Genomic DNA, 50,939 nt, shown 5'->3' with positions numbered 1-50,939 from the left:
GTCGTCACTGTCCGGCTCCTTGTCGCCGCCTTCACCTGGCCAGCCTGCGCCGCCCTCGTCGTCACTGTCCGGCTCCTTGTCGCCGCCTTCACCTGGCCAGCCTGCGCCGCCCTCGTCGTCACTGTCCGGCTCCTTGTCGCCGCCTTCACCTGGCCAGCCTGCGCCGCCCTGGTCGTCACTGTCCGGCTCTTTGTCGCCGCCTGCACCTGGCCAGCCTGCGCCGCCCTGGTCGTCACTGTCCGGCTCCGTGCTCGGGTTCTTCAGGTCATTACAGAAGCGGCGAACGTCTGCCGTTGTCAGTTCGTCCCCATCCTCGGCAACCATGCTTTCGATGCAATAGGTTTCCACCTCGTCGGGGTAGTTCTTGAATGAACGATGCAGGATAGCCAAGGCTTGAACGGACACGCATCGGCCCGAGTCGTACAGCTCACGAATGCAATCCGGCAACTCGAAAAAGCTGATATGGTCAGACACGAACGAAGCGGGCTTACCCAGCTTTCCGGCAATCTCTGATTTCTTGTCTCCGTTGTCGATTTGACGCTGGATGAAGTGGGCCATTTCGAGGGCCGTCAGCCCCTCCCGTTGAATGTTATCGACGGCGTTATCGTACTCGTCGGCGTCAGAGTCGATAAACGCCGGGACGGTATCAAGGCCCGCTTCCTGTGCGGCCAGGTAACGCCGATAACCGGCGTTAATCATAAACTCGCCTTCAAGCTCCGGGTGAGGCTTCAGGCTAAGGGGGTTTTTCACCCCCCGTTGTTTGCCTGTTACCTTACTGACCGCCTTCATAGAGTCGGCCAGTTCGGTGATTTTTGCCGGGTCTACTCGCTGGCGACTGTTGTTAGGGTCTGGATGGATTTTGCTGATCGGTACTTCACGAATCAGCAGGTTGTTATTCTCTGGTTCCGCCGCCTCTACTGGCGCGGCACCAGGCCCGCCCATCAGGTCGGACAGGTTGAACGAATCCAGCCCGCTGAGGTCTGCCCCTTTACCACTCATTCAGCCACCCCCATTTTTTCAAAGATAATGCTAAAGGCTTCCTGGAACTCTTTAGCTGCCTCCCGTGCTGCGGTTTTCTTCAGATGCCAGACCGGCTTACCTTCAGAAAGCGCCTCGGGAATAGATGAACGGATGCCAATCTTGGCGGCAATCAGCAGGTGAGCATATTTGCTCAACAGTTGCTTGAGCGTTTCCCGTTGGGCTTCGCTGCGAGGATTGAAGCGGTTGGGGAGCATACCCAGGAAATTAAGATCCGGGTTCCACTTGTTCTTTACCCCGAAGACGGTTTTTAGCATCTTCTCGATCCCGTCGATTGAGTATTCTTCCAGCTCGATAGGGGAAAGCACGTAGTTGGCCACAATCAGGGCGGCAGTCATGCGAAGGCCCAAAGTCGGCGGGGTGTCGATGATGCAAAAATCAAACTCGCTGGCCAGCGTGGCCACCTGCTTTTTAAAGTTGGCTAGGACGGCAGGATCAGCCCGTTCCATATCAGCCATCAGGGGATCGGCCTCGATTAGGGTAATAGCGTCTCCCGCCGCCAGACTGAAAGGCTCGACGCCAAAAAGAGCACTAGCGGCCAATGCTACAGGGCTCCCGGATACGGTAAGGGTCTTCGTCGCGTTCGCTTGCGGATCAAGGTCAACAAAGACGACACGCATACCCTTTTCGCGCAACGCCATAGCCAGATGAACCGCTGTAGTGGACTTGCCAACGCCACCTTTTTGATTCGATACAGTAACAATTTTCATATGCTCAACCCTTTGGTTTATTAGCCTGTTTATATGCCTCATCCTCGATGGCCTTAACTATTGGGGCCATATCGACCGGCACACATACCGAAACACGTACCCAGCCCGCCGGAGGGGTGCCGTGCTTTTCGTGCGCTTGGCGCACCTTCCTAACCAAAGCCGCTACCGCCGAACGGCTTAGGCCGGACTCTTTCACTAAATCAACCTGCCGCCGCCCCTGCACCAGGATTGCCCTGGCGATCTCAACATTCTTGGCAGCCAAGCGGCGGGGAAGGTGTTTTAGTGCTGATTCAAATTCCTCGTTGGTCAGCGCCATGACCTTCACCCTATCACAGGCGGCCATTTTGGCCGCCGTTTAAAGATAACACTTTATCTGTTTACGTCAATAGATATGGGTTACTCTTTGGTGTCGGCTGCGTCTTTTTTCTGTTGGCGTTTCGCTGCTGGCTTAGTCAACTTGTCGATCTCCTGGTTGGCTGCCTTCAGGCTTGCGGTGAGCGTGGCCCGTTCTTCCTTCAGCGCCTCGATGCTGCCCTGGTTGTCCTGGTTGGCCTTGGCCAGCTTGCCGATCTCCTGGTTGGCTGCCTTCAGGCTTGCGGTGAGCGTGGCCCGTTCTTCCTTCAGCGCCTCGATGCTGCCCTGATTGTCCTGGTTGGCCTTGGCCAGCTTGTCGATCTCCTGGTTGGCCGCCTTCAGGTTCGCGGTGAGCGTGGCCCGTTCTTCCTTCAGCGCCTCGATGCTGCCCTGGTTGTCCTGGTTGGCCTTGGCCAGCTTGTCGATCTCCTGGTTGGCTGCCTTCAGGTTCGCGGTGAGCGTGGCCCGTTCTTCCTTCAGCGCCTCGATGCTGCCCTGGTTGTCCTGGTTGGCTTTGGCCAGCTTGTCGATCTCCTGGTTGGCCGCCTTCAGGTTCGCGGTGAGCGTGGCATTATCAGAGGTAAACGACTCGATAGACTGGCGACAAACGGCGAGTTCCTGAGTCAGCCGCTCAACCTCTGAAGCCAAGCCGATTGCCTTCTGCTCGATAGTGATCTTTTCAGAGAGGGCGGCCCGAGTCTCGGCCTCCTTTTCGCTCACAGCAACACGACAGCGATCTAGTTCACTTTCCAGGCGGGCCACTTCGTCCAGGGCTTCATCACGCTCCTGATCTGCCATAGCCACATGCTCGGCGGCATGAGCTTTAACCGCTTCAATATCAGCAGCAGCCAATTTACTAGCCACCTGCCACAACTCGGCAGCCACACGATCAAACCCGGCTTTCAGCTCCCCCGGCAGCTCAATTACAACAATGTCCGATTGCTCTTGAGAGGCCCGCCACTCACGCATAACCGGCGAGATATGAGACAAAGAGCCGCCGCCCATGCGCTCGCGCACCTGCTCATTTGTTGGCTTTGCTACCCCTTCAGATCGAAGTGATTCAGCAGCTCGGACGATCTTTTCTTTCATTTCAGGCTTAATCATGGTCATGGCTTCGGCTCCCTGTATTGTATGTATTGTATTTTAATACAATACATACAATACATACAATACAACGGAGTGAAAAACGAACAAAAAAAACCCGGCGCAATGGCCGGGGTCGGTGACAGGGTAGCGGCTTCACCGCTCTAGATCGTCTTCATGGTTCCGGGGCTTGGGCTCTACAGCCTCGGCAATCTTCGGGGTTGGGTTATCCTTCCCGAGGGCCAGGTTATCAGCGAGTCGCGCCCTTACTGAGTCAACGAATCGCCCCCGTTCTGCATCGTCTTGAATTTTTACCTGGGCGAACTTATCCGCGACAGCGTACACGCTTGCGGCATCCTGGATCGCCTTATCGCCGGGATACTTCTTCAGAAGCTCTTGGTTTGATAGCTGCCTGAAGTCTTCGGCCTTCGCCTGTTCTGGCGTTAACTCTTGCTTTCCTGGGCGTTCAGGCGCTTCAGCTCCGCTTTTGCCCATTCCCCAGCCTGCCGCATCTCTTGCCGCAGTGATTCGATCTCTGATGGCGTCAACTGATAATGCTTTTCTGAGGTGTCCGGCTTCGCCTTGGGTGAGTTGTTCGATTCCATAGCCAAATGTAGACCTCCAATATTCATCCATTGCCTTGCCGTGCTTCTGCTCAATTGCTGCCAACATTTGAGGCTTAACAGGCATATCAACCGATCCGGGGTGAGCGGTCATTACAGCGGCCCCTAAGACCTTGCCGCCTCTGTTCTCAATGTAGCCCCTCAAGCTGGCCAGGGTGCCGCCCATCGCCAGCGTATCATCGACAATCAGATAAGGCTGGTCACGCTCGACCTCCCCGACAAAAGCCGGGTTAATGGCCAGCCGATGATCAGCATTTGAGTTTGTACGACCGACCTTTTCCGCTTGGACAATGCTGTATTCAACCTCAAGCCCTAGACGGTCAGCGAGCACATGCGCGGCCATTAACGGGATCTTGTTGTTTCCCCCTGACTCAACAGCCAGGACAGGCACAACCTTGGGTTTCTGGTCGCCTATCATGGCCTTCACTGAATCGACCGTCTCCGGTTTCATCAAACGCCTGGCAATGGCCAAGGCGGCGGCAGGGTCGCCATGTTTGGCGGCTTCGTATTCAGGTTCTTTAGAGAGATCCTTTAGATCGCCGTTCCTCACTACTGCCGGGAAGTCTCCCCAGGGAGCACGTTCGGCCTTATGTTCGGTCATGGTTTCAATCCCGGTCAGCGTCCCATATAGCCCCGAAACCTGCCAGGTGGGCCAAGATAGACCAAGCACCATAAGCAATAGGGCTAGGGTTGGTTTTGCTCACCCAACGTCTGAAGGTTCGGGTTCCCTTTCCGCTGCCCCTCTCACCAGGCAAACCAACTAGATCAGCAACATCAACACCACTGAGCGGCTTACTAAGCCCTTTTCGTTGCCTAATCAGCTCCAACACCTCTTTGATTTCATCGACTGTTGGAGCCTGCCAATCTTCAGCAAACGGCCTAAGCGTTTCAGGTCTAATCATGCAATAAATCCTCAAATAGCCCCGGACAATGCCGGGGCTTTTTCATCAATGGGAAACGGTCGCGGCGGCCTCCCGATACGCCTTCAGTTCAACCAAGAGCAAGCCAAGCTCCCGCATCTTCATGCGTGGCATATGAACGGGGCGGCGGGCCGTCAGAGCGTCGCCAATGTGTTTTGCAAGTGATACAATATCCGTATTCATCGCGTTTATCCTCAAATTGACCGGTGAAAGCCCCTGTGATTGGTTGCAGCCATACCAGGGGCACCATTTCTTTTTCTACCTATGCACCTCCTTTAAGAGCCCCGGCCATCACCGGGGCTTTCTGTTGCTAGTCTATTGCGGCCAAGATGGCCTCTTTTTCGTCATGCTCACAAGCCCAATCCCGCAAGCTGTGATACAGCCTTGAAAACCGCTCCTGGTCAGCGCCTTCCGTGTGAAATGACAGATGGCTATAGAGGTAGAGGCAAGCGGTAATCCCGGCAGCATCGGCGCTCATTTGGCCACTAAAGTAGTTCATAGCCTCGATGTTCAGCATTTCATCACGACGCCCAGGAGCCATATAAAAGCCGCCGTTCGACAGCTCCCACATAAGCCAATAAGCCCCGCGATACTCGCGGCAGAGCCCTTTCATTTGCTGGTAAAGCATCGACTCGAACACCACATAGAAGCGGCCTACATGGCGAGGCATTGCAGCCATACGGCGAGGGGTGGCGACCAGGGAGCAGATCAGGGGATTAAGTTCTGTTTGCATCATCGGAGTTCTCCGGTATTGACCGTGGCGGGTGCCCGGCCTTCTGAGATAAATAATAGGCCATTTTGGCCTATTGTGTCAAGCGGGTACAATAAAAAATAGGCCAAATCGGCCTACTTTTTTTCGCTCCAACTGAGCCACATTTTATTCAGCTCCAGGCTGCGGGCTGGCCAATCTGGCAGATTCACCGCATGGGCGCGGTAGTTGATCCGAGTATTCAGAGTGCAACGGGGAAAGGGGTTGGCCACCTTGCAGTAACGATAAAACAGACCGACGAGACGAGCACCGTAACGATCACGCTCCCAGGTCAAAACGTTGTGCATATGCTCGCGGCGTTCGCGTATCCATTCTCGATAGAGTTGGTGAAAGGTGCGGTTAGCTGTGTAGATCATCGGAGTTCTCCGGTATTGACCGTGGCGGGTGCCCGGTCTTCTTGATTAAGATTATAGGCCAAAATGGCCTACCTTGGCAATAAAAAGCGCGCTCTACGTTAAAAAAATCACGTAGTCACGGGGGATTGCTGCCAAGATTTCGCATAGCGTCGCCTGATTTCGTACGTACGAAATGGGCCACCTGGTCGAGCTGCTGCCGGTGCCTGGTAAGTTGGCCACCTGGTTGATTTCCTTCTGGCGTCCAGATCTGAACTTGGCCACCTGGTCGAGCTGCTGCCGGTGCCTGGTAAGTTGGCCACCTGGTTGATTTCCTTCTGGCGTCCAGATCTGAACTTGGCCACCTGGTCGAGCTGCTGCCGGTGCCTGGTAAGTTGGCCACCTGGTTGATTTCCTTCTGGCGTCCAGATCTGAACTTGGCTACCTGGTCGAACTGCTGCCGGTGCCTGGCAAGTTGATCTAAAGGTGGAAGATTAAGCGGGTAGTGATAGACTGAGATCCAGCATGGCTATACGCCTGCTAACCCCTCAAAAGAAAGCAGCCTCTAGGGCTGCCATCAGTTACAAAATCTCACTCACTTTGAAATAGCCATCTAAACGGCTTTACACCTAGCCGCCTGTAGAGCTGGGGCTGAGGCTTCGCCATTAGTAATAGGGGAGGGACTTGTCTCACTGTTTTGTTGAGGTGAAGGCTTGCCCAGGCGATACCATTTAGCCCGGCTCATGCCCATAGCTTCCCAGGGCTTTTGCCTGCTCAATGAGTTGGCTTCATAGGCTTCACGCTCAAGCTGGCCAGCGGCGCGGCGACGTTCTTCATCACGCAGTCTATCGCGCTCTCTGCGGCGCTTCTGAGCCTCGTCAGTGCTGATAATCGTCTTCAGTTGCTCTTGTTCTTGCTGTGAGATCTGGAATAGGTTGATCAGCGTGTCGTTTTTGGGCGTGTATAGCGGTGCAAACGACTTTCCGCCGAACTCGACACGTTCCCCAGCCTCATAGGATTTCGCCTTGCTGTAGAGCGTCATAAGCTCTTTGGAGCGGTAAGACCAACGAGTATCCAGCTCGGAGGAAAGAGCGGCGGCCTCATGGTACATCTGGGCGCTGTTTGTCGCCCCAGAGAGAAGGAGAAAGTTAAGACGCCAGAAAAGATGCCTCATTCGCTCGCCTTCGTTGATTCCGCCTCTGAGCTGGCCCAACTTGCGTAGGTCTTCCAGTCTGTCCCAGGCCAGTTGACGACCGCTGAAGGTGCGCAGGTTCCCGACCTTGCCACCATTAACGACCGTCAGCCTGGCTTGCTGCCGTTCCGCCTTTTGCTTCTCGATGTCCCAGCGAGCCACCGGCAACAGCATTTCAGCCAGATACTCGAAGTTGTAGCGAATGGGTAAGCCCCCTTCTTCCAGTACGTGAACCACACGGCACACGGCCCCGCTCTTTGAATTCACGGTATTGACCAGGCGAAGCACTCGGCTTGCATCCTTTGCCCCTGGATCAGCGCCCAACTCGGCCAGCTTGTTGATTAGATGGGTTTGGCAAGCATTCCAGCGGGGCAGGGCTTGGCGAGGTACTGGCCTTTCCAGTAGCCATTTAGCCTGAATGCCACGCCCTGAATAGACCATGATGGATGGCTGCGGTATGCCTTCAGACTGGCAAAAGTACGTGATGGCCGCCGCCAGTTCTTCAGGCTTGCGACCTTGAGCCCAGGGCATCTTGTAGGTATCGAGATCAGCGAATAACAAACCAATCCGAAGGAGGTTCACGACTCGCCTGTTTGGCCGCATAAACTCGGCCTGTGATAGCCAGGTATCAAGACGATGATCAACAGCATTAAGGACTGTTGGCATCTGCTCAAGAGGGAAAGAGGATTGACGTTTGCCGGTTGGCCATTGCACCAGGAGCGAGAAAAAGCCCCTTGCGCTTGTGTCGTGATATGTTTCTGCCTCGTTCTGACCGAACAAGGACAACTGAGCTTGCGCCATTATTGATGCACCCCTAACTTGCCAAGGGGTACACTCCCGCTATAATAGGAGGTGCAACCCTTAGCCTTATCCAGGCTCCGGCACCTCGGTTGCCGCCAAGCTCACCGAAAGTGCCACCAAATTTAGACCCCGGTAAACCGCCCGCCAAGTTGGTTTCCGGGGTTTTCCCTTTCTATGCCGCTAACGGCCTCACCTGTCCTAGACGACTACGCAACGCCTCGTCATTCTCTGCGTCCCATAGATCCACGGCACTTTGCAGCCCTAGCCAGTATTCCGGCTCTGTTCGTGTAGCTGCTGCCAGGATAAACGCGCTATCGACTGTAACAGGCACTCGCCCGCGACATAGCTGATTAACGTGCTTTCTTGTCCATCCGGTATGGGTGGCCAAGTCTGTTTGAGTGATTCCGTACGGGGCCAAGAATTCCCTTTCAAGTATCTGGCCAGGTGTGGCCGGTCGTGATTGGTTCATGTAATAAGCCCTCATCAGAATGATGTGTTTTGAAGTGTAACCTAGTTGGTAAACTTCAACAATAGATCAGGCCCGCCCTGTAATAGGGGAGGGACTTGTCTCACAACATCGAGGCGATCACCTGGTTGAGCTGCTGCCGGTGCCTGGTGAGTTGGCCACCTGGTCGAGCTGCCGCCTGTAATAGGGGAGGGACTTGTCTCACCGCATCGAGGCGATCACCTGGTTGAGCTGCTGCCGGTGCCTGGTGCGTTGGCCACCTGGTCGAGCTGCCGCCTGTAATAGGGGAGGGACTTGTCTCACCGCATCGAGGCGATCACCTGGTTGAGCTGCTGCCGGTGCCTGGTGCGTTGGCCACCTGGTTGATTTCCTTCTGGCGTCCAGATCTGAACTTAGCAACAGCCATCACCAACACAACATCTTGTGCGCCGGCAGCTGATCGCGGCCACCATATCTAGTGTTTCGATTTTGGATTGCGCAATCCAAAATAGGCGTAAAAATAACGATGGTTTTCTTTACATGATTGGATTTGCTGGCCACCTCCCCGATCCTGCCGCTTTTCACGTAAAATAACCCGTCAAAATATCAAGGAAAGAAAAGGCGCGTTTTTTGGAGGTTACATGCTGATAGGTTACGCCAGGGTATCAAGGGACAAGCAAGAAACGGCGCTGCAACTGGACGCCCTGGACAAGGCCGGGTGTCAGCGCGTTTACGTTGAGAAGCTATCAGGGGCCAGCACAGAACGCCCAGAGCTTGAACGGTGCCTAGATACCTTGAGGGAAGGGGATACGTTGATTGTGTGGCACTTAGACCGACTGGGAAGGAGCATCAAAGACCTGATCGAGATAGTCAGCTCGTTGAAGCGCCAGGGGATCGGGTTCCGCTCCCTAACCCAATCAGACATAGACACCACAACGGCGAACGGGGCTCTAGTGTTCCATGTGTTTGCGGCCTTGGCTGAATACGAACGCGCACGACTGCAAGAGCGCACACGGGCCGGGTTGGAGGCAGCAAGGGCAAGAGGGCGACGCGGTGGGCGACCCTTGGCCATGTCAGATGAAGACGCCAGGAAGGCAAGGGCCATGCTGTCGGATGTAGAGATAACGAAAGCTGAAGTTGCAAAACACTTTGGTGTGTCTAGGCCGACTTTAAACGCAGCATTGGCGAGATTGTCGCCATCTGATACCTAGCTGCAAGCCGCATCATAGCTCACTTCTCGCACTGCCATTTAACATAAAAAAGCAGGTTGCGCAGTCAATCGCGGGGGGTGCTTTGGCCATGTGAAAAGGTGCCATCAGCATTAAACCTGATCCCCATCACCTCAAAAGCGGCCAATATTTTATTAGCCGTCTCTCTCCTGATATTGGCCTTCCCTAATTCAAATTCCCTTAGAGCTGTTTTGCTTACTTTGGATAACGAGCAGAAATCATCCCTGGTCATTTTTAGAAATTCCCTGGCATGGCGGCATTGTAGATTTGTAAAGTCGTGAGAGGGGCTATTATAGCCTTGCCGATTTAGCTTTATTCCTATGTCGGTAGTCCAACTAACGGCGGTGGGATATGAAATTCCTAACCTACTTGCTAATTTATGTAATGTACCTTCTTCCTGGTAAGCCTTAATTATTTCTTCATCGGTAATATAATTAGTCATTTTTTAACGCCAGCCACTCTTTAATTTCCTGACCATCAAAAAAGAAATGACCGCCCCCACTAACAGAGTGGATCTTGGGCGGCAATTTCCCATTGATCATTTTTCCACTAAGCACGGCCAATCTAAGATCTGAAATCCTGATTTGCATTAGCCTGGCCGTATCTTCCAAACCCAATAATTGCTCCCAATAATCGCCAGATGCCCTAGAACGCCTTCCAATCTCTGACAATGCCTTTCCATCAATGGAACCCATTAAGCAACCTCCCTGGTAATTAAAGAGTGTTTACCATGTCAGCCGGTGACAATAGGCCGAGCAGCAGATCATAAGCCCAAGCCAACAAAGCGGCGGTGACTCCCATCATCACGAACCCCGGCAGCATTGAATAATCTTCATACAATAGCCAGGTCAGAAGGGAGCCAACAAGAGCCAATCCTGATATGATGCTGAACACCAGCTTAACCGGGAAGCGTAACCACAGGAGCACAGCAAACAACAGGTAACGGAGTATCTGAAGCGCCCCCATTACGGCCACTTTAGCCGCCCAAGCGGCCTTAGATGCTGGGTTTTCATCATCATTTGCTGATGTAGTGATGCCGGGTCGGATAGGAATAACCTTATCTGCCTCACCGCTAATTGAATGAATCCTATCATTTTTTTTGGGGTCGTCTCAGAAAACGGGAAAAATAGCACGCTAAGGCGCGCGACGGCTTTTACCTAGCAGCAGTGCAAGTCTGCACCTGCGAGGCATGACATGCAGGAGGGCGCTATCGACCCTAAGCAGTCATGCGACCCTATAGGCCGACCTGTGATCGGGGTCCGTTTCTTCCACCTCACTATCGTTTTCAGGTTGATTTCATGGCGCGCAGAAAGCGTTGACTATTTTGTATTGATCGACGGACAACCTTTGTCGTTGTGGCACTTCCGTGCAGAATCTGGCCCATAGTGCTTCCTTCTATTCAGTCGGCCCTGAAAAACACCTAAGTGTTTGATCTGAATGACATTTTCAGCAAATTTGTGGTGCAATATTTGCAAGGAAACATATTCCTGAACTTCACCTTCTTGCAAATTGCGCCGCCCATGAAGCCCCATCGCCGCATGCCACAGACAGCCGAGATGTTCCGTCCTCGTCTGGATGAGCAACTCAACATGCAGCACCCACTGATCCGCTTGGCTGGGTTGATGGACTGGGAATTGATCGAGCACCACTTCGCCGGTCACTTCACGTCAGGCCGTGGTCGGCCCGCCTTGTCCCCCCGCTTGGTGGCCGGCCTGCTGTACCTGCAGCATGCCAACGATGCCTCCGACGAGATGGTGGTCAACACGTGGCTGGAGAACCCGTACTGGCAGTTCTTCACCGGCGAGACCTACCTGCAAACCGAGTTGCCCATCGATCCGTCGAGCCTGACGCGCTGGCGCCAGCGCATTGGAGAAGAAGGCGTGGAGTTGCTGCTGGCTGTGACCATCGAGGCAGCCCGCACCGCAGGTCTGATCAAGCGCGCCAGCCTGGACAAGGTGATCGTGGACACCACGGTGATGCCCAAGGCGATTGCCCACCCCACAGACAGCCGCTTGCTGGAGCGCAGCCGCCAGCACATGGTCAAGTTCGCGCAAGACCATGGCCTGAGCCTGCGCCAGAACTACAACCGCGAGGCGCCTCGGTTTGCCACGCAGGTGGGCCGCTACGCCCATGCCAAGCAGTACAAGCGCATGCGCGCTGCGATCAAGACGTTGCGTACGCGGGTGGGCCGCGTTCAGCGGGACGTGCAGCGCCAGTTGACCAAGCTGCCTGAGCCATTGCAGGCCAAGGGAGCGGATCTGCTGCAACGAGTGGGGCGGATCCTCACACAAAAGACCAAGGACAAGAACAAGCTGTACGCCCTGCATGCGCCCGAAGTCGAATGCATCTCCAAAGGCAAAGCCCGCAACCCTTACGAGTTCGGCGTGAAGGTCACGGTTGCCACCACGCTCAAAGAAGGATTGGTGGTCGGCATGCGCTCCATGCCAGGCAACCCCTACGACGGGCACACGCTGGATGAGACCATCGAGCAGGTAGGCATCCTGGCTGATCAGCGGCCACGCACAGTGATGGTGGACAAGGGCTACAAGGGTGCCGAGGTCGATGGCGTGCAGATTCTCAGATCAGGCCAAAGACGAGGCGTGACGCGCACGATGAAGGCGATGATCAAACGACGCAGCGCGATTGAGCCGACCATCGGACACATGAAGAGCGACGGCAGACTTGACCGCAATCCACTGAAAGGTGCACTGGGTGATGCGCTGCATGCTATGCTGTGCGGCGCCGGTCACAACATCCGCCTGCTGCTGAGCCTGCTGAGGCTTTTTGCTGCCTATTTGCGCTCGGTTGCCTTGGCGTGGATGGGCCGATTCGTCGGTGGCCGGGCGCCTCAGTCCGCATTGGTTGCGGGGTAAGGCAATTGTTCAGGGCCGACTATTCAAGGTAAAATATTGCACCATCAAAACTTGCGATCAAACACCTAGTCTATAGTTGTTGATGGCCCCACAACCAATTAGGAGAAATTCATGAGCGACGACACCAAAAAGTGCCCCGTAACCCACATGACTACTGACTTCGGCGCCCCCGTGGTCACTAACCGCGACAGCCTCACTGCAGGTCCTCGCGGCCCCTTATTGGCTCAGGATGTCTGGCTGAATGAAAAGCTGGCCGGTTTTGTGCGCGAGGTCATCCCAGAGCGCCGCATGCACGCCAAGGGATCGGGTGCCTTCGGCACATTCACGGTCACGCACGACATCACCAAGTACACCCGCGCTAAGATTTTCAGCGAGGTAGGAAAGAAGACGGAGATGTTTGCCCGCTTCACTACGGTAGCTGGGGAGCGCGGTGCGGCCGATGCCGAGCGCGATATCCGTGGTTTTGCTCTGAAGTTCTATACCGAAGAGGGAAACTGGGACATGGTGGGCAATAACACTCCGGTGTTCTTCATCCGCGATCCTCGCCAGTTCCCTGATCTGAATAAGGCCGTCAAACGCGACCCTCGCACAAACTTGCGCAGCGCCACCAACAATTGGGATTACTGGACGCTTCTGCCCGAAGCTCTGCACCAAGTCACTGTCGTCATGAGCGATCGCGGCATCCCTGCCAGCTACCGTCATATGCACGGTTACAGCTCGCACACCTACAGCCTCTGGAACCAGGCCGGCGAGCGTTTCTGGGTCAAGATGCATTTCCGGACCCAGCAGGGCATCAAGAACCTTACCGATGCAGAGGCCGGCGAATTGGTCGCCCAGGATCGTGAAAGCCATCAGCGCGATCTGTATGAAGCCATCGAACGTGGCGAATATCCCAAGTGGACGATGTTTATTCAGGTCATGCCAGAGGCTGATGCGGAGAAGTACGCCTTGCATCCGTTCGATCTGACCAAGGTCTGGTACAAGGGCGACTATCCGCTCATCGAAGTTGGTGAGTTCGAGCTGAACAAAAACTCCGAGAACTTTTTCGCCGACGTTGAACAGGTGGCCTTTTCCCCTAGCAATCTGGTACCTGGTATCGGTGTCAGTCCGGACCGTATGCTGCAAGCACGCCTTTTCAACTACGCCGATGCTCAGCGCTATCGACTGGGCGTAAATTACCACCAGATCCCTGTCAATCAGGCTCGCTGCCCAGTGCACAGCAACCACCGCGATGGTCAGGGGCGGGTCGATGGCAACTATGGTGCTTTGCCGCACTACGAACCCAACAGCTTTGGCCAATGGCAGGGCCAGCCGCAGTTCTCGGAGCCGCCGCTCAAGCTCACCGGCAATGCAGCCCACTGGAGCTACGACAAAGATGACCACAACTACTTCGAGCAACCTGGCAAGTTGTTCCGTCTAATGAACGACGGTCAGAAGGAAGCGCTTTTTGGCAACACCGGCAGAGCCATGGGCGACGCTCCAGAGTTCATCAAGTTCCGTCACATCCGCAATTGCCACGCCGCAGACCCTGCATACGGTGCAGGCGTAGCCAAGGCCCTGGGCATCAACCTTGAAAAGGCACTGGCCTCAAAAAAGGATGACCCTATGTACGGAAACCCACTGGTCGCCCTGCCTGCGTAGTAAAAGCGCCGGAAGTATGAAAAAGAGCCTTGGTAGACGCCAAGGCTCTTTTCTCACACCGTCAACTAAGTCAGGTTCTTCAGTCATTGGCAAGCAACCTCATCTGGTCAGATCGATGTCGACTTGCTAGGGAGTCACGTAGTCTTGTAGCCCCTTCAACAGTGCATCAAATGTCACCTTGCAGCTCGGGTTATTGCGCAGATCTTCGTGCATGGTGAGCCAGGTCTCCAGGCTCAGCGGAATGCTGCCAGGCAATATGTTCACCAGATTCAGGTCGCGCGCCGCTATATGCATTTGGCACACGCCAATACCGCAGCCAGCTCGGATCAGCGCAATCTGTGCCATGTCGTTGTCGGTACGCACCGCAAAGTTTTCGCGGTTCCAGATTGGGAATGCCTTGCGTGCGGCACGCACGAACGGCGTCTCTTCATCAAAGCCAATCAGCGCGTGCTGAGCCAGATCAGCCAGAGAGCTGGGAGTCCCGTGCTTGTCCAGATAGCGTTTGTGCGCATGAAAGCCAAGTGGCATCACTCCAACGCATCGGGCAATTAGTTGCTCCTGTCTGGGCTGTGTCATGCGCACGGCGATGTCGGCTTCGCGCTGCAGGAGGTCCTGCACCCTGTTGGTCAGCACCAGTTCTACCGTCAGGTCCGGGTGTGTGTCCTGCAGTTTCGCCAGGATAGGTGGTAATACCTCTTGCCCTATCACCTCGCTGGCCGTAACTCGCACTGTGCCTTGGATACCTGAGCCTTGGCTTTCGGCCGCGCGCTTCAGCGCAGCGGCAGCGCTGTACATGGTCAGGGCAAACGGCTGCAGCGCTAGCGCCGCCTCGGTGGGTAGTAGCCCCGTTTGCGAACGGGTAAACAGCGTCACGCCCAATGCTGTTTCCAGTGCGTCGACATGCCGCCCCACGGTGGGCTGGGCAATTCCCATGGAGCGCGCTGCACCGGACAGCGAGCCCTCTTCCAGTACGCCCAAAAAGGTGCGATACAGCTCCCAGCCAATATCGGTGTTGTTGATGGTCATACGAAAATGTATGGCGACTATCACATCTTGGTCAATTGCTTAATAGCAGTGCCCGCTAGAAACTCCTTGCCATCGCAACACATCCGGGGGTAATGAATGGAAAGCAACACGGCCTTGGTTCTAGGAGCCACCGGCGGCATTGGTGGCGAAATGGCTCGGCAATTACGCGATGCTGGCTGGACAGTGCGTGCATTGCGCCGAAGCGGTGAGCAGCAAATTGAGCGGCGCGACGCCATGAACCGCGAGGACGTGCTGGCAGCAGCAGAAGGCTGTTCCGTCATAGTGCACGCAGTCAACCCACCCGGTTATCGTCGTTGGGGTGAGCTGGTACTGCCCATGCTGGACAACACCATCGCCGCCGCGCATGCTAACGGAGCTACTATCGTGCTGCCTGGCACAGTCTACAACTACGGTCCCAGCTCCTTTCCCACGTTACATGAGGATTCACCGCAGCAGCCCATCACCCGGAAGGGAAGCATACGTGTGGAGATGGAGCAGCGTCTGAAGCAGGCCAGCAGCCAGAACTGCAGAGTGCTCCTGGTGCGTGCGGGGGACTTCTTCGGACCCAAGCTGGGCAGTAGCTGGTTCTCGCAGGGCATGCTGAAGCCCGGTCAGCCGGTTAAGTCTATTAGTGTGCCCAACGCACCCGGCATGGGCCACCAGTGGTCTTACCTACCCGACGTAGCCCGCACTATGGTGGAGCTGTTGCAGCTGCGTAGCACGTTGGATCCCTTTGCCGCCTTCCACACGGCCGGTCATTGGGACGCAGACGGCACCCAGTTGGCGGAAGCGATCTGCCGCGTGGTAGTCAAGCGCGGAGGAGTCAAGCCCAAAGTGAGAGCCTTCCCCTGGTGGCTTACCGTGCTTGCTGCGCCCTTTGTACCGACCCTGCGAGAGCTATGTCAGATGCGCTATTTGTGGAGCACGCGGGTAAAGATGAGCAACGCCAAGCTGGTCTCGACGCTTGGGCATGAGCCGCATACGCCGCTGGATGAGGCGGTGGAGGCCGCCTTGGAAGGTATGGGGTGCTTGCAGACGACGCCTGTGCGCAAGTTAAGCACCGTCAACAGTGATGGCTAACGACATCTGTCGCAAATTTCACAGTGCTTGATTGACTGTGATCAACCTAGACCTGCCTTTCACAGCTACCTACCGGACGACAGCTTCTGGCCGGGAGCCGAAACCCAGAGTTGGGGCGTCAACCTGATCTATACCCTAACCTGATGTCAGGGCGGCCCGCCTTGAAACGTCAGTATAGAGTCCAGTGTGTTATTTATTGTCGTTTTCAGAAGGCGACTGCACGAAATATCAGGAGTCGGCTGCACTGCCAGAACTGGCCGCCTGCAAGGCAGCGTAGAGAGCGGTTTTTCCTACCTTGAGGCGTGCGGCGGCCTCGCGGACATTCAAGCCGTTGGCGACAAGCTCCCGCGCTCGTTGCAACTTGTCGGCAGTGACAACCGGCTTGCGTCCGCCTTTGCGCCCGCGTGCGGCGGCAGCGGTCAACCCGGCCTTGGTGCGCTCGCGGATCAGGTCGCGCTCGAACTGGCCCAGCGCACCGAACACATGGAAGATGAGCCGTCCGCCCGGCGTGGTGGTGTCGATGTTTTCAGTCAACGAGCGGAAGCCGACGCCCCGTGCTTCCAGCTTGCCGACCGTCTCAATCAGGTGCGGCAGGGAGCGGCCAAGCCGATCCAGCCGCCAGACGACCAGCACATCGCCATCGCGCAGATAAGCCAGCGCATCGGCCAAGCCGGGCCGGTCTGCCTTGGCCCCGGATGCCGTGTCCTCGAAAACCCGTTCGCAGCCTGCATTGCGCAGCGCATCCGTCTGCAAGGCGGTGTCCTGTTCCGCCGTCGATACCCGCGCATAGCCGATGAGTGCCATTTCCGCCCATTTGTCCGTTATACCGTCCGCCTATCTTATTGTCCGTCATCCCGTTGCGCAAGATGTTTTCGGACAGGCGTCCGGTTTGGCCGCCTAATGATCGTTTGGCGGACAAGGCGACTGGCATCAGCCGAACAGCTCGCTATGGGAGCCAAGCCGCGCCAGTCGCAGGGTGTCGGCGTCGGACTTGCGGTAGATCAGCAGCAGGTCGGGCTTGATGTGGCATTCGCGGTAGCCCGCCCAATCGCCGGAAAGATCGTGGTCGCGGTATCGCACATCCAGGGGCTGATCGGTCGCCAGCGCGACCAGAACCGGCTTGAGGTCATCATTCGTGCAGCGGACTCCTGATACTGTTCGTTCAATAGACGACTGCACAACAGCCTTCAAACCGCGTTGTCTGGTGCAGTCGTCTTCTGAAAATGACATAATCGCTGAACGCACCGTGGCAGGGCTAGCTTCGGCACGGGCACGCGGTCGAAAGGGGGGCCGGCCGTTCAAGATGACACCCGCAAAGTTGCGCTTGGCAATGGCGGCGATGGGACAGCCAGAAACCAAGGTTGGCGATTTGTGTGTCGAACTCGGTATTACGCGTCAGACCTTGTATCGATGTATTTCACCAAAAGGTGAGCTACGTCCCGATGGAATCAAGCTGCTCAATCAGGGTTGATGACCGCGTTAGCATGCCAATTCAATTTACCTCAACGAAAGGAAAGCACCGTGAAAGAAAAGAAAGTCAAATCAATGCCCATGAACACTGGAATTTCAGAGGCTGACCGCAAGAAAATTTCAGATGGATTGTCTGCGCTGCTGGCTGACAGTTACACGCTGTACTTGATGACGCACAACTTCCATTGGAATGTGACTGGGCCGCAGTTCAACAGCCTACACATGATGTTTATGGATCAGTACACCGAACAATGGAATGCGTTGGACGTCATTGCTGAGCGTATCCGTGCCTTGGGTTTCCCAGCTCCGGGCACCTACAAGGAGTTCGTCAAGCTCGCCTCAATCCAGGAGGTCGAGGGTGTGCCCAAAGCCAACGAGATGATCGCCCATCTGGTCGCCGCGCAAGAAGCGACCGCCAGAACCGCCCGCAAGCTTTTCCCCGTGGTCGATGAAGCCAACGACCAACCTACGGCGGATGTGCTGACGCAGCGAATCGATGTCCATGAAAAAACGGCGTGGATGCTGCGCAGCTTGCTTGAAGACTGAAGCAAATCGCCAGTCAGCCTAGATTGGGCGGCCAACCATTTCTAATCACAACGCAACAAAGGAGTGAGACATGGAAAACAAAGACGCAAATTCTTCTGGAAAATGTCCGGTTATGCACGGGGGGGGCTACCTCTGCAAATATGCAGATCATGGAATGGTGGCCCAAAGCACTGAATCTGGACATCTTGCATCAGCAAGATACTAAGACTAATCCGCTGGGTACCGGCTTCAACTATCGAGAAGAACTCAAGAAACTCGATGTTCAAGCGCTCAAAAATGACCTCAGGGCGCTGATGACCGACAGCCAGTCGTGGTGGCCAGCCGACTGGGGGCACTACGGCGGCCTGATGATCCGCATGGCCTGGCATTCGGCCGGTACCTACCGTATTGCCGATGGGCGCGGCGGTGGCGGTACTGGCAACCAGCGCTTCGCGCCGCTCAACTCTTGGCCCGATAACGTCAACCTCGATAAAGCACGCCGCCTGCTCTGGCCGATCAAGAAAAAATATGGCAACAAGATCAGTTGGGCCGACCTGATTATTCTCGCCGGTACGATGGCTTACGAATCAATGGGGCTGAAGACCTTCGGTTTCGCCTTTGGCCGTGAAGACATCTGGCACCCCGAGAAGGACACCTATTGGGGCTCGGAGAAGGAATGGCTTGCTCCCAGCGGCAGCGCAGGTAGCCGTTATTCAGGCGAACGCGATCTGGAAAACCCTCTGGCGGCCGTGATGATGGGTCTGATCTACGTGAATCCGGAAGGCGTTGACGGCAAACCTGATCCGCTCAAGACAGCCCATGATGTGCGCATCACCTTCGCCCGCATGGCGATGAACGACGAAGAAACCGTAGCCCTGACAGGTGGCGGTCACACCGTTGGCAAGACGCACGGCAACGGCAATCCGGCTAACCTTGGCCCAGCTCCAGAAGGCGCCGAACTGGAAGAACAAGGGCTCGGCTGGCAGAACCACACCACACGCGGCATTGGCCGCAATACCGTCACGAGCGGCATCGAAGGCGCTTGGACGACCCACCCGATGAAATGGAATACCGGCAAGGGCGGCTACTTTGACCTGCTGCTGCGCTACGACTGGGAACTCAGGAAGAGCCCGGCGGGTGCTCACCAGTGGGAGCCGGTCAGCATTGCGGAAGAGGATAAGCCGGTCGACGTGGAAGATCCGTCGATCCGCCACAACCCGATCATGACCGACGCCGACATGGCGATGAAGATGGATCCGGAGTATCGCAAGATCGCCGAGCGTTTCCGCGACGATCCGGCCTATTTTGAGCAAGTCTTCGCCCGCGCCTGGTTCAAGCTGACACATCGCGACATGGGGCCGAAAGCCCGCTACATCGGCCCGGACGTACCGGCCGAAGACCTCATCTGGCAAGACCCGGTACCGGCCGGCCGCAAGGACTACGACGTCGCCGCCGTCAAGGCGAAAATCGTCGCTGCTGGTCTCCCGATCAGCGAAATGGTATCGACGGCCTGGGATAGCGCGCGCACCTTCCGCGGTTCAGATAAACGCGGCGGCGCCAACGGAGCGCGTATCCGTCTCGCCCCGCAGAAGGACTGGGAGGGCAACGAACCGGCCCGGCTGGCCACGGTGCTCGCGGCCTATGAAAAGATCGCCGCCGACACCGGCGCCAGCATTGCCGACGTGATCGTGCTCGCCGGCAACGTCGGCGTCGAACAAGCAGCCAAAGCGGCAGGTGTTGAGGTTGCGGTGCCGTTCGCACCGGGACGCGGAGATGCCACGTCAGAGCAGACCGACGTTGAATCCTTCGAGGTGCTTGAGCCTTTGGCGGATGGCTTCCGCAACTGGCTGAAGAAGGACTACGTCGTCAGCGCCGAGGAACTGATGCTCGACCGTGCCCAACTGATGCGGCTCACCGCCTGCGAAATGACCGCGCTGGTCGGCGGCATGCGCGTGCTGGGCACCAATTACGGCGGAACCAAGCTCGGCGTCTTCACCGACCGCGTCGGCGCGCTGACGAATGATTTCTTCGTCAATCTGACCGACATGGCCTATAGCTGGAAACCGACCGGCCGCAACAGCTACGCCATTGTTGACCGCAAGACGGGGGCAACCAAATGGACGGCGACCCGCGTTGATCTTGTCTTTGGCTCGAACTCGGTGCTACGCGCCTACGCTGAGGTGTATGCGCAGGATGACAACAAGGCCAAGTTCGTGCAGGACTTCGTCGCCGCCTGGACGAAGGTGATGAACGCCGATCGCTTCGATCTGCGCTAATCTGGGCATAGAAACCTGCTAAGCTATTCTCGAATTGGCCGAAAAGCAATGGCTTTTCGGCCTTTCTTTTACGGCTGAGGCATTTGAAGCACCTTAGCGTGCTTTATTTTCCGTTTTCTGAATCGACCCCTTTTTCATCTGCCGTACTCCTTAGCTTGTCGCTTTCATGGTACTGCCACACCTATATAATAGGCCATTTTGGCCTATTGGTGTATTTTTTTTCGTATGTACGAAGTTCATTTGTGGCTGTCCATATCATCAAAATGGTGTATATTGATAATCGAAGTATATCACTTCAACAATACAAAGGAGCATAAAGACGATGAAGAATGCAGCAAAGGCCGTGGTTCTGATGGCTTTGTTTGGCGTCACAACCTCGATGTTCTCCCCCTCTGTGCAAGCTGCATCTGAGGATGAATGCGCGATCTGGTTGTGCCTACCTGGTGGGTTCCCCTCCGGTTGTGGTGGGGCTAAAAGCGCAATGCTGAAGCGCGTTAAAAAAGGGAAAAGCCCTCTCCCCGACTTCGTTTCGTGCGCGGTGAAAGGAGACAGCGGCGGCAGCTCGATGACATACGACTATAACTATGCGGCGGCTATCCAGGAGCAGCGCGTTTGCAAGCGAACCGAACGGCGCGGGCGTGACAATTATCAATGTGTGGAGTGGGAAACCGTACCGGCCCACTATAAGAAAGGGGAGGTTTGCAGGATCAACAACCGAACCGGCACCCACACCCCACGAGGTTGCACCTCAACATATCGCTATGTTGATGTGTTCATTGATGGTGCCCTGGCGGGCGATACCTATTTCTGGCGCTGAGGTCTAGGCTATGGAGCTGTTTACTATCCTGGCCACTTGCTCGGCCCTGACGTTCGGCACGGGTAGCCCTGTCGAACAAGCATACCCATACACAAAAGAGGAGTGCCAACAGGCGGCCTCTGAATATAAAGGGATGCTGACAAAAGTTAAGCTGAATGAAGTAGATCGGGACGCCATAACAAGGGTTGCTTTTGCCGAGGCGGCCAATCAAGGTGATGCCGGAATTGCGGGCGTTGTATATACCATAATTAACCGCTTCGTCAGTGGCAATTTTGGCGCGTCTATTTCTGACGTAGTAAACGCTCCCCGTCAGTTTGAACCAGTTTCCAAAGTTGGCGGCAATTGGAAGAAACTTCCCGAAGTTAATACCGCTCAACGTTCAAAAGTTGACACCATTATTAACCTTGCCCTGGATGGTCATTTACCAGACCTGACTAATGGGGCTCTTTTCTTCCAAAACCCTAAAATTGTTGCGGATAGGGAAAAGAAGGGAACCGTCTCAAAAGGTCTTACTAATTTCGGCGGCTCTGAGCCATCGGCTGTTATCAATGACCATGCCTTTTTTGCCGCTGTTAGTAATGCAGCGCCGGTAACTGTTCAAGTAAATAAAGCGGCTGACATTCCAGAGCCTAAAAAATGGGATGTATTCGGCAATTCCAGAAAGTCGATGAATGATAATAATGCCGCTTGGGATGTATTCGGCGGAAAGAGCACGGGAAATAAATCTGTTTTCGAGGGTGAACAATGAAATTAATAATTGTGGAGAGCCCCGGCAAAGTTAAAAAAATATCTGAGATCCTGGGGGCAGGATGGCGAGTTGCGGCCAGCGTTGGCCACGTTCGTGATCTGCCTGAGCGGGAAATGGGAGTTGAAGCGCCGGACTTCAAACCCAAGTACGTGAAGACTGAACGGGGCAAAGAGGTATTGGCCAAGCTGGCGGGGCTGGCGTCCGGTGCTGAGTCTGTATTTCTTGCAACGGACTTGGATCGAGAAGGGGAGGCAATAGCCTGGCATCTTCAGGCAGCCTTGCGCCTCAACAATGCCCAGCGCGTGACGTTCGCAGAAATCACGCCGAAAGCCATCAAGGCGGCCATCATGGCCCCCCGTTCTGTGAATATCCCAATGGTGGCGGCTCAAGAAGGGCGGCGCGTACTGGATCGCCTGGTTGGCTACATGGTATCGCCCAAGCTGTCTGACATGAGCGGGCGGCCTGGGCTGTCTGCCGGTCGTGTCCAGAGCCCTGCGGTGCGGATCATTGTTGAACGAGAAAAGGCCATCAAGAACTTCAAGCCAACGGCTCACTTTGGCGTTGAACTGCTTTTCAGTGGTGACTGGTTAGCCGAATGGGATTTAAAGCCGTGGCTTCCTGATGGCACTGAATACATTCTCGATGGCCAACTGGCCCAACGGATCGCCGGTATTCGCTCCCTTCAGGTGATCGGCTACGAAGAAAAGGAGGCAACGAAAGCGCCCCCGCCCCCGTTCATCACTTCCACATTGCAACAGGCGGCATCTGTAAAGCTGAAGATGAAGCCAAAGGCCACGATGGCAGCGGCTCAAAAGCTCTATGAGCAGGGCCATATAACGTACATGAGGACGGATAGCCCCAACCTCTCGGATGACGCCCTGATCGAGATTTACCAGCTCTGCAAAGCCAAAGGGTTGCCGATGGTAGACAGACCCCGCACCTGGAAAGCCAAAGGCGACGCACAGGAGGCCCATGAAGCAATTCGGCCCTCTCACTTTGACCTAGAAGAAGCAGGCGAGACGCCAGAAGAAAAGGCGCTCTATCGGCTTATCTGGGGCCGAGCCGTTGCGTGTCAGCTTGCGGCGGCTCGATATGCCGTGAGATCTGTCCGTCTGCGGGCAACTGAGCCCCTTGATGGTCGCCCGGTAGAGTTCACCGCCGAAGGTCGCACCATGACGTTTAGCGGCTGGACAGGGCTGTTTAGTGACGATACCGAAGACGAAGACGACAAGGACACCAAGGCCAATAACCCGATCCCCGTTCTTGCACCTGGTCAGCGTCTGAGTGCCGAAAATGGCCGGGTTCTCAACAAGAAGACCCGCGCCCCTTCCCGCTTTACTGAAGCGTCCTTGATTGCCGAACTGGAACGACTCGGCATCGGTCGGCCCAGCACCTATGCGGCCATCATGGATAACATCATGCACCGTCAGTACGTGGAGGCAGATAAAAGCGGCAAATACCTGGTGCCAACGGAAACGGGGAACCTGGTTATTGAAGCCCTGGTGTCTGGCCGGTTCTCATTTGTGGAATATGACTTTACCCGCGAAATGGAAGGCCGCTTAGACCTGATCGCTCAAGGGCGGCTTTCATATCGTGATGTAGTCAGCGCCGTACATGGCCAGTTAGAACGGGAGTTATCCGGGTTGAAGATCACCGCCGCCCCGTTGCACCCGTGCCCGGATTGCGGAAAAGCCCTACGCAGAATGAAAGGTAAAGATGGTTTCTTTTGGGGATGCACTGGATACCCTGACTGTTCTATCACGCTCCCGGATGCAGCAGGCAAGCCAGGCAAACCCAAGCCCAAGCCTCAAGCGTCTGAGTTTGCCTGTCCAAAATGCGGCAAGCCCCTGATCCGAAGAAAGAAAGCGGCAACAGGCGGCAAGAAGGCTTTCGACTTCTTCGGCTGTAGTGGCTTCCCTACCTGCAACGAGAAATTCGACGTTGTGGGAGGAAAGCCAAAATTCACTAAATGACACATCAAAGTGTGGCGTTTTGATTATCAAAATGATATGCTTTGATTGTGTCGGATGGTGATGAATGAACAAAAAAGACTTTTGTCGTAAACCTCGTAAAATGTGCCCACCTGCCACACCAGATGAGCATATTGAAATGGGAAACGAGACTATTAACGAGCTTGAACTTATCGACAACTTGGCCAGCGGAGCGGTGAAGCGGTTGAAACTCGTTCAAGGTGAAGATTTGAAATTTTGTATATACATCCAACTGAGCTGGAAAGGAGGTGATCTCTTACTGGAAACCCAACGGAAAAAACCCCGTGTTTGGTCAAGTCTGGACAGACTCGCAAAACACATAAACAGCAAATATGGATCTGTTCCTGTTGTAGAACTTTATCTTTGGAGTAAAGAATCAAATGGAAAAAATCGGCGTTGTTGACAATAAAAAAGAAGTATCCAAGGCCCGCCAGGCTATCGCTACCCTGTGGCTGTTCCTGGGGATCATGTTCATCCCGTCCGTCGCCTTTGCGAACCCCATCGCTGATGGTGTCGATTGGCTGCTGGATCTGCTGACCAACGGCATTGCCCGTTCCGTCGCCATCATTGCAATCGTTGTCCTGGGTTATATGGCCTGGGCTGGCCGCCTGACCGGTGAGGCCGCCGTTAAATTCATCGGTGGTATCGTCCTGGTGTTCGGTGGTGCGGCCATCGTTGACCTCATTATTGCGGCTGTGTCCTAACAGAGCTGAGGTGAACAATGGCAACAGCAACAGATCCGCTGTTCGTTGGAGCCACACGCCCATCACTCGTGATGGGCGTTACCTACGAAGCGATCATTATCTGCGTTTCAATTGTCGGTATGCTGTTCCTCGCTACCAATAACCCTTTCTTATTGTTGTTTTATATCCCAATGCACGGGGCTTGTTATTTAATTTGCCTCAAAGACCCTCGTTTTTTCAGGTTCTTGCTGTTGTGGCTTGGGACTAAAGCAAAATCAATATCATGGCGTTATTGGGGCGCGGCCACCGCAAGCCCTCGGGTTAGCACTCGCAAGCAATCACGGAGAATGCCGGGATGAAGGAAAATACTCTACGGGATAATAACTGGCATCGTGAAAATGATGTTTCAGAATTCATTCCCTATGCTGTGCAGCTTAACGAGAATACCGTTAAGAACCACAGCGGCGATTATCTCCATGTGATTAAACTTGATGGTCGAGCGCATGAAAGCGCCGACCCGTCAGACGTTATTACATGGAAAGAGCAATTGAATATTGCCCTTAAAAATATTGCGTCGCCAAATCTCGCCATATGGACGAACACAATCCGCCGTGAGGAAAATACTTTCCCTGGTGGTGACTTTGAGCCTGGCTTTGCGGCGAGTTTTAACGAGAAGTACAAAGCGCACCTGGGCAAAAATAACATGATGGTCAATGAACTTTATTTGACTATTCTTCTGCGCCCTGGTGTGAACAAAGCCGATGGTTATTTCCAGAAGTTTGAGAAAAACGAGCAGGCTATCAGACGCCAGCAACAAGAGGCCATCGAGAAACTGACTGAAGTTTCAAACCTGGTATGCAGTAGCCTTTCATCCTATGGCCCTAAGCTGCTGGGGACATATGAGCGGCGCGGGATTCTTCATTCTGAGGTGCTGGAATTCCTCTCTTTCTTGGTAAATGGCGAGTGGTATCCCAGGGCTTTGCCCCGCCAAGACCTTGCCCAAACATTGGCATTTAATCGCCCATTCTTCGGCTCTGATGCGTTCGAGCTGCGGGGTGTAGTGGATTCCAAAGTTGGCGCAATACTTGGCATTGGCGAATATCCAGAAGGCACCGAAGCGGGGCTGTTGAATGCCCTGTTGTCTGCTCCGTTCCCCCTGGTACTGACGCAATCTTTCAATTTCCTGTCAAAGCCGATAGGGATTGAGCTGTTGCGCCGTCAGCAACGCCGTATGCGCAACGCTGGCGACCTGGCCACCTCACAGATTGACGAGATCGATGATGCCCTGGACGACCTGACAGCAGGCCGCTTTGTATTTGGCGAGCATCACCTTTGCCTGACCGTGTTCGGGACTGACGGGGCCGACCTGAAAAAGAACTTGTCAGACGCACGGGCCGAGCTGGCTAACTGCTCGATGGTTGTCAGCCGTGAGGATTGGGCTGTTGCTGCGGCGTTCTGGTCTATGCTGCCCGGTAACTTTAAGTTTCGCCCGCGCCCTGCCCCGCTGAGTTCCAAGAACTTTGCCGGGTTCTCTAGCTTCCATAACTATCCGACCGGTCGCCGGTTGGGCAACCAATGGGGGCCAGCCGTGACGATGTTCAAGACCACTTCCGGCGCTCCGTTCTATTTCAACTTCCATGAGCCCCTGGATGTAAACAAGGCGAAGAAACAAGCCCAGCTCGAAGCAGAGTTAGGCGCTAACAAAATGGCCGAATCCAAGGAAGAACAAAAGGCGCTGGGGAATACCCTGATTATCGGCCCGTCTGGTTCCGGTAAAACTGTTGTCCAAGGTGTCTTGCTGGCCCAAAGCAAGAAGTTCAACCCGACCCAAATCATCTTTGATAAAGATCGCGGTTTAGAAATTTACGTCCGGGCCGAGGGTGGTGTTTATCTCCCGCTGAAGAAAGGCGTTCGCACCGGCTGCAATCCGTTCCAGCTAGAACCTACCGAAAGCAACCTGCTTTTCCTCGAAAGCCTGGTGAAGAAATGCGCCGGGGGGAAATTCACGGTTAATGATGAACAAGAGGTTTCCCGTGCTGTTCGTGGCGTTATGCGTTTGCCTAAAGCGCATCGCCGCATTAGCTCATGCCTGGAATTCCTCGACCCGGTGAACCGGGAAGGTGTTCACGCCAGATTAGGGAAATGGTGCGGCTCTGGCTCCCTGGCTTGGGTATTCGATTGCGCTGAAGATCAGATTATCTTTGATGGTAATTCGATGTTCGGCTTTGACGTTACCGAATTCCTGGATGATCCCGAAGTACGTACCCCGCTGGTTATGTACCTGTTCCATCGCATCGAGCAACTGATTGATGGGCGACGGGTTCAAATCTTCATGGATGAATTTTGGAAATTGCTTCTGGATGAATTCTTTGAAGACTTGGCCCAAAACAAACTGAAGGTTATTCGTAAACAAAACGGCATCCTGACGTTTGGCACACAGTCAGCAAAAGACGTTCTGAATTCCCCCATTGCTCACAGCATCATAGAGCAGTGCGCCACCATGATTTTCATGCCTAACCCCAAGGCTGCGCATAAAGACTATGTGGACGGGCTCAAGCTGACCGAGCGGGAATTTCAGCTTATCAAAGAAGAAATGCAACCCGGCTCCCGCCGTTTCCTTATTAAACAAGGGCATAATTCTGTTGTCGCGGAATTGGACTTGAAGGGGTTCAGTGATGAACTGGCCGTTATTTCAGGTACTACCGATAACGTGGAGCTGATGGAGCGCGTTATTGCCGAATATGGTAACGACCCGAAAGAGTGGTTGCCGGTTTTCCACCAAAAAAGGAAGTATGGCCAATGAAAATGAAGACGTTAGCCCTTAGCCTGGCCCTCACTATGGGGGCTATTTCCCCGGCGTTTGCTGGTATCCCGGTGACTGTTGTTGCCGACCCTCAAGCGTTGGCAAACCATATCACCGAACTGGCCAAGATGGTCGAGCAGATCCGCCAGCTTGAAAATCAGTTGACGCAGATGGAGCGTGAATATACGTCAATGACCGGCTCCCGTGGGCTGGGTAGCTTGATCAACTCGGCCTATGACAAGGATGTGCTGAAGGATCTCGACCTGAAGGGGCTTATGAGCCAAAACGGCCTGAAGTCGTCCAACGATTACAACCTGGGGCAAGGCGTGGGCGAAGTATTCGACCTGTCGAACAAGAACGCCGCCCAATACTCCGGGCAGGCAACCAAGAGCCTTTCCCAAGCCCAGGAACGCTTTGGCGAGCTGAAAGGGCTGGTCAGCAAGGTGAACAATTCGAGCGACCCGAAAGAAGTAATGGATCTGCAAGCCCGGATTGGTGCCGAGCAAAGTTTCCTGCAAAACGAAGTGGCCAAGCTGCAAATCTTGGAGCAGCAGGCCCAGGCCAATGAGCAAATCCGAAGCCAGCGCGTGAAACAAATGGCTGTTGAGTCGTCCGGCTCACTGCGTCAAGTAGCCTGGTAATCGGCACAACATCCAAGAGAGAACGGGAGAGAAAATGAACAAGATGACCGCGATTTCGTACGTACGAAATTTTGCCCTGGTAAGCCTGGCCAGCCTCGCGCTGGCCGGGTGCTTTGAACAAAAGCCGCTCGAAGAAACCAAGTCGGTTGAATTCTATTCGCAGAATTCCGCCGACCGGGCGGCAATGGTCAAGCGGTGCGCCGACAACCCCGGCGAGCTGAAAGAAACCCCCAATTGCGTCAATGCAATGCAGGCTGAGAAGGCCGCAACAAGCGGCTCTCTGAAGAAGCTGAATAACTGGTAAGGAGTCGGGCCATGTCAACAAACCTGTTTGAGCGCATTTTTGCGAATGTTGACGACGCCCTGAATACCTACGTTGTGGATACGGTCGGGAATGTCGTTGGTTTTGCCTCCCCTCTGTTCACCTCGATGATGATCGTCTTTGTGGCCATGTGGGGCTATCTGATGATGTTCGGCAGGGTGCAAGAGCCGTTACAAGACGGGGTTTTCAGGATCATTCGTATAGGTGGCATCATGGCCCTTGGCCTGACGGTTGGCACTTATATGGGTGTTGTCGTGACGTTCCTTCAGCAAGGGCCAGAGCATATTTCGGCTGTCGTATCCGGTGCCGGTGGCACCAGTGCCGACACGCTGGATGCCCTTTTTAGCCAGGTGTTTGCCGTGTCAAAGGCAGCCTGGGAAAAAGGCGGGGTTCTGGATGGTAACTTTGGCCTGTACCTGATTGCCTTGATTGTCCTGGTAATTGGTAGCGGCCTGACGTTGTTTGTTGCCTTCCTGATCTTGCTGGCCAAGTTGATGACTACGGTTCTCCTGGGAATTGGGCCGCTGTTCATCATTTGCCTGCTGTTCAAAGTAACCCAGCGTTTCTTTGAAAGCTGGATCGCTATGGTGTCTAACTTTGGCTTGCTTCTGGTGCTTGCCTCGTCGGTCGGTACGCTAATGACTAGCTTGGCGCAAACCTACATAGACAAGCTGGCCCCCAACGAAGCAGCCGCCGCCGATGCCGCAAACCTCGGGGATGCTGCCATGCTCTGCCTTGTGTTCGCCCTGTGTATCCTGGTGGTTCGTCAGGTTCCATCAGTTGCGGCAGCCCTGGGCGGTGGTATTGCCCTGGCTACGCAAGGCGCGTTTGGTTCAGCTATGAATGCCCTCCGCCCTTCCTCCATGCAACGCGCCTCCCGTCAGGTTCAACGGGAGTACCGCGCCACTAAGCAAGCTGTTACAGCCCCCGTAAGAGCTGGCCAACGAGTAGCATCTGCATATCAAAAACGGTTCGGTAGTGGTAACTCCGTGGCAAGCATGTAACCCAAAAAACTAATAATGCGGGATGAAAAATCCCGCATCAATCTTTTGCGCTTTGACTATCAAAATGGTATATTTTGATTCTCAAGGCGCATAACTTTGATGAGGCATAGGATAATGAAGAAAACCCTTTTGATGATTGCTTTGGCTCTGTCTGCCACTGGCTGCACCCTTTCCCCGCCTCCACCTCCGCAATGTATGGATGATGGGCGCGGGATGGTTCCGCTTAACCCGGAAATGCTGACCCAGGAGCAGATCAAGGCCGTGAAGGCCAAATACCAGGAAACAACCTGGAAGGACGAACGTACTAAGGGAGCACGGTAATGACGGCTAAAGGTGACAATAAAAAGCCTGGCAAGGGTAAAACCATCGACCAGCAATATTTTGAGGAAGCGCGGGGCTGGGATAGCGATGCTATCGCCAAAACCAAGCAATCAGAGCGGCGGGCCTGGCGAGTTGCTGGCGTGGCCGTGACAGTGGCCATCCTGGAAGCTATCGGGATCTCGTCTGTCCTCCCCCTCAAAACCGTTGAGCCGTTTGTTATTCGGGTTGATAACAATACCGGCCTGACTGACGTTGTAAGCACCCTGAAGGAGAAGGACGAAGGCGTAAAAGCCACAGCTCAAGAGGCGCTGAATAAATACTGGCTGGCGCAATATATCCGGCACCGTGAGGGCTATTTGTGGGATACCCGTGACTATGATCGGGAAATGGTCGGCTTGCTCTCCGCACCGACGATACAACAGCAATATGCCGAATACACCGACCCCCGCAAAAACCCACAAGCGCCGATTGTGGTATATGGCCAAAACTCCGAAGTAGAAACCAAGGTTAAAGCCATTTCCATGCTGAACACAGGGGAGGAGCTGGAAGGCGAAACCCGTTATACCGCCCTGGTTCGCTATACCAAGCAGGTGCGCCGTGCCGGTGAGTTCTCACCGATCACCCACTGGGCCGCGACGATCACGTTTGCTTATCGCAATGAGCCTATGAGGCTCGACGACCGCACCAAAAACCCGCTTGGCTTCCAAGTGATTTCCTATCGCAATGACCAAGAAGCCGGGGGACTCTAATCATGCAAAAGAAGATGAAAGCCCTTCCTTTGGCGTTGCTTCTGGCCAGCTTGGCCGGTTCTGCCCTGGCGGTGGAAATCCCAGCCGGTGGCATCTATGACAAGCGGGTGAAATATATCAATTACAACCCCGCCCAGGTGACAAAAGTAATTGGCCATTATGGCTTTTCTACTCATGTGCAATTTGGTGCAAATGAAGTAATCGCCAATATTGCCATCGGTGATAAAGAGGCTTGGGATGTTGCCCCGGTAGAAAATCACCTCTTTATTAAGCCTCTCGGTGAAATGGCCGAAACAAACATGACCGTTATCACCAACGTTCGGGTTTATAACTTTGAGCTGACCGCCCATGAATCCAAGAACGGCGCTCACCCCATCCCGAACGATATGTTTTTCCAAGTCAATTTCCGTTACCCGGATGAAGAATTGGCCAAGGCAAAAGCAGAGGCAGAAGCCGCCAGACTGAAGGCCAGAATGAGCCAGAACGACGCGCCGAAAGCGACGAACTGGAACTATTGGGCCAAGGGTAGCCAAGATGTGTCGCCAATCAGTGCGTTTGATGATGGCCGCTTTACTTATCTGAAATACCCAGGCAACCGCGAAATGCCAGCAATCTATATCGTTAACCCGGACGGTTCTGAAAGCCTGGTAAATACAACGGTTGATTCCAAACACCCTGACACAATTATTGTCCAGAAAATTGCGCGGCAATTTACATTGCGAATCGGCAACCGTGTTGCATGTATTTTCAATGAAAATTATGACCCGGATGGAATCGCCAATAAGACAGGGACAACAGCCCCAGGAGTTGAGCGCGTGATTAAGGGAGGCCAGTAATGTCAGACCAGAACGAAAAAAATCTACCGGTCGAAGAAGTCGGCGGGGATGAAGTTGATCGCGGTATGCCCAGCATATCGAAGAAAAAACGCCAGCCAGGCAGCGGCGGCGTGATGCAAAAAATCGTCGTGGCCGTTATCGGTATCTTCGTGGTTCTCGCCCTGGTAGCTGTAAACGGCGGCTTTAGCAGTGGCAAGAAGGATGAAGACAAGCCGAAAACTGGCAAGGGGTCAAACTCCGAGGTGGTGAACCGGCTCGGCCCTGCGCCGTCTTTGCCTGCACCGCCACCGCCGCCGAAAGCGCCGGAGGAAGATAAGCCAGCCACCGCCACAGTGGTAAGAACTGGTGACGTTGCACCGCCGCCCCCATCTTCTGCAATGGAGCGCCCAAGAGGGAACAACGGCAAGCAAGAGCCGACCCCTCAAGAGCGCAAGCGTAACCCTTCTTTGCTGGCGTTTGGCAATATGTCAAAGCCTCCCAAGCAAGGGGCTGATGATGGCCAAGGCGGCGCGGCCTACCAGGCTACAGCGGCGGGCGGTGATGGCTCCCTGGCTGAGAGTGACACCGCAGACGGGTTAGGCGCTCGACTGAAGGGGACAACGGTACAGGGCACCCGTGCGGGCCTCCTGCGTGATCGCTCTTTCTTTATCACGCAAGGTACTTTCCTTGATTGCGCCTTGGAAACTGCTCTTTCAAGCGACGTACCAGGTATGACCGCTTGCCGCCTTACCAGGGACGTTTACAGCACCGATAGCAAGGTTTTGTTGCTGGAACGTGGTTCTAAAGTTGTTGGCCAATACCAAGGCGGGCTGAAACGTGGCCAAGCACGGATCTTTGTGCTCTGGACTCGCGTTGAAACACCGAACGGCGTCATTGTGAACATCGACAGCCCCGGCACCGATGCGCTCGGTCGCAGTGGCCTGGATGGCTTTGTTGATACCCACTTTTGGGAACGCTTCGGCGGGGCTGTCATGTTGAGCCTGATAGATGACGTTGGCACGTTCGTAGCGAACAAGGCCAGCGGCGACGGCAACAACAATCAGGTTCAATTCGGCAGCACAGCAGATGCAGCAACCCAGGCGGCAGGTATCGCGCTGGAAAACTCGATCAACATTCCGCCAACACTGCTAAAAAACCAAGGCGACCACATCAATATTTTCGTGGCCAGGGATCTTGATTTCAGGGGGGTGTATGACCTCAAGCCCGCATATTAAGGGCGTCGCACTGATGGAGAATCTTCGGATTCTCCATCCTTATTTGAACCGCGACGGCGTTACAGAAATCGTCATTAATCAACCAGGTGAGGTTATTACAGAAAGCCGCTCTGGCTGGGAACGCTTTGACGTACCCGAGTTGGATTTCAACCTTTGCCAAGACATAGCAAAACTGACCGCCACGTTTTCCGGCCAATCTCTCGATGAACGGAAACCAATAATCTCGGCCACCCTACCAGAGGGGGAGCGTGTTCAAATTGTCGTGCCTCCGGTAACACTGTCTGGCCGTGTCAGCCTGACAATCCGAAAGCCACCGACATTTAACCCAACACTGGATGACTACGAGAAAAGCGGGGCGTTTGACCAGGTAATTGATTATTCATCTGACCTTAGCGAAGTTGAACGAACTCTTTTAGAACTCAAGCAAGCCCGGAAGTTTAAGGCGTTTTTTGAGCTGGCGATCAAGTCTCGCCTAAACATCATTGTGTCAGGCTCAACCGGTAGCGGTAAAACTACGTTTATGCGCTCCCTGCTTCAGCTTGTGCCTGATGATGAACGCCTGATTAGCATCGAGAACGTGGATGAATTGGGGCTCTATAAGACGCACTGGAACACCGTTCCGCTGTTCTATTCAGCCGGTGGGCAAGGGGTATCTGAAGTTAGTCAGCAACACCTGTTGGAAAGCTCCTTGCGAATGAAGCCAGACCGGATTTTTGTGGCTGAGTTGATCCGGGGGGATGAAGCCTTTTACTACCTGAGAAACGTCAACTCTGGGCACCCTGGATCGATTACCTCCATGCACGCTAACAGCGCCAGAATGGCCATAGAACAACTGGTTTTGTTCTTGAAGGAAAGCCAAAGCGGCAGCTCGATGAACAGAGAGGATATTAAGCAACTTCTCTTTATGTGCGTCGATATTATCGTGCAGATTAAAAACATTCGCGGGAAACGGGTAATAACGGAGATTTACTATGACCCAGAATTCAAACGGACACAAATGGCGTAAATACGCCATTTTATTAGGCGTCCCTCTTTTCATATTGGTTTGGGTTTGGCTGGCCGGTGCAATTTTTATGGCTGGCAATGGCCTGAACGCCAAGGAAGCAACCCCGCTGACCCTTTACCAATACTGGTACTATTACGGGGACATTAAAAAAACTCAAGCATGGATAACCGGGGCGGCCTTTGGCTCCCTGCTTATTTTGCTCTTGCCAGCATTCCTTTATTTCATGCCAAAGAAAGAAAGCCTCTTTGGCGATGCCAGGTGGGCAACTGAAAAAGAAATAAAGGATTCCGGTCTTTATTCTGAAGATGGGATTATTGTTGGCGTCAAAACTGCTTTTTTCGGCCTGATAAAAAAATATCTTATTTTCGGCGGGGCTCAACATGTCTTAATGGCGGCCCCGACCCGTTCCGGTAAAGGTGTGAGTATTGTTATCCCCAATCTTTTGAGCTGGAAAGATAGCGTTGTTGTGCTGGATATAAAGCAAGAAAACTGGGATATAACTTCAGGTTTTCGCGCCAAACATGGCCAAGAGTGCTATTTGCTGAACCTAGCTCCCCGAGATTATCGCTCGCACCGTTGGAATCCACTTTTTTATATCTCTGATGACCCGAATTTCCGCATCAACGATATACAGAAAATCGGTCAGATGCTTTTCCCGAAAGTCGAGAATGAAGCGCCTATTTGGCAATCCTCCGCTCGTAGCCTTTGGCTGGGCCTGGTGCTTTACCTTATCGAGACTGAGGAACTGCCGGTTACGATGGGCGAGGCTCTGCGTCAGCTCACTATGGGCGATGAACGTCTGGCCGAAATCGTAGAGCAGCGGCAAGAGTCTGATAACCCCTTATCAGATGAATGCTATCTAGCACTGAAAGAGTACCTGGACACCCCGGACAAGACTCGCGGCTCCGTTCGTAAAGGCTTCACGGCCTCCCTGGAGCTGTTTTATAACCCGGTGATCGATGCCGCAACCAGTGGCAATGATTTTGACCTGCGCGACCTGCGCAAACGCCGTATGTCGGTTTATGTAGGGATTACCCCGGATGACCTGGATCGCCTGGCACCGTTGATTAATCTCTTTTTCCAGCAGGTAATCGATCTCAATACCCGTGAGCTGCCCGAGCAAAATCCAGACCTGAAACATAGCTGTTTGCTGCTTATGGATGAATTTACCGCTATGGGCAAGGTTGGCATTCTGTCAAAAGGTATTAGTTATATTGCAGGTTATGGCCTGCGTATGCTGCCAATTATCCAATCACCGGCACAGTTGCGTGAAACATATGGGGCTGATGCGGCGGAAACGTTCATTGATAACCACGCCTTGCAAATCGTTTTTGCTCCAAAAAACATCAAGGTAGCAAAGGAAATATCCGACAGCCTGGGCACCAAGACAGTAAAAAACAAATCACGTAGTCGGCAACTCACAGGGAAAACAAGCCGTTCTGAGAATGCCAGCGATACAGGCCGCGCCCTGCTTATGCCTCAAGAGGTTAAGCAGATTGGCCAAAAGGCTGAAATATTGTTGTTGGAAAACTGCCCTCCTATTAAGTGCAGCAAAATAACTTGGTACGCCGACCAGACTTTCAACGAGCGCGGCAACGGTCGTGATGGGGTTAAATTCCCCTCGCCTGCCGTTCCCCTGGTTGACCCTAACAACAGGCCGAAAGGTGAGGTTTCATTCCACTCCAACAAAATTGAAGACGCTGAAACTTCAGAAAAAACCGTTGTGGAGCGGGATATTACCGTTGCTGACATTGAGAACATTGACAATTTGAACCTTGACGATTTTTCTTGTGACTTCTCCAAGATTGAAATCCCTGAAGGCTCAATATCTGATGATGCAATGGACGACCTTGTAAGCCAGTTCTTTAATGGCCTGGCTGAAGCGGCATAAGGAATAATTGAAATGGCAAATATTGCACAGGAAAAAACATATCTGGCCATTCCTTTTGAAGAACGGAAAGACGCTTTTCGAGCTGCGGGCAAACTGCCAGACGGCAAGAACGCTTTAGGGCTGGATGAAGATAGCAAACTCTGGTTTGCCAATCCTGGTGCGGATCTCGACAAGCTGAAAAAGTGGATACCGGACACAACTCGCCGGGCCGAACCAGGCGAAACAGATCCGGTCATTGAGTTTGGCCAGGCACTTGAAGACGCCGGTTTCATCCTCGATGGCGAACCACAGATGGACGGCAAGAAACACCGGGTTAGCACTGTAGACGACAGAGGCGGCCAGAAGTCGGGCGTTTATGTCGGATACCTGGACGGTGTACCGGCTGGCTGGTATCAAGATCACCGCATCCATAGCGAACCGCAGAAGTGGAAGGCTACCGGCAATCGTATTGATCCCGAAGCTCAAGCGCACCTGAAGGCAGTAGCGGCACAGCGCAAGATAGAACGCGACCAGGCCCAGGCAAGACAGTACGACCACAATGCCCACAGAAGCCAGCAAGCGGCCAGCCTAATGCCCAACGCCAACGGCCAAGAGCAATACTTGGTCAATAAGGGGGTGAAGGCTTTCCCTGGCGTAAAAACTGATAAGCGCGGGCGCGTTGTAATTCCGCTTCAGAATGAAAAGGACGAAATAAGAACCCTGCAACGTATTAGCGGAAATGGTTTTAAATCCCTAAAGAAGAATGGCCAGAAATCAGGGAGTTATTTTGTTGTTGGCGGCGAGCTAAAAAATGGCGACCCGATTCTATACGCTGAAGGATATTCAACATCGGCAACTATCAGTGAAGCCACCGGGCGGCCTGTTGTTATGACTGTTGATGCTGGAAATATGCCGACAGTTGCCGCAAAGCTATTGGAAAAATACCCCGATAGCCAGCATGTTTTTTTGGCAGACGATGACCGAAAAAACACAGCAAACAAGGGTAAGGAAAAAGCAGAGCAAGCAGCCACCATAACAAATGGCATTGCTCAAACCCCTGTTTTCAATAATCAAGAGATTGAAAAAGGATTTTCGGATTTTAATGACCTTGGCCAGTCAAGAGGGCTTGAGGTTGTACGGGAACAAGTTGAAGCAACTCTTAATAAGGTGGCGACCGTGGATAAAGTAGAAGAAAACACCGGGCCGGTAATTACGGATAAATTCGAGCGTGAAATTGATACCGCCCTGTCTAATTCAGAAGACAATCAAAAACTCGGCATTCTGCGTGATGACCAAGGACGTTTTTGGGACGGGCAAGAATTTGGCGACCTGGAAGACGCCAAGCGTTATGAACCAGTGGAAGCCCTGAAAGTGGCTGTCCATGTTTCCCGTCAATACGAGTCAGAGTTAGAGGGAAGCCATATTTATATTCGCGCCGTTGAACAAGACGAGCCAAGCGATAGCGACGGGGTTCACGTTGTAAACACTGACCAGGCTATGAACTGGCCACACCTTGAAGCCGCTTATAAGAGAGGGTTCGGCTTGAATCTGGATCGTGATGAAGCCCTGGCCATAACGGCCCGTTCGCCTGCTGCCGCCCTGGACAACCAGGAACAGGCCGCCGCCCCTGCTGCTGCCCTGGACAACCAGGAACAAGCCGCCGCCCCTGCTGCTGCCCTGGACAACCAGGAACAAGCCGCCGCCCCTGCTGCTACCCTGGGCAACCAGGAGCCCGAAGAAAACGCCGTGGAGCCATTTATTGAGCGGAAAATAGAAACGGCTGACGCTGACGTTAGGGCATGGCTGACCAACAGCCGTCAACCCATAGGTGAGCTGATCGAGGAAGACGAGCGGAAGGCTCAACATAGACCACAAGCGGAAGGTGAATTTTCATCTGAACCAAGCCAGACACCGAAGGGCCAAGCCTCAAACTCTGACTTTGAAGCGACCACGTTCAAACCGATTGTTCCTGAGAAGGTCGCAAAGTCTTATATCGAGGTAGACGGCAAATATTACTTTGGCAATCGGCCTGATTCGCTGGCTTTCGTCGATAAAGGGGCCAAGTTGCAAACCAAGCTGTCGAGCGAGCAAGTAGCGGCCTCAATGGTCGATATTGCTGAAGCTCGGGGCTGGACTGAATTACAGCTCTCCGGTACTGAAGATTTCAGACGGGCCGCCTGGCTTGAGGCCGCATCACGGGGCTTGGCTTCTAGGGGTTACAAACCGAAAGAGGAAGACTTGGCCAGGCTCAAAAAGCTGACCAATGACCGGACTTCAAACGAGATTGAGCCCAGGGAACAAGCTGACGTTGTACCGCCAGCAGCCAAGGGCAAAGAACAGCCGACGAACCAAGATAAGCAACAAGGCCAGCAGGCGGCCCAATCTCCCCAGATGGCCAAAGCGGCAGCCGCAACAGCGACCGCTGATAAGCAACAGCCTGAAGCGGCGGCCCCAGCTCAAGAAGTTAACCGGCTCGCGGGTAAGCTGGTTGAGCATGGTAAAGCCCCTTATGAGCACAACCCCGACAATAACGGGAGTTACTTTGTCACCCTTGAGAATGCAGACGGCCAACAAAGCACAACTTGGGGTGTGGGCCTAGAAAAGGCGATTGAAGAATCCCAGGCCGAAGCTGGCCAGCATGTCGAGCTGGAAAACTTGGGACGCAAACCGGTACAAGTTGAAAAGCAGATCAAGGATGAAAAGGGTAATGTTACCGGCACCAAAACGGTTAACTCGTATCGCAACGAATGGGCTGTTAAGGCCGAAGCAATCCGCGATTCTTCCCGTGACGCTAAAGAGTTGGTCAAGGAGCACCCGGACTTAATCAACGAAATCACGGCGGTTAAGCTCGCTGAAAAATTCGCGGCGGCAAATTTGAGCGCAGTCGATCAAGCCCGTTTCATGGAGCGAGTTCGCGGCCAGGTAGCGGATAACGTATCGACCGGTCAGCAAGCCCCTGAGCTGAAGATTAGGGAAGAAACAACCATCGAACGCACGAAGGAGACAGAGAATGAACGATAAATTACTGAAGCTGAATCAGCCCGGTCAGATTGTCGAACTGACCAAACAAGAGGCTGAAGAATTGGGCGCTTTCGAGGAAAGCGCCCTTTCCGAACAAGACGCCCTCGATGCGATTGAAACAGAACAGGAGGCGTAAACATGGCCAAGGGTAAAGAGTCGAGCGGAGAGAAAAAGCCCTATTACGAGCTGATTGCTGAAACACTTATCAAGCAGCTCGAAGAAGGCACCGCGCCGTGGCAAAAACCCTGGGAACCGGGCACCTCTATGGTGCCCCATAACCCTGTGAGCGGTACAAAATACCGGGGCGGCAACGCCCTATGGTTGACCATGCAAGGTAGGTCAGATCCGCGCTGGATGACCTACAAGCAGGCGCAAAGCGTCAATGCCCAGGTGAAACGAGGTGAAAGCGGTACGCTGATCCAGTATTTCAAGTTCCAAGACCAAGTGCCCAAGTTAGACGCCAGCGGAAAACCTGAGATTGATAGCGACGGCAAAAAGAAGATGATCACCGTCCAACTGGATAAGCCTAAAGTCTTCTCGGCTGTTGTCTTCAACGGTGAGCAGATCCAAGGACTCCCCCCAATTGAGACAGAAAAGAAAGATCCCGCATGGAATAGACACGAACGGGCGGAAGCCATTCTAACCAATGCCGGTATCCCCATTTCACACGATCAAGCTGATAACGCTTTTTACCTCCCTGGCAAAGATGAAATCCACTTACCAGGGCGCGACCAGTTCGCCACCGCTGATAGGTACTATGCAACAGCTCTGCATGAACTTGGCCACGCAACCGGCCATGCCAGCCGCTTGAATAGGGACTTATCCGGGCGCTTTGGCTCGGAGTCCTACGCAAAGGAAGAATTACGCGCTGAGATCGGTTCCCTGCTGATAGGGGATGAATTAGAGATCGGGCATGACCCTGGCCAACACGCTGCCTATGTCAAAAGCTGGGTAAAAGTGCTGAAGGAAGACCCCAAGGAAATTTTGCGAGCAGCTAGAGACGCTGAAGCGATCAAAGATTGGGTTATTGCCAGGGAACGGGAAAGCACCCTAACCGGCGACAACGCCAGACCTCCCCAAACGCAACAAGAAGATCAGGCGGTATCCCTGGCTGAAACCCGCAAGCTGATGGAGATTGTAGCGAACCAGAACAAAGGGGCCACCCTGGGGGATTCTGCTTCCCTCGCCCTGAAAGCATTGGGGCTCAACGAAACCAAACAGGTGATCGATGTTATCTCTACACTCAATGACCTGGTGAAACACCCCGCCTTAGCTCAACAGGTGAAAAAGGCTGAAGCTGAGTTAGCACTATTGAAACCCCAGCACCAGGAGCAACACCAGGAGCCCAAGGCAACTGAATCAGCGGCAACGGATAACAAGCCCCAGACTGAGGCTTTCAGTGAAACTCGCAAGCTGATGGAGATTGTAGCGAACCAGAACAAAGGGGCGGCCCTGGGGGAATCTGCGGCTGTTGCTTTGGAAGGATTGGCCCGTAATCAACCTGACCAGGCAAACGATGTTATCTCTAATTTGAGTGACCTACAGAAACACCCAGCATTAGCCAAGCAGATTGAGAAGGCCAAGGCCGAACAGGAAGCGATTAGAGCCACGCAAGGGGCTGACCAAGGGCAACGCATTGACCCTATCAGCAAATTGCCTCTGGCGCTTGCTGAGAAGCTATCTAGTCGGTTTGCGAATGAGGAAGATAGGGCAAAATTCCTTGAAAAGGTTCAAGCCCGACTTTCTGACGCTCCCCAGCCTGAAATCAAGATCCGGGAGGCCGTGGCAACAAGCAAAGAGCCCAAGGCACAAGCGGAAGATATGGAACGCTAAATACCTGAAAACAAAAACCGGCCAACAGGCCGGTTTTTTTATCTCTCGTCTTCGTCCCTCTCTGATTTTGCCTTGCCCTGCCCTACGTCCTGGGCTTTCTGTTGGGGCTTCATCTGCTCGGCCAGCTTGGCGGCTATCTCATGCCGTTCTGTTGCCAGTGGTGGCATAGACGAAACAAAGCCAACTATCTTGCTCGCCAGTTCCCTATCTTCGGCATCGCCTTGGTTCAGGTCTTTGGCCGCCGACAACCAGGATTTTCTAACCTCCTGCTGTCGCTGCTGGATCTTGTCTTCCCACGGTTTCGCCTTCGGCGGCTTGCCTGCCTGCTTATCTTTGAACTCGGAAACGATCTCTTTGACCTTAGCCTTATCGACCTCCGGGATCTCGCCCCGACTCCGAATATTCTTGATGACCTGGGAGACGGCTTTTTTAACTACGCCTCTCGGTGCCCTGGGTGTGGCTTCAGCATCAATGCCGCGCCGTTGAAGCTGCTCCGCGAACCCTTCGCGCCACTTCTGCGGATCACCCTTCTTGATGTGGAGACGGCGGCCATCATGCCCTAGCGTTTTAATGGTCAGATGCACATGCGGGTGATCAACGTCAGTATGCAGGGCAAAAACATACTGGTAGTTATCCCCGAACTGCCCCTTAGCAAAATCCCGGGCCGAGTCTCGGACAGCTTTCGGATCAGTTCCCTTTGGCATGGACAGCACCAGGTTAGCGGTATCCCTGGTATTGGCTCGGCGTTTCCCGCCGTCTTGCGTCCATTCCTTGTGAACCTCCTTTACCGCTGCCTTTCCCTTGATAACTTCTCCCCGCTCGTTCTCAAGCTCTAGCTTTCCGTTTCGGCTGATATAGTCCAGGTGAGCTTTTACGTGCTCGGCCCCTTTGGCCGCGCCAGATACCTTAACCATCACCTCGGATGCTTTATCCGTGACTCGCTTAACTCGGCCTTTCAGATCGCCGGTCTTATTGGCCTTGGTCTTGACCTTCCCCTCTAGCAACCCGGCTAGAGTGTCATAGCCCTTATTCATCGATCCCCCACTTGTTTAAGTTGCGTTGAAGCAAACCGGCGACTTCCTCGCGGTGGGAATCGATCTTTTCAGATAGAGCTAGAACCGCCTGGCGGTTGAGCTTATCCGACTCTCTAAACTCGGTGTTCAGTACCTTGGCGATCTGGTTCAGGTTCCGGCCTATTGCCGCCAACTCCCTGTTTGACGTTCGCAGTGCTTGGATCTCGCTCTCGGTAAGAACCGGCTCGCGGTTCAGGTTGGCCATTGCAACAGCCGTTAGCCACGCCGTCCGACTGGTGAACCCTTCGGCCTTCGCTCGCTTCGTGATGCGCTTCATGTCTCTGGTGTTCAACCTGATATTGAGCTGATCCGTCTTGGTTTCCTTCAGCCCCTTATGGTCAAGGGCAACACTGCCCGCCGTAACCTTCTCGATCATTAGGCCCAGCATGTCGGATTCAGATACGCCCTGAGCGTGGCAGAAAGCCTGCCAGGCTTCTTTTTGCTCCTTAGTGACGCGCCTTTCGATCCGATAGCTCTTTGCCATTAACGACCTCTTTAAACATGGGGGGGCAAGGGGGGGACAGGTGCAATTTTAGCACAAGCGGCGGCAGACGCTAGCAAATTGCGAATCCTGCCCTAGTTCTAACCCCCCCATGTTTTTTCGTACGTACGAAATTTTTCGGTTTTGCAGTGGCTTTTGGCCTTCGGCCAGGCTCACCAGGTCGCGGGGCTCCCTGGCTCGTCGGCTTCCCCTAACTTTGGATTGTGCAATCCAAAAGGCTGCCGCATAATGGTTATAGATTGTGCAATCCAATACACGGAGCAGGGCACTAGATGAAACCAACATTGCAGGCTTACGACGAACTACAGCGGGCATATGATCACTTTAACAACGAGCTGTTTGATGGTGTCCTGCCCGATTGCCTGATCACCCTCCAACGAGAAAAACAAACCTATGGCTATTTCAGCCCGGAGAGGTTCGTTAACTCCCAAGGAACCCGGACGGACGAAATCGCCATGAATCCGGCTTACTTCGCCGTATGCCCCCCCGAAGAAATTATGCAAACGCTTTGCCACGAAATGTGCCACCTATGGCAGCACCATTTCGGCAAGCCTGGGCGGCGTGGCTATCACAACAAGGAATGGGCCGACTTCATGGAAGCTATCGGACTAATGCCAAGCAGCACCGGCGCACCTGGTGGAGCACGAACCGGCGACAAGATGGCGGATTATGCCATTGAGGGCGGGCGCTTCTTGGAAGCATATGAAAGCCTGATGACGGATGACTATCGGATCAGTTGGATGGATCGCTTCCCCAGTCGTGAAAAGCTGATGGCAGCAATCGCCAACGGCACCACCGATGAAATGGCCGGGGATCTTTCTATCATGGGGCTGGCTGGGATCTCTGTTGAGGATGGAGAAATCACATTTGAGCCAGGGGAGCGCCCGAATAAGTCGAATCGGGAAAAATATACTTGCCCGCTCTGCCAGGCGAACATTTGGGGTAAGCCTGGCCTAAACGTCCTATGCGGAGACTGTGACACGGCTTTTGAGGCCGCTAACTGACGCGCTTCGCTTGTCGGCCCTCGGTTCGTGGTGAACAGACTTCGCTAGTTCACCACGCCCCAAGGGCTAGATTAAACGCCAAAAGTAAGGGGGCCGATTTTGGCCCCCTTGTTCGTTCTGTGACTTCAGTTGTTCCCGCCATTTGTGGGATGAAAATAAAGTGTCATCCCTACAAATAAAGTTTCATCCTTGAAAATAGAGTTTCACCCTAAGCCAACGTGCGCTATGTCATGCAGATTTTGAAAGATACGGTACAGGCCTCACTTCGGTGGCCAGCGAGTATCGAAACGTTTTGTGATGTCAATGAACCGGTACATCATCCCAAAGAAGATCTCAACAACCTTGCTGTGAGGCAACAGAGCTGGCTACAACGCCTGTTGCTGTGTGTGCGCTCATGATGGCAAGACTCGCGATACGTCGAAAATTGGATAGATGTATTGCTAAAGCAGTCTGGTTTCCCTGTAGCTCGCCTTCGGGAGGAGGAGAAACCATGAAGGATCCCGCCCGGTCCGCGAGTAAACAGTGCTGCACTGTACCGGTACGTAAGGTTAAGAATCCCTGTCATAGTGTATCTATCTAGTATGTATATATATACAATAACGCAGTTGCACAGACATATGCGGGGCATTTTTATGCGATTCACTGACCTCAAAAGTGAGACCTTAAATCTAAGAGTTTCCAGAAAGTTCAAACAGGCCTTAAAGGAGGCCGCGGAGCATGAGCAGCGGAGCATGGTGAACATGCTTGAGGTACTCCTTTGTGACTATTGCGACCGCAAAGGTATTGTGTTGCCAAGCCCAGAAGCCAGCCAAGAACTTGGTCAGGGTCGAGCAGTAACTGGCCGTAAAAAAAACGTAGGGGTTTCTATATGACTTTTCGCTATATTGGCTCCAAATCTAGACTCATCGACAAGATAGCAGCCCACATTGGGCCGCCTAGAGAGGGCGCGTTTTTTGTGGATGCCTTTTGTGGAACTGGAGCGGTAGCTGAGGCCGCTGCGGAGCATGGTTGGAATGTGCGGATTAATGATAGCTTGCACTCAGCGGTTATCTCTGCCGGAGCACGTCTTATTAGCCATGATCAGGTGACCTTCAAAAAACTTGGTGGGTACTCTGGTGCTGTTAGCAAGCTAAACGCAGTTAAGCCATTGCATGGTTTTATGTGGCGCACTTATAGCCCCGCTTCGATCGATACGTGTGGAATTGAGCGTAGGTACTTCACCGAAGAAAATGCAGCTCGGATCGACGCTATGCGCTGCTTGATTGTTGAGTGGAAAGGTGCCGGATATATTGACGAAATTGAGGAGCGGCTGTTGATTGCCGATCTCTTTGGTGCACTGAACCGCGTTGCCAACATTGCGGGCACTTTTGGCTGCTTCCTCTCCAAATGGACAAGCCAATCTCAAAACAAGATTGCCATGCGTTGCCGTGAGCTCAAAGAAACTGGCGTGCGTGTTGAGGCTACCGTGGGTGATGTGTTCGACGTTCCGAATGCTACACATGACCTAGTGTATTTGGACCCCCCATACACCAAGCGTCAATACGCGAGCTACTACCACATCCTTGAAACGGTGGCTCTTGGCGATGAGCCTGTGGTGGAGGGTGTTGCGGGACTTCGTCCATGGAAGGCCTTGGCTTCTGACTTTTGCTACAAGAGCCGTGCTCTCAAAACACTCTCGCGTCTGGTGCATGGCTTGAAGGCTCAAAGGGTACTGCTCTCGTACAGTAGTGAAGGACACATCTGCATGCAGGACATGAAGGCTGAGCTTTCTAAGATCGGCTCGTCCACAATGTACCCTTTGGGCGCCATTGGTCGATATCGCCCAAACAAGGTTGCCAGTAGCTCGGCGTCCGATGTGAACGAATTTTTGGTGGTCGTGAAGCGGTCCATGGCACAGCTTTCCCAAGCCCAGTCAAAAACAGTTAAAGCCATCAAACCCGTTCTCGTGGGGAGCTATGCATGAGTGCTCCTCGGCCTGTTGAAGCAGAGTACCTAGCCCCAGCAGAAGCGGCTCTCACTCGGGCTGTGGGAGGGGACTATGGCCCAACCAGCTTTGAGCTTCGGCTTCAAGTTTTGGAGGCAGCGTCAGCGCGTTTTGGCGGGTTTGACCTAACGGCGTTTCACGAGGCTTTTGGAGTCAAGAGCAAGCGCCCAGCATCAGAGCTTTTGGAGCTTGCGGCACCTGTAGCAAGTGCCATCGAGCGTTCACCTATTCACCCTGCTTTGGCACTGAGTGTCCTGGCGCGTGAGGTCTTGCATGAGCAGGATCGAAAAAGCACGGGCGCCTACCATACGGATTTTCGCCTGGCTACACGACTGGCGAAGCTCGCTGCCCCCAAGCTCACACACAAGAGCAAGGTGATTGATCCTGCCTGCGGCGCAGGAATTTTGCTAGCAGCGCTGACTCACGCAGTGTGTGGGATGGATCGAGCCAAGACGGCGCATTGGTTGGCTCACGGTGTGTGTGCAGCGGATCTTTCGGGCAACTCTTTGCGTGCGGCACTGCTTGCGCTTGCTTCGTTCACTGATGATGTATCGACTATTAAAGCTATGCGTGCACGTTGGTACTGTGGCGATAGCTTGATGGCAGATCGCAAGGTTTGGACTGCCATGGTCCCTGAGGGTTTTGATGCGGTGATCGGCAACCCACCATGGGAAAAGGTCAAGCTCTCACGGCACGAATTCTTGAAGTCCTCAGGCACCAAGCGCCACTACGGGGCCCAAATTCATGGGCTTGATGAGGAGCTGTTTGCCCAGCAGCGCGATGAGGTAGCGAACTACTCTCGTCGCCTGTTGGCTCGCTATCCCGATTTGGGTAATGGAGAGCCAGACCTATACATTGCTTTCACGGACCTCTTTTTTGAACTCTGCAAAGAGCAGGGTGTGGTGGCTGCACTAATTCCCGGTGGGCTCATTCGCTCGCAAGGTACCCGCGCCATGCGGCAGAAAATTTTTGATGCGAGCCAAAGCGTGTCCATGTCGATCATTGATAACCGTGCACGGTTCTTTGCCATCGACACACGCTTTAAGTTCCTGGCCGTGGCTCTCACGAAGGCTGGCTCTGAAAAGAGCAAGCGTGAGCCCATCACTCTCATGCATGAGCGGGGCACCCCTACGGGCTTGGAGATTACGGGAACTGCCACTATTGGGCGTGCAGCACTTGCGGGTGTTCGGGGCGATTTGAGCCTGCCCGAGGTTCGTAACGTGTCTGAGTGGAAGCTCTTCTCAAAGATCGGAGAAGCAGGTGTTTCGTGGGAAGAGCCTGGTTATGGCTGGACCCCGAAGTTTTGCCGTGAAGTTGATATGACCAAGGAGCGTCCTAAGTTCCTGGGGCGTGCCACGCCTGGCGCTTTGCCACTGGTGGAAGGTCGAATGGTGCAGGCGCATCGCTTTGGTGTAAAAGGGCACGTGTCTGGCACTGGTCGCCGTGCGTTGTGGGAGGCTTATGCCATCGGAGGCTCACGCCTTGCCCCCCAGTTTTGGATTCGCCCCTCCGACATGCCCCGTGCTAACCAGCACCGTGCGGACGTGCTGCGTGTGGGCTTTTGCGACATTGCGGGTCAGACCAATGAGCGTTCGCTCATGGCCTCGTTAATTCCTGCTGGGGTGGTCTGTGGCAATAAGGTGCCCACGATCCTTTTCCCTGAGGACCCATCGGAAGAACGGCTGCTGGTGTGGGTGTCCATCGCCAACAGTTTTGCCTTTGACTGGATGCTTCGGCGTGTGCTCACTACGACGGTGAATTACTTCCTGCTGCAAAGCGTGCCCATGCCAAAACTCGCCAAAGATGGTTTGCCATGGAAGAGGCTGGTGAGTGCTGCACGCGAATTGCGCACACTCGACAGTGCGGGGGCTACTCGTGAAACCTACGAGCGCATGGCGCAGCTTCGTGGGGAGATTGATGCGGAAGTGGCCGTGGCCTATGGGCTCGATTTAAAGGACATGGAGTTAGTGCTCCAAGACTTCCCGCTTTTGGATCGGGGCCAGGTGGGCTTGCCAGGTGAGGTCAAGTCCACAATTACCCGAGATAATGTTTTGGCTGCAATGGCAAAACGCACAGGAAGTCTGTCTACAGTTTGGTCGCACCGTGCGGTGCAGGCACGTGCGCTGGGGGCTATTGCTTATGTGCCCTCTGAGCTCGCCCTAGGGGGCGAAGAAATCGAAGAAGAAGAAGGATCCAAAATTCATGGCTAATGGAGCGGGGCAGGTTGCTCGAATTCTGTACAAGGAGATTGTTGAGGGAGATCGACGGAAAGCTGATGCGGAGTCTAACGACTCTGATTCTGGGGGCGGGGCAAGAGACTTTCGATTTCCCTACGAGGCGGTGTTGCCAGCTGTTGAGTTGATATTTCCCAATAAAATTCTCCGGCGTGGAAAGGCAGTACATCAAGGTACCTTCTTTTGGAACGAGCCGGACTCAACACAGGTTGTATCAAGAGCAGCTGAGTTTATGTCACCCACAAAGTCTCGGCCGAGAGAGGGATGGATTTCTCAGGTGCCGAAATTTTCATGTTTTGATTCGGACCGAATGCCATCAGGGGGAATTGGGAATCGCGTTTTGTTGCTTCTGATTCAGCTTCATGACCAGTCGGTTTGGCCGCACTTCGCGGAAGAAGCAACTCTTCGTGTTAAAGGCGTTTGGGATCCTTCAGTGGCTCAAGAGCTATTGAGTTGTTTGGATGCACAGCGGGCTGCTAATCGAGCCGTGATTGGCTATATCGACTTCACGAACATGCGTAGGTTCTGTAATGGCAAGTGAAAACTGCAAACAGGTGTTAAAGCTACTCGCACGTTCGCGCAACGTGCTGGTGTCTGGTGCACCAGGCACGGGCAAGTCCAAGCTCTTGGCCGAAGTTGCTTTGGCCTTTGAAACAGCCTTTGGTCTTGCTCCTGCAGGTGGCCCACCGCAGCTCAATCCCATGGGCGGCATTCCGATTCCTCCTGCTGCTGGGGCTGTTAAAGGCATTCCTGCACCCACGAAGATGGACCGCAAAGTCTTTCGGACGGTCTTCCACCAAAATTCCAAGTACCGCGACTTTGTGTCAGGCATCACTCCAGCAGTTAACAAGCAAGCAGGAGCTCCAGACTTCACCATCGTGAAGGGCACCCTGTATCGTGCCAGTGAGCATGCGAAGGGCGCCAATGGTGCCGCGCTCTTGATCATTGATGAGATCAACCGAGGCCCTGCGGTGCAGGCGTTCGGTGGTGCCATCGTGGCCATTGAGTCCGACAAACGTTTGGCCTCTGATGGGGCCAAACGTGCTGAAACGCAGTTCTTTGAAATGCTCGATCCCGTCTCTGGTGATGTGATCGAGTACGCACTGCCCCATGACCTCTACATCTTGGCTGCGATGAATCAGGCCGATGCGTCGGTGGAGCCCTTGGATGTAGCGTTCTTGCGTCGTTGGGAGCCTATGCGCTTGGAGCCCGATGAAGCGGCTTTGCGGACGTTTTACGGTCTGGGTGGCAAGGGTGCCAATGCATTGCCTGATGTACCTGCCAGCGTGAACGATGCCTTGGAGGCTTCGGTTAGTGCCTGGATTGCTGTAAACGCGCAAATTGCCCTGGGCCGTGGCCCCGAGTTTCAGATCGGGCATGGTGTACTGATGTCGGGTGTGAAGCCGCAAACACTGGGCCTTAATGAAGCTTTGGGCATGCTGTGTGTAGGGTGGGCCAAGGTGCGTGCACACGTGGAAGAGGTGTTCTTCGGGGACATCCGAGGAATTGCCGCAACTCTGAATGCGCTCGATGGGCCAGCCTTTAATCCGTTCAAGCTCACCGAGACGACTTTTGCGGATGATTTGCGCTTTCGTCTTGAAGGGCCCGCGAATTTTGCTGAGAACAATATCTACGCGGCTCTCAGGGCATTTGCCAATCCGAGGGGGTAGCACGTGGTGAACCCCCGAACACGGCTGTCCCTTGTTGAGTACGGTACACCCGTTGACCTGAGCCGTGCAATTGCGGACGCCATTGGGGTGGATCGCACGAAGGCCAACAGCCTTATATTGGAGGCTGGGAGCCGTGCTGCGTCGAGCCTGAGGCTTAGCTATAACCCTATCAGGGTGGATGCCAAGGGCACACGTGCCATCGATTTTGCGGGCCTCATTCGCCTGGCACCTTCACTGGAACTGGAAGTTGCTCCAAAGTTTTTGGGGCTCGACGACACCGATGCAGCGTGGCGCGAAGATTTCTTTTTCCTCTCCACGCTTTCACGTCACGGACGGCTCTTGGCTTCCGAGCGTTTATCGGCATCAGGTGGTACTCCAAGGGACTTGTCTACGCTAGTAGCTCGTTCCATCACGAGCATGTATGAGGCCAGTAAACGCCGGCCACTGCGCAGCTATCGTAGGGTGCGTGAAGCAGACTTCTTCATCGATGGGGATCCTGATCCGGTGGAGCTCATTTTTCCTTCACCCGATGGATTTGAGCAAGAGCTCATTCGCTTTGATCGCAAGAACGGTTGGAATGGGGACATCGTGGCAGCGGCCAAGGTGTTACTCCCTGAAGTAAGTGACCCGTCAGCCGCAAGTTCGCTGGTGCGTTTGATTGAAGACCTTTCGCCTCAGAACGTTGCTACTAACCGTCGAAACCCCGTTCCTGCACGGCACCGAGCGTGGAAGCCGCTGCATGAGCTGTCTATCGATGTGCTCGGAGGCTTGGGGCTTAACTACAAGCAGGGACAGGCCCATGCACCTGGTTACTTAGTTAATACCTGGCGCGTGTGGGAAGATCTGATAACGGTGGCTGCACGATTGGGCTTTGGTCGCAGTGCCGTAGTGCCCCAACAGGGCTATCCCTTGGGCACAAAGACCAGGATGAGTACCGGTGCTGTGAGCAAGCTTTCAGTGTACCCAGACTGTGTGATTGAGCTCGATGGAACAAGGCCCAGGATGCTGCTGGATGCCAAGTACAAGGGCCACGTGGAGAAGGGACAACTTCGCATCAGTGAAGCTGACATCTACGAAGCCCTAGCTTTCTCCAAGGCTACTGGATGCAACCTAGTGGCACTAGCCTATCCAGCACAGCTAGGCGATGCCCCGCAGCCCGTTGGGACATGCACTGTCTTTGAAAAGGCTGTGGTGGATGCTGTGCAAATCGTGGGCATTCAGATCGAGAGCCGCCTGATTTCCAGGGCGGGAGCTCTCAGGCTATTTGCCACAAACATGGCAGCTGGGATTGCAGCAGCCTTTGTGTGATTGATTCAAGGGCTTCTTCCTATCAGATTTAGCGATGGTTGCTTTTACCCTTAGGGGGGTCTGAAAACGCTTAACATTGTCGGCAGCCAGGAGCTTGACGGCAGTCAACCTGCAGGTTAAGTACTTTCAAGTGTTGGCGCACTAGTACGCAGTTAAGGCTTTCTTAGCGCTAAGGATGAAACTTTATTTCTACGGTTCCGGCCGGCAGGTGCGCCCGGCCTCTGGTTTAGGATGATACTTTAGTTCCTGATTCGAACAAAAAGCCACCGATCCAGGCGGCTTTTGCCGTTAGTTAGGATGAAACTTTATTTTCATCCCACACCATTTGCCAGCTTGCGCCAGGCGGCTAACGTCGCCTGGTAAAAGCTGCGGCCTATTCTCGACGGCACCGCCAGCACAAGCACGGCCACCGTTGCAATAATGGCCAGCCAGGCCAACAGGGTTTGACTGTCCTTCAGCAATGGATAGGCCGCGAACAACAACAGCACTCCAACGGCAACAGCAGCGGCAAAGTAGGTTTTCGCTTTTGCCGTCATGGTCAGCCCTCGATAACAGCAACAAGCTGAACTTGGTTCAGATCAACTTCGATTTCTTCCCCGTCGTCGTCGTACTTCAGCCAGCCCAAACCATATGCAGCTCGGCGACTGGACAACAGGCGAGCCGGTCGCTCGTCATAGCGCACCTGAATGATCGGCTTCTTGATTTTGCCTTGTTGCTCGTCAGCGTTCAGCAGGGCATTAGCCGCCGCATCCGGCCCGCCCCCGCCAATCGGGGCACCGTCGATGGTCAACGGCTGTTGCTTGTCCTTATCGCCTTCACCTGGCCAGCCTGTGCCGCCTTGGTCGTCACTGTCCGGCTCCTTGTCGCCGCCTTCACCTGGCCAGCCTGCGCCGCCCTCGTCGTCACTGTCCGGCTCCT

Annotated in this window: 50 protein-coding genes and 2 pseudogenes; 31 read left to right on the top strand and 21 right to left on the bottom strand. The window is 54.0% G+C overall.

Translation table 11 applies throughout. The annotated features are described in order from the left end of the window. The 10 genes from PG881_RS20775 to PG881_RS20725 form a co-directional block, all read right to left on the bottom strand. Positions 1–999: ParB/RepB/Spo0J family partition protein (locus PG881_RS20775; RefSeq protein WP_270802612.1), on the bottom strand; the 999-nt coding region annotated here is incomplete at its 3' end. Continuing rightward, positions 996–1,748: a ParA family protein gene (locus PG881_RS20770; RefSeq protein WP_011191311.1), complete on the bottom strand. Its 753-nt coding sequence runs from the start codon at positions 1,746–1,748 to the stop codon at positions 996–998. The genes PG881_RS20775 and PG881_RS20770, both read right to left, overlap by 4 nt. Positions 1,749–1,752: 4 nt before the next feature. Further along, a complete protein-coding gene (locus PG881_RS20765; protein ID WP_012477883.1) occupies positions 1,753–2,064 on the bottom strand; it encodes a TrfB-related DNA-binding protein in 312 nt (103 codons plus the stop codon). Positions 2,065–2,144: 80 nt separating this feature from the next. Continuing rightward, on the bottom strand, positions 2,145–3,212 hold the full coding sequence (locus PG881_RS20760; RefSeq protein ID WP_231070105.1) for a DNA-binding protein: 1,068 nt from the start codon (positions 3,210–3,212) through the stop codon (positions 2,145–2,147). Positions 3,213–3,341: 129 nt separating this feature from the next. Continuing rightward, complete coding sequence (locus PG881_RS20755) at positions 3,342–4,409, bottom strand: phosphoribosyltransferase (RefSeq protein ID WP_011191308.1); 1,068 nt, start codon at positions 4,407–4,409, stop codon at positions 3,342–3,344. A gap of 346 nt (positions 4,410–4,755) precedes the next feature. Beyond that, positions 4,756–4,911: a hypothetical protein gene (locus PG881_RS20745; RefSeq protein WP_011191306.1), complete on the bottom strand. Its 156-nt coding sequence runs from the start codon at positions 4,909–4,911 to the stop codon at positions 4,756–4,758. Between the two features lie 127 nt (positions 4,912–5,038). Continuing rightward, complete coding sequence (locus tag PG881_RS20740; RefSeq protein ID WP_011191305.1) at positions 5,039–5,464, bottom strand: antirestriction protein; 426 nt, start codon at positions 5,462–5,464, stop codon at positions 5,039–5,041. 110 nt (positions 5,465–5,574) lie between these two features. Further along, on the bottom strand, positions 5,575–5,853 hold the full coding sequence (locus PG881_RS20735) for a hypothetical protein (RefSeq protein ID WP_270802609.1): 279 nt from the start codon (positions 5,851–5,853) through the stop codon (positions 5,575–5,577). 589 nt (positions 5,854–6,442) lie between these two features. Then, the gene (locus tag PG881_RS20730; RefSeq protein ID WP_011191303.1) at positions 6,443–7,822 is read right to left on the bottom strand and encodes a hypothetical protein; all 1,380 of its coding nucleotides are present in this window, start codon (positions 7,820–7,822) and stop codon (positions 6,443–6,445) included. Positions 7,823–7,994: 172 nt separating this feature from the next. Continuing rightward, complete coding sequence (locus tag PG881_RS20725; protein ID WP_012477889.1) at positions 7,995–8,291, bottom strand: HigA family addiction module antitoxin; 297 nt, start codon at positions 8,289–8,291, stop codon at positions 7,995–7,997. Between the two features lie 617 nt (positions 8,292–8,908). On the opposite strand from PG881_RS20725, the gene PG881_RS20720 reads away from it, so the two are divergent. After that, positions 8,909–9,478, top strand: coding sequence for a recombinase family protein (locus tag PG881_RS20720; protein WP_011191339.1), 570 nt, complete (start codon positions 8,909–8,911; stop codon positions 9,476–9,478). A 64-nt stretch (positions 9,479–9,542) separates the two neighbouring features. Here PG881_RS20720 and PG881_RS20715 read toward each other — a convergent pair whose 3' ends face one another. The 4 genes and pseudogenes from PG881_RS20715 to PG881_RS20700 all read right to left on the bottom strand — a co-directional run. Further along, entirely contained in the window at positions 9,543–9,938 is a 396-nt protein-coding gene (locus PG881_RS20715; RefSeq protein WP_011191338.1) for a helix-turn-helix domain-containing protein, read from the bottom strand. Then, positions 9,931–10,191: a hypothetical protein gene (locus PG881_RS20710; protein WP_011191337.1), complete on the bottom strand. Its 261-nt coding sequence runs from the start codon at positions 10,189–10,191 to the stop codon at positions 9,931–9,933. The genes PG881_RS20715 and PG881_RS20710 overlap by 8 nt, the downstream gene beginning before the upstream one ends. A 19-nt stretch (positions 10,192–10,210) precedes the next feature. After that, on the bottom strand, positions 10,211–10,462 hold the full coding sequence (locus PG881_RS20705) for a hypothetical protein (RefSeq protein ID WP_270802605.1): 252 nt from the start codon (positions 10,460–10,462) through the stop codon (positions 10,211–10,213). Between the two features lie 266 nt (positions 10,463–10,728). Then, positions 10,729–10,880 (bottom strand): annotated as a pseudogene (locus tag PG881_RS20700) (IS481 family transposase); the annotation flags it as partial. A 136-nt stretch (positions 10,881–11,016) separates the two neighbouring features. Here PG881_RS20700 and PG881_RS20695 point away from each other — a divergent pair. Next, positions 11,017–12,369: an IS5 family transposase gene (locus PG881_RS20695; protein WP_270802614.1), complete on the top strand. Its 1,353-nt coding sequence runs from the start codon at positions 11,017–11,019 to the stop codon at positions 12,367–12,369. A 111-nt stretch (positions 12,370–12,480) separates the two neighbouring features. Beyond that, entirely contained in the window at positions 12,481–14,010 is a 1,530-nt protein-coding gene (locus PG881_RS20690) for a catalase (RefSeq protein WP_270802602.1), read from the top strand. 126 nt (positions 14,011–14,136) lie between these two features. Here PG881_RS20690 and PG881_RS20685 read toward each other — a convergent pair whose 3' ends face one another. After that, complete coding sequence (locus tag PG881_RS20685) at positions 14,137–15,036, bottom strand: LysR family transcriptional regulator (protein WP_060784212.1); 900 nt, start codon at positions 15,034–15,036, stop codon at positions 14,137–14,139. A gap of 96 nt (positions 15,037–15,132) precedes the next feature. Here PG881_RS20685 and PG881_RS20680 point away from each other — a divergent pair, with 96 nt between their 5' ends. Next, positions 15,133–16,116, top strand: a complete 984-nt coding sequence (locus PG881_RS20680) for an NAD-dependent epimerase/dehydratase family protein (RefSeq protein ID WP_055396456.1) — start codon at positions 15,133–15,135, stop codon at positions 16,114–16,116. Between the two features lie 228 nt (positions 16,117–16,344). Here the strand turns inward: PG881_RS20680 and PG881_RS20675 are convergent, their stop codons facing one another. Both PG881_RS20675 and PG881_RS20670 read right to left on the bottom strand, forming a co-directional pair. Continuing rightward, entirely contained in the window at positions 16,345–16,920 is a 576-nt protein-coding gene (locus PG881_RS20675) for a recombinase family protein (protein ID WP_001173919.1), read from the bottom strand. A gap of 126 nt (positions 16,921–17,046) precedes the next feature. Continuing rightward, positions 17,047–17,346: a type II toxin-antitoxin system YafQ family toxin gene (locus PG881_RS20670; protein ID WP_196240184.1), complete on the bottom strand. Its 300-nt coding sequence runs from the start codon at positions 17,344–17,346 to the stop codon at positions 17,047–17,049. A gap of 315 nt (positions 17,347–17,661) precedes the next feature. Between PG881_RS20670 and PG881_RS20660 the strand changes: the two genes are divergently transcribed. From PG881_RS20660 to PG881_RS20565, 21 genes and pseudogenes are all read left to right on the top strand, one after another. After that, positions 17,662–18,132 (top strand): Dps family protein, encoded by a 471-nt coding sequence (locus tag PG881_RS20660; RefSeq protein ID WP_182920151.1) that lies wholly within the window; start codon positions 17,662–17,664, stop codon positions 18,130–18,132. 70 nt (positions 18,133–18,202) lie between these two features. After that, a pseudogene (gene katG, locus PG881_RS20655) lies at positions 18,203–20,387 on the top strand (catalase/peroxidase HPI). 322 nt (positions 20,388–20,709) lie between these two features. Beyond that, complete coding sequence (locus PG881_RS20650; RefSeq protein ID WP_012477886.1) at positions 20,710–21,204, top strand: hypothetical protein; 495 nt, start codon at positions 20,710–20,712, stop codon at positions 21,202–21,204. 10 nt (positions 21,205–21,214) lie between these two features. Then, the gene (locus PG881_RS20645) at positions 21,215–21,952 is read left to right on the top strand and encodes a cell wall hydrolase (RefSeq protein WP_011191334.1); all 738 of its coding nucleotides are present in this window, start codon (positions 21,215–21,217) and stop codon (positions 21,950–21,952) included. Beyond that, positions 21,949–23,925, top strand: a complete 1,977-nt coding sequence (gene topA, locus PG881_RS20640) for a type I DNA topoisomerase (protein WP_270802584.1) — start codon at positions 21,949–21,951, stop codon at positions 23,923–23,925. Before PG881_RS20645 ends, topA begins: the two co-directional genes overlap by 4 nt. Positions 23,926–23,989: 64 nt before the next feature. Then, positions 23,990–24,346, top strand: a complete 357-nt coding sequence (locus PG881_RS20635; RefSeq protein ID WP_270802582.1) for a hypothetical protein — start codon at positions 23,990–23,992, stop codon at positions 24,344–24,346. Beyond that, the gene (locus PG881_RS20630) at positions 24,324–24,647 is read left to right on the top strand and encodes a TrbC/VirB2 family protein (protein WP_011191331.1); all 324 of its coding nucleotides are present in this window, start codon (positions 24,324–24,326) and stop codon (positions 24,645–24,647) included. Before PG881_RS20635 ends, PG881_RS20630 begins: the two co-directional genes overlap by 23 nt. 17 nt (positions 24,648–24,664) lie before the next feature. Further along, positions 24,665–24,985 carry a type IV secretion system protein VirB3 gene (locus tag PG881_RS24060; protein ID WP_011191330.1) on the top strand — a complete coding sequence of 107 codons (321 nt, stop codon included), beginning with the start codon at positions 24,665–24,667 and terminating at the stop codon, positions 24,983–24,985. Further along, entirely contained in the window at positions 24,982–27,429 is a 2,448-nt protein-coding gene (locus PG881_RS20625) for a VirB4 family type IV secretion/conjugal transfer ATPase (protein WP_011191329.1), read from the top strand. Before PG881_RS24060 ends, PG881_RS20625 begins: the two co-directional genes overlap by 4 nt. Further along, positions 27,426–28,070 (top strand): type IV secretion system protein, encoded by a 645-nt coding sequence (locus PG881_RS20620; RefSeq protein WP_270802579.1) that lies wholly within the window; start codon positions 27,426–27,428, stop codon positions 28,068–28,070. The genes PG881_RS20625 and PG881_RS20620 overlap by 4 nt, the downstream gene beginning before the upstream one ends. A gap of 34 nt (positions 28,071–28,104) precedes the next feature. After that, positions 28,105–28,374, top strand: a complete 270-nt coding sequence (locus tag PG881_RS20615; protein WP_011191327.1) for an EexN family lipoprotein — start codon at positions 28,105–28,107, stop codon at positions 28,372–28,374. A gap of 11 nt (positions 28,375–28,385) precedes the next feature. Further along, positions 28,386–29,396, top strand: coding sequence for a type IV secretion system protein (locus tag PG881_RS20610; RefSeq protein WP_011191326.1), 1,011 nt, complete (start codon positions 28,386–28,388; stop codon positions 29,394–29,396). A 114-nt stretch (positions 29,397–29,510) separates the two neighbouring features. Next, positions 29,511–29,717 (top strand): hypothetical protein, encoded by a 207-nt coding sequence (locus PG881_RS20605; RefSeq protein WP_231070101.1) that lies wholly within the window; start codon positions 29,511–29,513, stop codon positions 29,715–29,717. Beyond that, on the top strand, positions 29,717–30,466 hold the full coding sequence (locus PG881_RS20600) for a virB8 family protein (protein WP_011191324.1): 750 nt from the start codon (positions 29,717–29,719) through the stop codon (positions 30,464–30,466). Before PG881_RS20605 ends, PG881_RS20600 begins: the two co-directional genes overlap by 1 nt. A 2-nt stretch (positions 30,467–30,468) precedes the next feature. After that, the gene (gene virB9, locus PG881_RS20595) at positions 30,469–31,302 is read left to right on the top strand and encodes a P-type conjugative transfer protein VirB9 (RefSeq protein WP_011191323.1); all 834 of its coding nucleotides are present in this window, start codon (positions 30,469–30,471) and stop codon (positions 31,300–31,302) included. Beyond that, complete coding sequence (virB10, locus tag PG881_RS20590) at positions 31,302–32,516, top strand: type IV secretion system protein VirB10 (protein WP_011191322.1); 1,215 nt, start codon at positions 31,302–31,304, stop codon at positions 32,514–32,516. The genes virB9 and virB10 overlap by 1 nt, the downstream gene beginning before the upstream one ends. Beyond that, complete coding sequence (gene virB11, locus PG881_RS20585; protein ID WP_231070100.1) at positions 32,494–33,522, top strand: P-type DNA transfer ATPase VirB11; 1,029 nt, start codon at positions 32,494–32,496, stop codon at positions 33,520–33,522. The genes virB10 and virB11 overlap by 23 nt, the downstream gene beginning before the upstream one ends. Then, positions 33,488–35,413 (top strand): type IV secretory system conjugative DNA transfer family protein, encoded by a 1,926-nt coding sequence (locus PG881_RS20580; protein WP_101150983.1) that lies wholly within the window; start codon positions 33,488–33,490, stop codon positions 35,411–35,413. Before virB11 ends, PG881_RS20580 begins: the two co-directional genes overlap by 35 nt. Before the next feature lie 12 nt (positions 35,414–35,425). Continuing rightward, positions 35,426–38,413, top strand: coding sequence for an LPD7 domain-containing protein (locus PG881_RS20575; RefSeq protein WP_270802567.1), 2,988 nt, complete (start codon positions 35,426–35,428; stop codon positions 38,411–38,413). After that, the gene (locus tag PG881_RS20570; protein WP_011191318.1) at positions 38,403–38,549 is read left to right on the top strand and encodes a hypothetical protein; all 147 of its coding nucleotides are present in this window, start codon (positions 38,403–38,405) and stop codon (positions 38,547–38,549) included. The genes PG881_RS20575 and PG881_RS20570 overlap by 11 nt, the downstream gene beginning before the upstream one ends. A gap of 2 nt (positions 38,550–38,551) precedes the next feature. After that, complete coding sequence (locus PG881_RS20565) at positions 38,552–40,246, top strand: ArdC family protein (RefSeq protein ID WP_011191317.1); 1,695 nt, start codon at positions 38,552–38,554, stop codon at positions 40,244–40,246. A gap of 38 nt (positions 40,247–40,284) precedes the next feature. On the opposite strand, the gene PG881_RS20560 is transcribed toward PG881_RS20565, so the two are convergent. Together PG881_RS20560 and PG881_RS20555 are read right to left on the bottom strand one after the other, a co-directional pair. Continuing rightward, on the bottom strand, positions 40,285–41,280 hold the full coding sequence (locus tag PG881_RS20560; protein WP_011191316.1) for a relaxase/mobilization nuclease domain-containing protein: 996 nt from the start codon (positions 41,278–41,280) through the stop codon (positions 40,285–40,287). Beyond that, positions 41,273–41,803 carry a plasmid mobilization protein gene (locus PG881_RS20555; RefSeq protein ID WP_011191315.1) on the bottom strand — a complete coding sequence of 177 codons (531 nt, stop codon included), beginning with the start codon at positions 41,801–41,803 and terminating at the stop codon, positions 41,273–41,275. Before PG881_RS20555 ends, PG881_RS20560 begins: the two co-directional genes overlap by 8 nt. A 290-nt stretch (positions 41,804–42,093) precedes the next feature. On the opposite strand from PG881_RS20555, the gene PG881_RS20550 reads away from it, so the two are divergent. The 6 genes from PG881_RS20550 (at position 42,094) to PG881_RS20525 (ending at position 50,021) form a co-directional block, all read left to right on the top strand. Further along, positions 42,094–42,825, top strand: coding sequence for a SprT-like domain-containing protein (locus PG881_RS20550; protein ID WP_011191314.1), 732 nt, complete (start codon positions 42,094–42,096; stop codon positions 42,823–42,825). A gap of 868 nt (positions 42,826–43,693) precedes the next feature. Beyond that, complete coding sequence (locus tag PG881_RS20545) at positions 43,694–44,788, top strand: DNA adenine methylase (protein WP_270802564.1); 1,095 nt, start codon at positions 43,694–43,696, stop codon at positions 44,786–44,788. Between the two features lie 203 nt (positions 44,789–44,991). Then, complete coding sequence (locus tag PG881_RS20540) at positions 44,992–47,019, top strand: Eco57I restriction-modification methylase domain-containing protein (RefSeq protein WP_270802562.1); 2,028 nt, start codon at positions 44,992–44,994, stop codon at positions 47,017–47,019. Continuing rightward, positions 47,012–47,584, top strand: a complete 573-nt coding sequence (locus PG881_RS20535) for a hypothetical protein (RefSeq protein ID WP_270802560.1) — start codon at positions 47,012–47,014, stop codon at positions 47,582–47,584. Before PG881_RS20540 ends, PG881_RS20535 begins: the two co-directional genes overlap by 8 nt. After that, positions 47,574–48,713, top strand: coding sequence for an AAA family ATPase (locus PG881_RS20530; protein WP_270802558.1), 1,140 nt, complete (start codon positions 47,574–47,576; stop codon positions 48,711–48,713). The genes PG881_RS20535 and PG881_RS20530 overlap by 11 nt, the downstream gene beginning before the upstream one ends. A gap of 3 nt (positions 48,714–48,716) precedes the next feature. Continuing rightward, positions 48,717–50,021 (top strand): 5-methylcytosine restriction system specificity protein McrC, encoded by a 1,305-nt coding sequence (locus tag PG881_RS20525; RefSeq protein WP_270802556.1) that lies wholly within the window; start codon positions 48,717–48,719, stop codon positions 50,019–50,021. Between the two features lie 311 nt (positions 50,022–50,332). On the opposite strand, the gene PG881_RS20520 is transcribed toward PG881_RS20525, so the two are convergent. Both PG881_RS20520 and PG881_RS20515 read right to left on the bottom strand, forming a co-directional pair. Next, positions 50,333–50,557: a hypothetical protein gene (locus PG881_RS20520; protein ID WP_270802554.1), complete on the bottom strand. Its 225-nt coding sequence runs from the start codon at positions 50,555–50,557 to the stop codon at positions 50,333–50,335. Positions 50,558–50,559: 2 nt separating this feature from the next. Further along, a partial coding sequence (locus PG881_RS20515) for a transcriptional repressor KorB C-terminal beta-barrel domain-containing protein (protein WP_333563429.1) occupies positions 50,560–50,939 on the bottom strand: 380 nt, incomplete at its 5' end.

Source organism: Aeromonas sp. QDB54, assembly GCF_027707385.1.
Taxonomy (GTDB): Bacteria; Pseudomonadota; Gammaproteobacteria; order Enterobacterales; family Aeromonadaceae; genus Aeromonas; species Aeromonas hydrophila.
This window is presented reverse-complemented; position numbering and strand designations above follow the sequence as displayed.

What these genes read in the sequence shown, in the direction of transcription:
- PG881_RS20615 (WP_011191327.1), top strand. Translation starts at nt 28,105, where the DNA reads ATGAACAAGATGACCGCGATTTCGTACGTACGAAATTTTGCCCTGGTA.
- PG881_RS20695 (WP_270802614.1), top strand. Translation starts at nt 11,017, where the DNA reads ATGAAGCCCCATCGCCGCATGCCACAGACAGCCGAGATGTTCCGTCCT.
- PG881_RS20685 (WP_060784212.1), bottom strand. Translation starts at nt 15,036, where the DNA reads ATGACCATCAACAACACCGATATTGGCTGGGAGCTGTATCGCACCTTT.
- topA (WP_270802584.1), top strand. Translation starts at nt 21,949, where the DNA reads ATGAAATTAATAATTGTGGAGAGCCCCGGCAAAGTTAAAAAAATATCT.
- PG881_RS20550 (WP_011191314.1), top strand. Translation starts at nt 42,094, where the DNA reads ATGAAACCAACATTGCAGGCTTACGACGAACTACAGCGGGCATATGAT.
- PG881_RS24060 (WP_011191330.1), top strand. Translation starts at nt 24,665, where the DNA reads ATGGCAACAGCAACAGATCCGCTGTTCGTTGGAGCCACACGCCCATCA.
- PG881_RS20635 (WP_270802582.1), top strand. Translation starts at nt 23,990, where the DNA reads ATGAACAAAAAAGACTTTTGTCGTAAACCTCGTAAAATGTGCCCACCT.
- PG881_RS20765 (WP_012477883.1), bottom strand. Translation starts at nt 2,064, where the DNA reads ATGGCGCTGACCAACGAGGAATTTGAATCAGCACTAAAACACCTTCCC.
- PG881_RS20600 (WP_011191324.1), top strand. Translation starts at nt 29,717, where the DNA reads ATGACGGCTAAAGGTGACAATAAAAAGCCTGGCAAGGGTAAAACCATC.
- PG881_RS20660 (WP_182920151.1), top strand. Translation starts at nt 17,662, where the DNA reads ATGCCCATGAACACTGGAATTTCAGAGGCTGACCGCAAGAAAATTTCA.
- PG881_RS20575 (WP_270802567.1), top strand. Translation starts at nt 35,426, where the DNA reads ATGGCAAATATTGCACAGGAAAAAACATATCTGGCCATTCCTTTTGAA.
- PG881_RS20740 (WP_011191305.1), bottom strand. Translation starts at nt 5,464, where the DNA reads ATGATGCAAACAGAACTTAATCCCCTGATCTGCTCCCTGGTCGCCACC.
- PG881_RS20735 (WP_270802609.1), bottom strand. Translation starts at nt 5,853, where the DNA reads ATGATCTACACAGCTAACCGCACCTTTCACCAACTCTATCGAGAATGG.
- PG881_RS20610 (WP_011191326.1), top strand. Translation starts at nt 28,386, where the DNA reads ATGTCAACAAACCTGTTTGAGCGCATTTTTGCGAATGTTGACGACGCC.
- PG881_RS20680 (WP_055396456.1), top strand. Translation starts at nt 15,133, where the DNA reads ATGGAAAGCAACACGGCCTTGGTTCTAGGAGCCACCGGCGGCATTGGT.
- virB10 (WP_011191322.1), top strand. Translation starts at nt 31,302, where the DNA reads ATGTCAGACCAGAACGAAAAAAATCTACCGGTCGAAGAAGTCGGCGGG.
- PG881_RS20745 (WP_011191306.1), bottom strand. Translation starts at nt 4,911, where the DNA reads ATGAATACGGATATTGTATCACTTGCAAAACACATTGGCGACGCTCTG.
- PG881_RS20670 (WP_196240184.1), bottom strand. Translation starts at nt 17,346, where the DNA reads ATGTCATTTTCAGAAGACGACTGCACCAGACAACGCGGTTTGAAGGCT.
- PG881_RS20725 (WP_012477889.1), bottom strand. Translation starts at nt 8,291, where the DNA reads ATGAACCAATCACGACCGGCCACACCTGGCCAGATACTTGAAAGGGAA.
- PG881_RS20565 (WP_011191317.1), top strand. Translation starts at nt 38,552, where the DNA reads ATGGCCAAGGGTAAAGAGTCGAGCGGAGAGAAAAAGCCCTATTACGAG.
- PG881_RS20530 (WP_270802558.1), top strand. Translation starts at nt 47,574, where the DNA reads ATGGCAAGTGAAAACTGCAAACAGGTGTTAAAGCTACTCGCACGTTCG.
- PG881_RS20620 (WP_270802579.1), top strand. Translation starts at nt 27,426, where the DNA reads ATGAAAATGAAGACGTTAGCCCTTAGCCTGGCCCTCACTATGGGGGCT.
- PG881_RS20605 (WP_231070101.1), top strand. Translation starts at nt 29,511, where the DNA reads ATGAAGAAAACCCTTTTGATGATTGCTTTGGCTCTGTCTGCCACTGGC.
- virB11 (WP_231070100.1), top strand. Translation starts at nt 32,494, where the DNA reads ATGACCTCAAGCCCGCATATTAAGGGCGTCGCACTGATGGAGAATCTT.
- PG881_RS20580 (WP_101150983.1), top strand. Translation starts at nt 33,488, where the DNA reads ATGACCCAGAATTCAAACGGACACAAATGGCGTAAATACGCCATTTTA.
- virB9 (WP_011191323.1), top strand. Translation starts at nt 30,469, where the DNA reads ATGCAAAAGAAGATGAAAGCCCTTCCTTTGGCGTTGCTTCTGGCCAGC.
- PG881_RS20645 (WP_011191334.1), top strand. Translation starts at nt 21,215, where the DNA reads ATGGAGCTGTTTACTATCCTGGCCACTTGCTCGGCCCTGACGTTCGGC.
- PG881_RS20715 (WP_011191338.1), bottom strand. Translation starts at nt 9,938, where the DNA reads ATGACTAATTATATTACCGATGAAGAAATAATTAAGGCTTACCAGGAA.
- PG881_RS20560 (WP_011191316.1), bottom strand. Translation starts at nt 41,280, where the DNA reads ATGAATAAGGGCTATGACACTCTAGCCGGGTTGCTAGAGGGGAAGGTC.
- PG881_RS20625 (WP_011191329.1), top strand. Translation starts at nt 24,982, where the DNA reads ATGAAGGAAAATACTCTACGGGATAATAACTGGCATCGTGAAAATGAT.
- PG881_RS20690 (WP_270802602.1), top strand. Translation starts at nt 12,481, where the DNA reads ATGAGCGACGACACCAAAAAGTGCCCCGTAACCCACATGACTACTGAC.
- PG881_RS20755 (WP_011191308.1), bottom strand. Translation starts at nt 4,409, where the DNA reads ATGACCGAACATAAGGCCGAACGTGCTCCCTGGGGAGACTTCCCGGCA.
- PG881_RS20710 (WP_011191337.1), bottom strand. Translation starts at nt 10,191, where the DNA reads ATGGGTTCCATTGATGGAAAGGCATTGTCAGAGATTGGAAGGCGTTCT.
- PG881_RS20675 (WP_001173919.1), bottom strand. Translation starts at nt 16,920, where the DNA reads ATGGCACTCATCGGCTATGCGCGGGTATCGACGGCGGAACAGGACACC.
- PG881_RS20520 (WP_270802554.1), bottom strand. Translation starts at nt 50,557, where the DNA reads ATGACGGCAAAAGCGAAAACCTACTTTGCCGCTGCTGTTGCCGTTGGA.
- PG881_RS20650 (WP_012477886.1), top strand. Translation starts at nt 20,710, where the DNA reads ATGAAGAATGCAGCAAAGGCCGTGGTTCTGATGGCTTTGTTTGGCGTC.
- PG881_RS20760 (WP_231070105.1), bottom strand. Translation starts at nt 3,212, where the DNA reads ATGACCATGATTAAGCCTGAAATGAAAGAAAAGATCGTCCGAGCTGCT.
- PG881_RS20630 (WP_011191331.1), top strand. Translation starts at nt 24,324, where the DNA reads ATGGAAAAAATCGGCGTTGTTGACAATAAAAAAGAAGTATCCAAGGCC.
- PG881_RS20730 (WP_011191303.1), bottom strand. Translation starts at nt 7,822, where the DNA reads ATGGCGCAAGCTCAGTTGTCCTTGTTCGGTCAGAACGAGGCAGAAACA.
- PG881_RS20545 (WP_270802564.1), top strand. Translation starts at nt 43,694, where the DNA reads ATGACTTTTCGCTATATTGGCTCCAAATCTAGACTCATCGACAAGATA.
- PG881_RS20705 (WP_270802605.1), bottom strand. Translation starts at nt 10,462, where the DNA reads ATGGGGGCGCTTCAGATACTCCGTTACCTGTTGTTTGCTGTGCTCCTG.
- PG881_RS20570 (WP_011191318.1), top strand. Translation starts at nt 38,403, where the DNA reads ATGAACGATAAATTACTGAAGCTGAATCAGCCCGGTCAGATTGTCGAA.
- PG881_RS20770 (WP_011191311.1), bottom strand. Translation starts at nt 1,748, where the DNA reads ATGAAAATTGTTACTGTATCGAATCAAAAAGGTGGCGTTGGCAAGTCC.
- PG881_RS20535 (WP_270802560.1), top strand. Translation starts at nt 47,012, where the DNA reads ATGGCTAATGGAGCGGGGCAGGTTGCTCGAATTCTGTACAAGGAGATT.
- PG881_RS20555 (WP_011191315.1), bottom strand. Translation starts at nt 41,803, where the DNA reads ATGGCAAAGAGCTATCGGATCGAAAGGCGCGTCACTAAGGAGCAAAAA.
- PG881_RS20720 (WP_011191339.1), top strand. Translation starts at nt 8,909, where the DNA reads ATGCTGATAGGTTACGCCAGGGTATCAAGGGACAAGCAAGAAACGGCG.